Genomic DNA, 54762 nt, shown 5'->3' with positions numbered 1-54762 from the left:
TCGACGACATCTGCCCGCCGTCGTGCGTGTACGCCGCCTACAACCACTACGCGGGGGCAAAGTCGATGAATGTCTTCCCGTACAACGGCCACGAGAACGGCGGACCCGCCCAGGCGGCCGAACACATCAGGTTCCAACGGGACGTCTTCTCCCGCTGAGCCGCCAGGCTCAGCTCCTCACGAGGAGCTGAGCCTGGCCGCCGGCAGGAAAGGGCGGGCTACCCGACCATTCCGAGGATGGTCCGGGCACCGTTATCGAGCACCGCGCGCGCCGGGGCGGAGACGACGTCGGGCTTCTTGGACTGCCCCAGGAACTTCACGAACTTCTCCATTGCCTTGCGCACCTTCGCCAGATCACCCTGTGCGGCCGCACGTTCGGCCTGGGCCAGCGACGATTCCAGTTGCTTCGCCACCGGGCCAGCAACCTCCCCGCTGACGGTCAGGGTCTCGAGGGTGGAGCCGAGGGCGCTGACGATACCGGGGGTCCAGGCCTCAGGGACCGGAACCGCGGCGAAGTCCATATCCGAGGCGAGGTAGTAGCTCGGGTAGGACGGCTGGTTGTAGGTGGTGTTCTGGCGGGCCACCTCGGCCCGGTACTGCGGGTCGTGCATCAGCGTGGAGAGCTTATGCCCGGTTACCTCAGTGCTCAGGTAGACCCGAATTGCTGAACTGTCAGCGGTGCGGACAAACAGTTCCTCGCGCCAGTCCCCGAAGGCATCCGCGACCAGCGAGGGGTTGCCCTTGGTGCCGTTATTGGTACGGGTGCCCTCAGCGGTCAACAGGGTGCCGCGGGTCCAGTCGTCGATAGTGGGAGTGCCGTCGCCGGAGCCATTGACCAGTTGCGTGGTCAGGTCTGCAGCCCATTTGATGCTCATGTTGGTGCCCGGGGTCCGGGGTTCGAGAATGTCGCCGGTCGAGCTGAGCAGCCCCGATGCGTCGGTGCCGCCCGGCATGCTCGACCAGACCTCGATCCCGTCGACGTCGGCACGGACGTCCCCGATCATGCCGCGCCCGGTATCGCGCCCCGAGTAGGCACCGAAGAGCACTTCGCCGGTTGCCGCATCGCGGAGCGCCGATCCGTAGGGGGCATAGGCTCCACCCTCGTGCACGGTGAAGATCTCCAGCCCGGGCCGTTCCGGATCAATATCGGTCACGTGCATCGCATCGCCATGCCCCAGACCAGCTTCAACGCCGGGCGTCGCGCTGCCCTCAGGCATGGTGGCGAATGAGCTGTAGAGCAGGGAACCGTCGTCGTCGATCGTCGCTGAACCGTAGACGATCTCCTGCCGGCCGTCGCCGTCCACGTCAGCCGCGCTCAGCGAGTGGAACCCCTGAGTGTTGAGCGACCCGAACTCCGGGTCGGTGCCGGGGCGGCCGTGCGGGCTGTCGTTGAACGGGTTGCTCATGGGCGCGTGGCCACTGTCCACGTTCCATACGGTTGAGAGATTTTTACCGTCCCAGGTGTAGGCGGCCATTGTGGTGCGGGTGTAGTAGCCGCGGGCAAACACTGCCGACGGACGCTGGCCGTCCAGGTAGGCGACCCCCGCGAGGAAGCGGTCCACCCGGTTGCCGGGCTCGATGCGGCTCATCGCGTAGTCGCCCCACATGAGGCCGTCGTCGCCCCGTCCAGGTTCATAGTCGACGGTTTGCAGTTCCTCGCCGGTGGCGCCATCGAAGACCGAGAGGTACTCGGGGCCGCTCAGGATGAAGCCTTCAAACGCCCGCAGGTTGTTCCGGGCGCTGCGCCCGGGCGCGTACTCGTCAATGAAGTAGTCGGCCAGGTCGCGGGCATTCGTATCCGAAAGCGGGTAGGCGTGGCGTGGGTCGATGCCGAAAGCCTCCTCAAGCGTTGCGGGCCAGTTGCCGGAAACCACCTCCGGGTGTTCGTGCCACTGGGTGAAGAGGTCAACGACATGTTCGTAGTAGTCGACTGCGCTCTTGCGGTAGTCGTCGTCGTTGGCGTAACCGGCGGCAAGGTCGTCTTCCGGCATGGTGATGAAGCGCTCGTCGGTGACGTTGCCGGCGTCGTCGTAGGACAGGGTTTTGGTGCCCGGCGCCGTTTTCATCATCATTTCGGTGCGGCCGTCGCCGTCAAAGTCATAGACCATGAACTGGGTGTAGTGGGCGCCGGAGCGGATGTTGACGCCGAGGTCGATGCGGTGCAGCAGCGTGCCACCCACCGTGTAGGTGTCGATGTAGGTGTTGCCCGTGTAGCCAATCTGGGAGACGTCTTTGGAGTTTGTCGGCTCCCACTTGACCACGTACTCGAACTGTCCGTCGCCGTCTGCGTCGCCGAGACTCATGTCGTTTGCGGCATATGTATAGTTTTCACCCGCCGGGGTGACCCCGTCAGCGGGTTTCTGGAGTGGAATTTCGGCATATCCCTGGGCCCACGGGCTCACGTCCCCACTGCGGGCAAGCTCCACCCCGTCGACGACGGCGGCTACCTGGTAGATGGCGGTATCATCGGTGGCCACGGGGTCGAGGTAATTGGTGCTGTCGGTAACCGTGGCGATCTTCTTGCCGTCGCGGTAGACGGCGAAGTCCGGGCCCGCCTGGCCGGTGGTGGTGGAACCGGTCACCTCGGTGGCCAGGAGACGCCAACTGAGGAACGTGCCCTCGGTGGTGGCAGCGGCGACAAGTCCGCGGTCGAGGTGCTCCAGCTGGATCCCCGGCCGATTCTGGTGGTGGGCTGGTGCGGCGACCGCAGGAAGGACGCCACCTCCAGCGATAAGGGCCAGGCTCAGAGCGAGCGTAGCTGGCACAGGAGTGAGGCGATAGCGAGTGCTCATCTTTGAATCCTTTCAATGGAAAGCGCTTTCACCAACCTAGGGCAGCCTGGATAGACGGTCAAGGGTGGGCGGGATCTTTGAGCGTGAAGCTCCGCCGTGCAGTGACGGGGCGAGGCAGTTCCAGCACCACCGGTCAGTACTGAGGTTGGTCTGCTCCCGCGAAGCACTACATTAGGGCCGGCCGCGTCCCGGTGGCAGCGGGCTGGCCGCCGGAACGTCCCGGTCACACCGCAGTACACCCTCGCTTACCCAGAGGCGTGCCCGGTGAACCGTCGACTCGCGCAGTGCTCCCACCTGCGCCTCGACCGCGTTGCTGCCACCCCAGTGGGGATGCGTGAAGTAGAAGACGACCGCCTCCTTTCCCCGTACGACGACGTCGGCATGCCGTCCCACTTGTCGGTCGCCGGCGTGGAATCCGGGAATGTCGAGAATGCGCCCCTGCGCGGACCATGTGACGCCGTCGTCGGAGCGATAGACGCGCTGGCCACACCACTCGTCCGCGATCAACCACTGCCAGCCGTCGAGCGCGAAGACGTTCGGACCCTCGTGGGGCACGCCCCCGATGACCTGCCCTTCCACCGCGAAGGTGTGCCAGTCCTGGCTGACGGCAGCATGAGTTGTGGATCCGTCAGCTTCGTCCTTGTACCAAAGGCGCACGCGACCATCCGCTGTGGTGGCGACGGCGGCATCGATCACGTACCGGAAACCGAGGGCGAGGAACCCGTGGTGCTCCCAGCACACAAGGTCCGGGCTGGTGAGGTGGGCGATGTGCCGCTCATGTCCCGCCCAGGCCGACGGGACCCCGTGGATCCAGCTGAGATACATGTGGTACCGGTTCCCATCCCACGCGACCTCGGGTGCCCAGTGGGTGTGGCGGCCCGGAGTGTTGGCGGGATCCAGGCCCTCGACCACCCCGCGGTAGCGCCAGGCCGCGCCGTCGTCGGACACAGCCGTGCCAATCCGGCTGCCATGCACCCACTCCACGCCGAGCCCTCGTGCATGCGGGCGCCGCTGGGTATAGAACATCCACCATTGACCGGTGCGCTGGTGCTGAATGACCGTGGGGTCGGTCGGCCCGCCCAGCGGGTCGGCCAATAAAGGTGCGCTCATTGCCGGGACACCTTCTCAGGGGGCCAACTGGTCCTCGAGGTTGAAAACCTCCTCCAGGATCAGGAATCCTTCATCCGGGCGCCCCTCGAGTTCAATAAAGAAATCGCTCATCTGGGCCTGCCAGCGGCCGTTGACGTCAGTGGCGGCCATGGCGCGCTGGGCCGCGGCGAAGTCGTCAGCTTCCACGTAACCGATCAGCAGTCCATCCTGCCGCAGGAAGAGCGAATAGTTGTTCCACCCCGAATCCTTGAGAGCGTGCAGCATGTCGGGCCACACGGCGGCGTGACGCTCCCGGTACTCCTCCAGCCGGTCGGGCTTCACCTGCAGTTGGAAACAGACGCGTTCCATGGCGCTCCTCCTCGAGTGGGGTGAATCGTTTCAGACAGATGCTATCACTGACGACGGCGAGCGGGGAGGCCTAGAGCGTGCTCCCCCGGCTGACAAGTTCTGGCTGGAAGATGACCTGCCGGCTCTCTGGCGAGAGCCCCTCGATTGCCTCAAGCAGCAGTTCGACGGCGGTGCGTCCCATCAGTTCGGTCGGTCGCCGCACCGTGGACAGGGGCACCACCGTGGACTGGGCGAAATCAATGTCGTCATAGCCGATCAGTGCAAGATCCTCGGGGATCCGCAGACCGCGGATCAGAAGTACTGCCTGCATGACGCCGATGGCCAGCAGGTCGTTGGCGCAGAAGATGCCATCTGGAAGTCCGTCCCGGCCCCGCTCGGCGAGCAGTTCGCCGGAGGCGCGTCCGGCGAGGACGGTCATAGCGGTGGCTTCGACCACCTCCAGCTGGGCATCGGGAACCTCGGCCACCGCCTGCTGCGCACCTTTGAGCCGGTCGGCGACCTGCTGGATGTCGGTCGAGGCGCCGACAAAAGCGATCCGCCGTCGTCCTCGGGACAGCATGTGCTGCACGGCCATATACCCACCGGCAACGTCGTCAACTGATACCGAGCTCACCCGGCCCTGTGGGTCCACCCGGTCCACAAGGACCACCGGGACACCGTGGGCACTCAATTGCTCCAGTCGTGAATCGATGTTGCCAACGGGAGAGATCAGGACGCCCTTGACGCGCTGCTGCTCGAACACGTCGAGGTAGCGGCCCTCCCGGCCAACGTCGTGTGCGCTGTCCCCCAGTAGCACTGTGCTGTCCGATTCCGCTGCGCGGTCTTCCGCGGCGCGAGCCAGCGCCGAGAAGAATGGGTTGCTCACATCCAGGACGATCAGGCCAATAGTACGGCTGAGGCCTGCCCGCAACTGGCGGGCCGCGTCGTTGCGCACGAAGCCGAGCTCGGAGATCACTGCCAAGACCCGTTCACGGGTCTTTTCGGCGACGCGGTCAGGATTGTTGAGCACGTTGGAGACAGTCCCCACAGCCACCTGCGCCTGGTCGGCGACGTCCTTGATACTGACCATTCGGCTTTACCTCGCTTCGCGGAACTACTGGACGGGGAGTGCGGCATCCTGCCGTGCAGCCTGCGAAAGATTGCTTGACACCGTCTCAGTGCCAAGGATACCTTTGAAACGTACCAATGAATCGATTCAATGTATGGTTCGCTTTATGACATTCGATCGCCTCCCGCGGCGGACGGCCCGATGAGTCGGTGCATAACAACTAAAGGCGCGCGCCGGCCCGGGCCAGCAGCGATAGATGTGGAGAAGCAATGGTTGACCTGAGCCGAATATCGGCCACGCTGGAACAGCTCGCCATCGAGGTGCCCTCCTGGGCTTACGGGAACTCCGGAACCCGCTTCAAGGTCTTCCAGACGGCCGGGACACCGCGCACCGTGCAGGAGAAGATTGCCGACGCGGCGAAGGTCAACGAACTGACCGGGCTCGCGCCGTCGGTTGCCCTCCACATCCCGTGGGACAAGGTGGAGGATTACGCGGAGCTGTCCGGGTTCGCGTCCGACCACGGCATCAGGCTCGGCACGATCAACAGCAACACCTTCCAGGACGACCTCTACAAGTTCGGTTCGCTCACCCACAGTGACCCGGCAGTGCGCCGCAAAGCGATCGACCACATGTACGAGTGCATCGACGTCATGAACGTCACCGGCTCGCGGGATCTGAAAATCTGGCTGGCCGACGGCACCAACTACCCCGGGCAGGGCGATATGCGCTCGCGTCAGGACTGGCTTCATGAATCCCTGCAGCAGGTCTACTCCCGGCTCGGGGCAGCTCAGCGGATGGTGCTTGAATACAAGTTCTTCGAGCCGGCCTTCTATCACACCGACGTTCCTGACTGGGGTACCTCGTACGCCCACACGCTTGCCCTCGGAGAGAAGGCCCTGGTCTGCCTCGACACCGGACACCACGCTCCGGGCACCAACATCGAGTTCATCGTCGCGCAGCTCATCCGCCTTGGAAAGCTGGGCTCCTTCGACTTCAATTCCCGTTTCTACGCCGACGACGACCTCATTGTCGGGGCAGCAGATCCGTTCCAGCTGTTCCGCATCATGTATGAGGTGGCCCGGGGTGGCGCACTCGACCCGGCCAGCAATGTGGCCCTGATGCTGGACCAGTGCCACAACCTTGAAGAGAAGATCCCCGGGCAGATCCGGTCGGTGCTGAATGTCCAGGAAATGGCCGCCCGCGCCCTCCTCGTCGATCGCACGGCACTCACCGCAGCCCAGGAAGCAGGCGACGTCCTCGGAGCCAACGCACTCTTCATGGATGCCTTCTACACCGATGTGCGGCCGGCACTCGCCGCGTGGCGTGAATCGCGCGGTCTTCCCGCGGACCCGCTGGCCGCCTACGCTGCCAGCGGATATCAGGAGAAAATCAACGCAGACCGCGAGGGCGGGCAGCAGGCAGGATGGGGCGCGTGACAGTGAACAGCTCAACGATGTCAACGGTGGAGGACCTGATTGCCCGGTCCAACCGGCTCGGCGCGGACAAGCGGAACACCAACTACGCAGGCGGCAACACCTCGGCGAAAGGCGTCGGCACTGATCCGGTGACATGCGAGAACGTGGAGTTGCTCTGGGTGAAGGGCTCCGGCGGTGACCTCGGAACGCTCACCGAACAGGGACTGGCGGTACTTCGCCTGGACCGGCTGCGTGCCCTGACCGCCGTGTATCCCGGCGTTGACCGGGAGGACGAAATGGTCGCGGCCTTCGACTACACCCTGCATGGAAAGGGCGGCGCAGCACCGTCGATCGACACGGCGATGCACGGCCTGGTCGATGCCGCCCACGTTGACCACCTGCACCCGGACTCCGGCATCGCTATCGCCACGGCCGTTGACGGCGAAGCGCTGACCGCTAAGATCTTTGGCGACAAGGTGCTCTGGGTACCCTGGCGCCGCCCCGGGTTCCAGCTGGGACTGGATATCGCGGCGATCAAGGCCGCCAACCCGCAGGCAGTCGGCACCATTCTCGGCGGTCACGGAATCACAGCCTGGGGCGAGACCTCCGGGGAGGCCGAACGCAACTCGCTGTGGATTATCGAGACCGCTGAACGCTACCTGGCGGAGAACTCGCGGCCGCAGCCGTTCGGCGCTCCACTGCCAGGCTATTCGGCCCTACCGGTGGACCAACGCCGCGCGAAGGCAGCCGCGCTGGCACCTGTCATTCGGGGCCTGGCTTCGACTGACAAGCCCCAACTCGGGCATTTCTGCGACGACGCCGCCGTCCTGCACTTCCTTGAGAGTGCCGAACACCCGCGGCTGGCGGGGTTGGGGACGTCCTGCCCCGACCACTTCCTGCGCACCAAGGTCAAACCCCTGGTCCTGGACCTCCCGGCCGATGCGCCCGTCGAGGATGCCGTCGCCCGGCTGAAGGAACTGCACCAGGCCTACCGGTCCGACTACCAGGACTACTACGACCGGCATGCGACAGCGGCGTCCCCCGCCATCCGGGGGGCGGACCCGGCGGTGGTGCTGGTTCCCGGCGTTGGCATGTTCAGCTTCGGTGCAACCAAGCAGAACGCCCGGGTCGCGGGTGAGTTCTACCTGAACGCCATCAACGTGATGCGGGGAGCGGAAGGTATTTCCACCTATTCCCCCATCGACGAGTCGGAGAAGTTCCGGATCGAGTACTGGGCGCTGGAGGAAGCGAAGCTTGCGCGTCTGCCCAAACCCAAGTCGCACGCCGGCCGGATCGCCCTGGTGACCGGGGCGGCGTCGGGCATCGGCAAGGCCATCGCCACCCGGCTGGCCGCGGAAGGCGCCTGCGTGGTGATCGCCGACCTGCACCTTGACAGCGCCCAGCAGGTCGCCGCAGAGCTCGGCGGCACCGACGTCGCAGTCGGCGTCCGGGCGGACGTCACCGATCCCGTCCAGGTGCGGCAGGCGATCGACGCCGCGGCGCTCGCCTTCGGCGGGCTGGACCTGGTGGTCAATAACGCCGGACTGTCGATTTCCAAGCCCCTGCTCGAAACCACCGAACAGGACTGGGACCTGCAGCACAACGTCATGGCCAAGGGGTCCTTCCTGGTGTCCCAGGCGGCAGCGAAGGTGCTCATCGACCAGGAGATGGGTGGGGACATCATCTACATCTCCTCGAAAAACTCGGTTTTCGCCGGCCCCAATAACATCGCCTATTCCGCCACAAAAGCGGACCAGGCGCACCAGGTGAGGCTGCTCGCCGCCGACCTCGGCGGGTACGGGGTCCGCGTCAACGGGATCAACCCCGATGGAGTGGTCCGCGGTTCGGGGATTTTCGCCGGCGGGTGGGGCGCAAAGCGTGCTGCGGTCTACGGGGTCGACGAGGACAAACTCGGCGAGTACTACGCCCAGCGCACCCTGCTCAAGCGGGAGGTACTCCCAGAGAACGTGGCCAGCGCCGTCGCCGTCCTTACCTCCGACGCGCTGTCCCACACCACTGGGCTGCACATCCCCGTGGATGCGGGTGTTGCCGCGGCCTTCCTCCGATGATCGACGACGCCCGGCCGGTGTTTGTCGCCGTCGACATCGGCGCCTCCTCGGGCCGGGTCATCCTGGGCCAGGTCGGGACAGACGGGCCGCGGCTGCAACTGGTGCACCGGTTTCCCAACGGTGCGGTCGAGGTCGATGGCACGCTGCGCTGGGACGTCCACTCCCTCTTTGAGCAGGTGCTTGCCGGGCTGACGCTGGCGTCGGGCGCACTGGAGCCCGGGGAACGGATCGCGAGCATCGGCGTTGACACCTGGGCGGTGGACTACGGACTGATTGACGACGACGGCGCCCTCGCCACCCTGCCGTACAGCCACCGGGACGGGCGCGGCGAGACTGCAGTCGCGGCGGTGCACCAGCTCATGGATTTCGATCGCCTGTACAGCACCACCGGCGTGCAGTTCCTTCCGTTCAACACGCTCTACCAACTGGCGTCCGAGGCCTCCCTTGAAGGGGTACAGGCGCTCCTGATCCCGGACCTGCTCTGCTTCTGGCTGACCGGCCGGCGGGCCAGCGAGGCGACCAATGCCTCCACCACGGGGCTCACGGACGCGCGCACCGGCGGCTGGGATCCCGGGATCCTTGCCCGGCTCGGGATTCCCGCAAGTCTTTTTCCGGCTCAGATCGAGCCGGGTCAAACGCTGGGGATGCTGCTGCCCGGGATTTCCCGTCAGACCGGGTTGCCGCCGAACACAGCTGTCGTTGCGGTGGGTTCGCATGACACGGCATCAGCGGTTGCCGCCGTCCCCGCCCTGGCTGAGGGGTTTGCCTACATTTCGTCGGGCACCTGGTCGCTGGTCGGCGTCGAGCTGGCCCAGCCGGTGCTCTCCCCCGCGAGCCGCACCGCCAACTTCACCAATGAACGCGGCATCGACGGGACAGTGAGGTACTTGCGGAATGTCGGCGGGCTGTGGCTGCTCCAGGAGTGCCTGCGCTCCTGGACCGACGCCGGAGATTCCCACGACCTGGCAGCGCTGTTGGCAGAGGCGGCGTCCCTGCCTGCCGGGGGCCCACTGATCGATGCCGACTCGCCGGAGTTCATCCCGCCCGGGAACATGCCGCGGCGGATCCGGGACGCAGCCCACCGTGCCGGGGGTGTGGCACCTGCTGGACCGGCCGGCGTCGTGCGGTGCATTCTCGAGAGCCTCGCCGCCGCCTATGCGCGGACCGTGCGGCAGGCTGTCGACCTATCCGGGACCGAAGTGGACGTGGTGCACATAGTGGGAGGCGGTTCCCAGAACACCCTGCTGTGCCAGCTCACCGCCGACGCGACCGGGCTGCCGGTCGTGGCCGGCCCGGTCGAAGCCACGGCACTGGGCAATGTCATGGTGCAGGCGCGGGCGGCCGGCCTGCTGGGGGAGACCGCCTCGCTCGCCGACATCCGGGCTGCCGTGGCCCGGACCGCCGACACCACCCGGTACACGCCGTATGGGGAGGGTGGAGTGCAGGACGCCGTCACCGAACCGGCTCGACGACGGCACCTTCTGCCGGAACTCCGCTCTCCCTAAGGAGGGCCCGGCTGGCTCCGCGCGGCCACTCGCGGAACCGTTCAAAGGCGAGGGGAATGCCATGCGCTGTGGCGAGGTCCAGGCTATCCATGACCTGGAGGTGCACGTGCGGTTGTGTCGAGTTGCCCGAGTTGCCGCACTCCCCGAGGAACTGGCCAGCGGCCACCGTGTCACCGACTGTCACGTTCAGCGAGCCCTTCCGGAGATGGACGAGGGCGACGTACTCGGCGGGGCCAGCGGCAATCACCACGTAGTTACCGGCAATTGACGCCACCCCCTCCCGCAGCCGGGCGGCCTGGCCCAGCGCATAGGACACCAGGGTGAACTGCGACCGGCGCGCCTCATGGTCGGGTTCGCCGTCGTGCACTCGAACGACCATTCCCGCCAGCGGCGCCAGGATCGGACGCCCGAAGGCAAAGAACCGGTCGACCGGTTCGGTGGAGAAGGCCGTCCGCCAGTCGTTTCGAATTGACGTACGCCGACGGTCATCCACCCCCACGAAGTCAATGGCATACCGACCGCCCAGCAGATCCGTTCCGTGGCTCGGCACGCGTCGGGCCGGGCTGTTCTCGGTCAGCCACCGACCCTCGAAGGGCAACGCCAAGGTGAATGGTTCATGCACTGTGCCGACCATTTGCTCATTCTAGGACTGCTACGCAGGAAACGGCCCGGGGGGCAGGAATCGCCGATTGCAACCGGCGGGTCTGTTCCTCAGGGCCGTTTCTGGACGGGTAGCTAGCGCCCTCTAGGGTCGCCACTCCTGGATGATCCGCGGGCTCGCGTGGATGCACATCATGGACAGGGTGACATCGCCGTTGTTGGTGAACCCGTGCCAGGTGTCAGGCGGCACCACGATGGTCTGGTCCGTGAGACCGTCCTGGGACTGATCATCCACCAGGAACGTCGCTGCTCCGGAGAGGACCACCCACGTCTCGGAGTAGGGATGACGATGCTGGGCGACGCCCTGTCCCGGCTCGAACTGGACCCGGAAGAACGAAACACCGGATCCGTAGGACTCGCCTTCGAAGCGGATGGTCTTGCTGCCGTCCAACCTCAACTGCCCGGCGTCGACGACCCTGGCCGTGCCCGGCAGGGGCTGGGCAACCCGTCTCATCGTGCGGCCTCACGCGTCCGACGGTTGCGAGTACTTCTGCTGAACGGCGTCCCAGTCACCGGCGGCGGCAATGGGGTCCATCCACATGACCTCCCACTCGTGCCCGTCCGGGTCGGCGAAGGACCGCGAGCGCATGAAACCGTGATCCTGGGTCATGCCCTCGGTGGCCCCCGCGTCCACCGCCCTGGCGAGGAGGGAGTCAATGTCTTCCGGTGCCTCGACACTGAGCGCGTGAATTGCTGCCGTGGTGGAGGTGGTGTCGGCGATCTCCTTGGAGGTGAACTGCCGGAAGTGGTCGTGGCTGAGGACCATGAGGTGGATGGTCTCGCTCACCACGATCGCTGCGGCATTATCGTCGGAGAAGTCAGGGTTAAGCGTCCAGCCAAGGCTGGTGTAGAACGCCTTGGACGCCTCGACGTTCGTCACGGGCAGATTGATGAAGAGTTGGTGCGACATCTGGGCTCCTGGGGTTTCCTGTGATGGGTGAACTTCGGTGCCGCTAGCCTCCAGAACTGATCATCGTTGCGGCTAGTCTTTCGATGTGGATCGAAACGTAGTGACGTTCAGGTTGGGCGCCGACGACATCGGGCTCCTCCGCTTTGGTGTTTCGCCGGGGATAGAACTGGCCCACGCGGTCCGGGCCCTGCAATCGACGGGGAGCAGGCCGCTGCAGTGGGGGTGGTTCCGGAACATCCAGGCTTCAATCCCTGCTGACGCCTTCGCCATCCTGCGACTGGTCATTCCCCCGTCCGGCTACTTCCCAGATTTCCTCACCGGCCCCATTACCGCCGACACCTCCCCCGAGGAGGAACTCGATAACCTCCGCCGGACGGCCCCGGAAGTAGTCCAGGTTCATCTGGGCAAGCTCCTCACACTGGCCACGGGACAACGCCACGCAACAATCACTGCACTCGTCAGCAACCCGGCCAAAGCCCAGGCCCGGATCGCCGAGGCGTGGGAGGAAATGTGGTCCGCGGTCGTGGCTCCCCACTGGGAACAACTCCGCAGGATCCTACACGCGGACATCGCCCACCGGTCCCGCAGCATTGTCGATGCAGGAACAACAACAATGATCGGTTCACTCCACGAACGGGTGAGCTGGGACGGCAGTAACGTCAACGTTCGGATGCATAGTTGGAGCGAAGTAGTGCCCTGTGAAGGCAGTGGAATGCTGCTGGTCCCCACAGTCATCGGCAGTCCCTGGTGTTCAGTCCTCACCGAAAAGCCAGTGCAACCTACCCTCTTCTACCCGGCCCACGGCGTGACCAACACCTGGTATCAGGTGGGGCACACGGCCGAAAAGGCGCTTTCAGCACTTCTCGGCGAGGGACGCGCACGCGTGCTCCTCAGCCTTACCGGCCCCCGGTCCACCACCGAGACGGCCGCCCTCTGCAATCTCGCACTCTCGACCGCATCCCACCATCTCACCCTGCTCCGCGACGCCGGTCTGATTGCCAGTGCCCGGCAGGGGAGCCAGGTACTTCACTCACGGACGCTACTCGGCGATTCCCTCACCGGGTAGCGCCCCACACGGTCGGCATCCAGAGCTGGCATCGGGCGCCGAAACGCACCGAGCCCCTCACCCGTCACAGTGCGAGCTTGAATCCTTCATGAGACGCGGTGAAGCCGAGCCGTGCATAGAATCTGTGCGCATCAGCCCTGGACTTGTCGGTGGTGAGCTGGACCAGGGAGCATTCCCGCCGTTCCGCTTCCTCGATCGCCCAGTTGATCATGGCTGCCCCGAGCCCGGCGGACCGGTAGCCCCCTGCCACCCGCACCGCCTCGATTTGGGCGCGTAATGCTCCACGTCGCGCCAAACCGGGCAGAACGCTGAACTGCAGGGTTCCGACGACGACGCCGTCAACGGTTGCCACCACCAGCTGATGCGCCGGATCCGCGTCGATCGATGCGAAGGCAGTCAGGTAGGGCTCAAGCGACTCGCCACCGTCAATTCGGTCACGGGTGCGCCCCAGCCGGTCGTCCGCGAGCAGTGCCACGATCGGGTACACATCCTCGGTGACGGCCGGTCTGAGTTCGGCAGTCAGCCCATTTGAAAGGTCAATTGTTTTCAACTGTGCCACCGCCCCAACTTACTCTCCGATCTCCGGCGCGAGGCGGATGCCCTCGTGGCGAACTTGTCAGCGCCCCACCCCCGACATAGCATCCAGTAATGGATGCCGTTGAATACACTCCGCGCCGCGATCAGTTGGTCTACACCTTCGGTGGCGCCGCGCCGGTGATGACCGTCCAGCCCGGGACGGTGCTGAAACTTTGGTCTGAAGACGCCTTTAATCATGCGCTGACCAGCGTCGATGATCTGTCCAGCGAGAAGGTCGACCTGCGGTTCGTGAACCCCCAGACCGGGCCGTTCTACGTGGCAGGCGCTGAGCCCGGAGACACGCTGGCCATCCACATCGTGGATCTGACGCCAGCCCGTTCCTGGGGTGCGTCCGCCACCATCCCCTTCTTCGGCGGTTTGACCAGCACCGACCGGACCGCGTTCCTCCAGGAACCGTTGCCGGACACCACCTGGATCTATCACGTGGATACGGCCCGGCAGATGGTCGGTTTCCAGGCGCGACACACAGACTTCGAGGTAGCCCTGCCACTCGAACCGATGCTTGGCACCATCGGCGTGGCGCCCCCCGGGGGTGAGGTGCGCTCATCACTGGTGCCCGAACGGTTCGGCGGGAACATGGACTCTCCCGAGGTCAAAGCGGGAACCACCGTCTACCTCGGCGTGAACGTCGAAGGCGCGCTGTTCTCGATTGGAGATGGGCACTACCGGCAGGGCGAAGGCGAGGCCTGCGGCACAGCCGTCGAAGGCGCCATGAACTCGACCATCATCGTCGAATTGATCAAGGGCGGAGCGCCCGCCTGGCCGAGGCTCGAGAGCGACAGCCACTGGATGGCTGTCGGTTCCTCCCGGCCCATGGAGGATTCCTGGCGGATCGGCCAGGTCGAAATGGTGCGATGGTTCGAGGAACTCTTCGGACTCCACCAAATGGACGCCTACCAACTCCTGACCCAGACTGCGTTGGCACCTATCGCCAACGCTGTGGACGCCAACTACAGCGTGGTCATCAAGGCGGCCAAGAACCTCTTCCCCCGGGCACATGCCTTTGACGGAATACATGACGAGCTGCGACGACGCAGCCAGAACCTCTAGGAGAAACCGATGGACCTACAACTCGGCGGACTGACAGCACTGGTGACCGGCGGGACCAAGGGAATTGGGCGTGCCATCGTTGACTCCTTCGCAGCCGAGGGCGCCAATGTCGCGTTCTGCGCCCGGAATGCCGCGGAGATCACAGCGACCGAGGAAGCCCTGTCAGGAAGCGCCGGGCGGATCGTCGGTACCGCAATGGATATGGGCGATGCGGACGCTGTCGCAGCCTGGGTAGCAGACGCCGCATCGACCTTCGGCGGGATCGACATGGTGGTGAGCAATGTCAGCGCCCTGGCCATACCCGACACCGACGAGAACTGGGAAGCCTCGCTTCGGGTCGACCTGATGGGAACTGTCCGGCTGGTGAAGGCCGCACTGCCCCACCTGGTACAGAGCAACGCGGCGTCAATAATCGCAATCTCGAGCGTCTCTGGCCGTGAAGTGGATTTTGCCTCCGGTCCCTATGGGACGGTCAAGTCCGCCCTCATCGCCTACATGGCGGGACTCGCCTTCCAGCTGGCGGACCAGGGAATTCGCGCTAACACGGTCTCCCCCGGCAACACTTTCCACGAGGGCGGGGTGTGGCAAAGCATCGAAGAGGGCAACCCCGACCTGTTCAACATGGCGATGGGGTTGAACCCGACGCACCGGATGGGCACACCGCAGGAGGTCGCCGATACGGTGGTCTTCGTCTCCAGCCCACGGTCCAGTCGAACCACCGGCGCCAACATTCTGGTGGACGGTGGACTGTCGCGGGGGATTCAGTTCTGAAGCTGGGGAAATTCCCCACTCCATGAAGTGGATCCGGTGTTTTGATAACCACCGATATTCAATTGTTCTCGGGGCTTCAATTCTGTTTGGCTGCACCCTCCGCAGCTTTTGGTCAGAGCAACGGCCACCATGGCGGCAGTTACATCCGGCCGAACCGCGCGCGGATAACCGCAAAGATCCCGTAGCAGATCAGGCCAGCAGCGATGGCCACCAGCACTGCATCGCCAAACGGGTGGTCCTGCAGCGCCTTCAGGCTGCCGTCCAGCCCCGTGGACTCCGACGGCCGGTTGGTGACGGCAGCGACAACGAACAGCAGGCCGACCAGGAGCAGCGCTGCCCCCTTCGCCACATGGCCCACGACCCCCAGCGCGTCGATTACCGCTCCACGACGTGAGTCTTCGAAGTGCTGCAGCTCTGGCCTGAAAGTCCTGCGCAGTCCTTTGACCACAAAGTACCCTCCGATCCCCAACAGCGTTCCACCCACCACCAGCACGGCGACGAGTCCGAGGGGGTGCGCCATCATGGTCTGGGTGAAATCCCTGGTGAACTCGCTCGAGTCGGGTCCGTCCCCCATGGCGAACCTTCCCATCGTCACCGCCATGACACCGTAGGTGACCGCCAGGGACCCCGACGAAATGGCTTTCTCCAGCCGCTTCCCCACGGCATTCCGGCGGTACCGGAGGGTGGCTTCACTGAGCTGCCACAGGGCAAGTCCCGCGCAGCCGACCGCGCAAGCCCACATGGTCCAGGGCCCGACGGTCCCTGAGGCCAGCTGTTCCAGGGCTCCGGTGGGTTCGGCCTGGCCGGTTCCCCCGAATGCCACCTGCAGTGCGATGACACCGATGAGGATGTGAACCACCGCCAGCACCGCGAACCCAAACCGGGCGAGGACGTCCAGTGCCACCCCGTCGGTGATCTTCTCGGCGGTATCCGCGATCCCGGACCCAGTGCTTTCCTCAGCTGCCACGCGTTCTCCCCCAGTTTCCAGTCGCTCCACCCTATCCGCGTCAGTGAGTGGCACGGAAAACGTCGGGGCTGCTGGCGGGCAGCCCCGACGTGTGTGCAACCGCCGTCCGGTTAGAGCACCAGGTCCGCGTAAACCCGCAGTGAGTCCCGCACAAACTCGGCGCCCTTCTGACCGCCGTAGTTCTTCGCGAAGCGGGGGTCGGCGACATACATGTCACCGAGGCCCAGCACATACTCCTTCGACAACTGCTCACCTGAACGGGGGACGCCAGGGGCCTGCGAGAGCCATTCAATATGCCGCGCGGCCAGGCTCTGCGCTGTGCCACTGTCAGGGGTGATGCCATCTGCGGCAGCCTGAGTCCACTCAGCCCCAAGTTCAGCCGCCTGCCGCCGGAACACTGCCTTCTCGGCGTCGGTCTTGGACCGCCACCAGGCGTCACCCTGGGCGTACGCGTCCTTACCCCAGCGCTCTTCGACCTCGTCCTTGTACTGCGTGTGATCAAATCCGTTAAACATGTTCTCTGCCACGAGTTCCTCGCCCTCTTCCAATCGATTTACTGTGTATTCGACCGACGCAATCTGCAACGCCAGCCTGTCCCGTTCCTGGCGCAGCCAGTCGAGGTGACGGTGCAGCGATTCAACTGGTTCCGCCGCGCCCGCGAGGACTTCTGCAATGGCGGGAAGGCCCAGGCCCAGTTCGCGAAGCATGAGGATGCGTTGCAGACGGACGAGCGTGGCGTCGTCGTAATAGCGGTACCCGTTGGCGCCGATCCGCGACGGCAGCAGCAGACCCAGGTCACCGTAATGCCTGAGTGTCCTGCTGGTGGTGCCTGCCAACCGGGCAATTTCCTGGATGGGCCAGTCCATCCCGCCTCCTCCCGTTCGGTGTGGTGTCAACGCTAATAGTTGACGCTACGTCAAGGTCAAGACGGTCGGGGGGCATCTCCGCCGACCCCCTTCCGGGCAGTGAATGAGCGATGCTACAGTTCGATGACGAAGCCAACGGCGGGCGTCCTGCACGGGAGCGCTATCAACCAGGTGGACCTGCACATCGACCAACCCGCAGCTCTCTGGAACCGCCCCCGTAGAAATCCCGGCCGGGCGAGTGACGACAGTTGCCCACCACGGGAGAGTTACTTTGAGTACCAACGACGACGAGCGTTTCCTGACCGCCGCGATTTCGCTGGCCGTTGACAATGTCACCAACGACGGCGGCCCCTTCGGAGCGGTGATCGTTACCGGTGACGGACAGGCCTTCGACGGGGTCAACCGGGTCACGGCGAACAACGACCCGACCGCCCACGCCGAGGTAATGGCCATCCGGAACGCGTGCACGGCGCTGGGAACCTTCGACCTGTCAGGCAGCACCCTCTACACCAGCTGTGAGCCCTGCCCCATGTGCCTGTCGGCGGCACTCTGGGCACGGGTGGAGACCGTTGTCTACGCTGCGGACCGATTCGATGCGGAGCAAGCCGGCTTCGATGACGCAGTTTTCTACAACTTCTTCACCACCCCTGTGGAGGAACGATCAATGCCAGTCCGGCATTTCGTTCCGGCAGCGGGATCATCGATTCCCGCGACAGCACCGTTCGATGCGTGGCGCAGCCTCGCCGCGCGGGTGGACTACTGACCCGTCCGACGACTGTCAGGACCGGATGGAGAGGCGGACGGTCATCACGTCGCCTTCGGCAAGCCCCTCAGCCTTCCTCACCGCCGCCTTGACCGGGACAACGTAGCTTTCATCCTGCGGGAAGAGCGACGTCGGCCAGGTGCTGCCGCCGATCCCGGCGTCGACCGGGATCATCCCCCACCCGTAGCTCACGATGCCGGATTGCTCCCGCAGCAGCTGGCATTCGTCCGGCGGCACCGTGACAAAGTACCAGGGTGCGGGGCCTTTCCAATGCCACAGCGTTCCCTCGAATTCGAGTTCCATCCCGAGCCTCCCTGCCCGACCGTCCGTCGTCGGCTGCGACCACTTTATCGGGGTGGGTGAGTCCCTGGGAGGCCGCTCTCCGGTCGAAGGGGGGCGTCCTGGGACGGATGACTCTGGATCCCCGCCGGGCGGGCCAGCAGTTCAATCGCCAGAACCGTGATGCCCACCAAGGCCACCGCCCAGACAGCGACGGTGACGGTAGGCTCCGGCCAGAGGACCAGGACGGCCAGGGCCACCACGACGACGACTCCCTCCGCTGCCCGACGGTAGCGGGCCAGCCAGTGCTGCCAGCGCGCTGGTTGGCCTGCGCCCGTCCGGCCAATGCCAAGGTCGGCGAACCGGGCGAGCCCGCCGCGGAACCGTTGCGCCGCGGGAGATCGGCCGGCAAGGAACATGACGAGCACCACCACCAGCGCCCCAGCAAAGATGACCCGGATACTGGTCTGCAACGGGGAGAGCAGAATATCAATCAACCGCTCCGCCGCGCCCGGAGTCTGCCCACCGGATTCAATGGCGTTCAGATAGTAGGCCCGACCCAGTGCGAGCCCGAGTGCGAGGACCGCCATCACCACGGTGATGGCGAAACCCAGTGCGCCCACCGCTCGCCGCCGCGATCCCGGGGGAGCCACTCTGACGGCGCCGACGGCTAGGGCAAGAACGAGAAACGCAAGGATGAGGGCACCCCGATCCAGGACAGCAATGGCCCGGCCCGCCCGCGCCAGTTCGGGTGACTGGAAAATGGTGACTTCCGCATCGATCTCCGGAATTCTCGATGCTATCGCCACCCCCTCCTGCATCAGGCGATCCTTGACCCGCGAAATGATGTCGCCGGTGGAAATGGTCACAGCACCACTGTCATCAACCCCGATGACACCGACGGGTTGACCGGTGAGCACTCCGACAAGTCGCTGGTGAGCCTCCCGGTTGGCAGTAATCCACAGTTCCTCGAACTCGGGGGTGGTCACCAGCCAGGAAGCAGCGGCGTCAATCCGGTCGTGAGCCTGGTCGGCGATGACCGGCGCCAGTCCTTCGACCAGCGGTTCCGCCCGGGGCGCTTGATCAGTCAGACCGGTCAACGCGTCCAACGCCAATTGTTCGACGTCAACCGCCGCGGCGATCCGGTTGGTGACCTGCTCAGCGATCGCTGCCTGAAGCACCGGGTCGGCTGCGAGCGGCGCGACGGTCTCCACATAGCGATCCGTGTTCAGGACCTCGGCGCGGAGAAACAGTGCCGGCACTGCCACCAGCATCAGGGCGCCAGTCGCCACGACCATCACGATCGAGGTGACCCACCGCTTCGATGCCATCATCGGAACCCGTCAGGCCAGCAATCTGGACTTGGCAGCGGCAAACTCCTCAGGGGTCAACACGCCGCTGCTATGCAGCTGGGCGAGCCTCGCCAGCTGGTCAGCCAATTGGTCAGCGCCCGCATGCGGGCGGGGCGGGCCCGTCGCTGCAGCGGATTCCCGCGACCGGTCGTGCGCCCGACGGCTGGCTTCCGCCGTCGGGCCCTGCGCCTGCCCCGTCACTGACGGATCAGCCGTTGGCACGACGGCCCCGAGGAGTCCTGGTCTGCCCTGCCTACCGAATGGCATTGTCTGCCACCTCTCATCAGCCGTGAAGCCACCCACGCGTCAGCTCGCCGCCACACCGTCAGCCTGGAATGCTTCAACGACGGTTTCGTGTGGAATGCGGACATGCAGGACCGTCGCCCCTCCCGAATTCCGGACATCCTCCGTCAGGCGCCGCGCCCACCGGTGCTCAAGCGTGACCAGGACCGCCGACTCGTTCGCCCCCACCGACTCAGCAGCGACAGCGATGTCCGTTTCGCTCAACAGGGTGATTGGTCGAGGGTCTACCACCAGCCGGGACCAAGCATCCGGCAGGTCGTCGCCCAGATCACGAACACTGAGGATTCCCTGCGGATCCCGGGCCAGGGTCACCACATCCAGGAGGGCCACCGCGCCGGACTCGACGGCCTCGTTCAGGGAATAGGCGACACTCTGGTCAATCTCGGGGCTCGGGAAGGTGCAGATAAGTACTTCGACTGGGCCGACTCGCATCAGGGTTCCCTCTCCACGGCCACACTGGATTCGATCCCATTTTCCTTATCTTTAGGGGCTGGCTAAATCACCCGGTATGGGTGATCTGCTCAGATTAGTTGTGCGGGCACAGTTATTTCAGGATCGGAAATTCCGGTTGGGCAACGAGTTTATTGAAAAAACGCTCTTGTGCTTGGCGCAAGGAACTCCCACGATTGATATCAACGGACGGGTTCTGCTGCAGGGGACGCGTTAGACCGCCCGCGAGGTCGTCGTGTAAGGACTGGGAAATCCATGGTCACATATGGAGCAGTTGCAGCAGCGAAAGTCAGGGTGCCCGGCCGGGACCGGTTTGCGCTTCACCGGCCCCGATTGGAGCGGGATCTGGATCCACTGCTGCAAGGAGATGCCCGTGCGGCACTGCTGACCGCCGGGACTGGATTCGGCAAGACCACCCTTGCTGCCCAGTGGGCGTCGCGCGGCAGCGTAAGCGGTCAGACCATAGCCTGGCTCACCATCGATCCCGACGACGACCAGCCACCCCGGTTCTGGTCCCTGATGTTGGCGGCCCTCGAAGAAGCCACTCCGGCGCTCGGGGCGGGACAGCTCCGCCACTATCCGGTCCCGGAGTCGGCTGGCGAGAACGCCTTCATCGACGGTGTGATCACTACGATCGCAGCGGCAGGCGAACCGATTGTCTTCGTCATCGACGACTGTCACCGACTTCAGGATCGCGGTGTGCTCCAGGATCTGGACTATTTCCTCCTTCGTTCGCCCCCAAACCTGCGGTTCATGCTGCTGGGACGGTCATTGCCGAACCTCGCAGCCCTCTACCAGCTGAACCTTGAGGACTCGTCGATCAAAGTGACCTGCGCTTCACTCGCCTTTACCCGGCGGGAACTCGTTCGTTTCATCAATGGATCGCCGCTCGACGTGGACCGGGTGCTTGAGCTCACCGAGGGGTGGCCCGCCGCAGTCCGGTTGGCGAAACGACAGCCAGCGGCGCTCAGCCGCCAGGATCCACCCAACACACTGTCCGATCCCCTGTTCGCGCAATTGATGCAACCGCTCTTCGATTCCTACCCTCCCGACCTGCAGGAACTGCTGCTCACCGTGTCGATCCTCGAGGATTTCAGCGCTGAGGACGTCCCCCACGCTGTGGGACGCCCCGACGGCACGAGAGTGATCGCGCGTCTGCGTGCGGAGACCGGACTGCTGCTAGAAGTCAGCGGTCAGCCCGGAGGTCCAGACCGGTACCGTTTCCACCGCCTGCTACAGCGATTCCTCACCGTGCAGGCAGCAGCCCATCCCCAGGGCGTTCTTGCTGCGGCCCATTCCCGCCTGGCGGCCTGGCTACCCGGGCAGGAACGCCACGCGGAAGCCCTCGCGCATGCGGCCAACACCAACGATCCCCGGGTTGTGCAACAAACCCTCGCGGCCAGCGGCCTGGCCCTGCTCTGGAGCGGTGACACCGCCCAGATCCTCGAACTGGCCGACCAGCCCCACAGTCGTCAGCTGGATGAGCTGGGGCTCCTGTTGAGCGCAATCGCTGTCCTGGACGGAGACCCGTCGGTTGCGGCCAACTGCCTCGACCTACTCCGACGTCACGGCACCCCGAACCAGCTGCCCGGCACGTTCGCCACGCTCGCGACCGGGCTCCAGGGCCAGGTGCTGCTGTCCCAAGGCAGGTTCTTCGAGGCAGTCGAGCTGCTGGAAGCGTTTGGCGCGCATCCACCCCATGATGATCTTGACCTGTTTCTGACGAACATCCTGGGTGCGGCGCTCGTTGGCGTCGGCCGTTTCGACGAGGCGCTATCCCTCTCCGGCCAGGGAACGCGGGTGGCGCACGGCCTGGGAAACATGCGGGCCCTGGTTGACGCACGTTCGGTTGCTGCGGCCGTCCACGCGGCGCGGGAAAACTTCGGTATGGCACGGATGGAGGCAGCATGGGCCATCCGCCATGGTGACGAGGCAGCGCTTCGCTATCGGCCCAGTCTCCGGCCGGCCCATCTCATTGCGGCGTGGTGCGCCTACCATGCCCTGGATGACGGATCAGCCCGGCTCCACAACGCGTACGTCCGGCGTGCGGACTCGGCCGCCCCCGTCATCGCCCAGTCCACCTCGAAGTTGGCACTCATTCTTGAGTTCCTCAGCGGCGAGCATCGCCACGACGCCGCGGCAGCCCTGCTGGACCGCGTGCGTTTCGACCTGGTGCACACTGCACTCCCCCAGGACGTCGCCATCTGCTCCCTGCAGACCGCCTCAATGCTGCTGCAGTTAAGGCACGGCGATGCACTCGAAACGCTCAAATCCGAGCTTCGCCAGCAACAGGGTGTCAGCGGCGAGCTACACACCATTTCTGCGTGGGAGCTCCTCGCGGCCGGCCACCTCACCGCCGCACGGAAACTCCTCACGGCGGTCACCTCCGGATACGTCGAAAGCCAAAGCCGCTGCACGGTACTTACGGCCTGGGCTTTAACCTGCCGGATCGCCCTGGACGAGGAGCGTGCCTATCAGACCCGTGCAGCACTCAGTGAGGCTCTTCGACTGGGAGCTGATTACGGGATGCTGCGGGCTTTCGCTTTCGCCGGGCCCGAAGTGCGCGCGGCAGTTGTTCGTGAACAGGGCTACTTCCCGGCGTATGGTCAGGCGATTGCGCGGATCGCGCGTTTCCAGGCCAGTACACCCAGCGCGTTCTGCCCGCCGCTTACGCACCGCGAACTGGACCTGTTGACGCTGCTGCCCACCTTCGCGACCGTCGACGAGATCGCTGAACGTCTGCTCATCTCCACCAATACCGTCAAGACCCACGTCCGCGGGATCTACCGCAAGCTCGGTGCGACGTCCCGCAGGGAAGCCATCGCTATCGCTCAAGATTTGGGTCTGCTACCCCCACCGGCGCCGGCGCCCATCAGCTCAACGGCGTCCCTCGATGGATCGCTCCACCTTCTCAACCACCGCTACGGTAACTGACCATTTTCCACATCTCAGGAGGCCAAACAATGAGCATCAATTTCTGGGACTTTTTCTGGGCGACCCTGGTCTTCTTCCTGCTCGTGTCCTATCTGTCGCTGCTGTTCTTCGTGCTCGCTGACATCATCAGAAACCGTGAGATGGGCCGGTGGGTGAAGTTCGTCTGGATTCTGCTCCTTGTCTTCCTTCCCTTCCTCACCGCCCTGGCGTACCTGATTGCCCACGGTCAGGCGATGACACTGCGGGCGGAGGCGCTGAACGAGATGTCCCGGGCGCAGGTCGCCGGATCGGTGAGCAACGAGGAGGCAACAGCGGTGAACCAGCTCAAGACTGCCAAAACCCTGCTGGATGAGCGGGCTATCACCCAGACCGAGTTCCAGCGTCTGAAGGAAAGCATCCTGCAGAACTTGCCCTTCAGCTCTGGGCGGTCCTCCGAATCGGGTCCCCTGCCTCAGTGACAGCTTCCGGGCAACGACGAACCATCCAGCCGACACCCTTTCAGGACCTCGACCAGCGACGGCGGCGGGAAGTGGTGCTCCTGGCCGCGGTCCGCGGAGCTGCAACCATTACCGCCATCCTGGGGGTGTACTTCCTGGTGCCGATCACGGGCTTCAGCAACGGCATGCCGATCGCGGCCTGGGTGCGATTGATCGCGATCGTTCTCATCTTCGGCGTCGCCATGGTGCTTCAGGTCCAGTTGATCATCACTGCACATGTGCCCCAGGTGAGTGCGGCGGAAGCCGTCGTCGTGAGCGTGGTCCTTTTCCTCTGCCTCTTCTCATTGCTCTACGCGTCGATCGCCGTGACCGATCCGGCGTCGTTCAGTGAAGAACTTGACCGGGTGGACGCCCTGTATTTCACCACCGCCACCTTCGCGACGGTCGGTTTCGGTGATGTTGTCCCGGCGAGCAGTCTCGCCCGCGTAGCTGTCACCATCCAGATGATCGGTGGGCTGGGGCTGCTGGTGATGATCGCCAAAGTGGTGTTCTATGCGGCGCGGCAGGGACTGAGCAGAAGACCCTAGCCCCAGTTGTTGTGGACCTTTCCGCGCGTCTGCACGTGGCCGGAGGTGCAGTACCGTATCGTAAAATCGATGTTTAGCGGTTTCTCATGTCTGTCTCATCCAGCTTTATTACGCTGGCAATGGCGCAACACAGCGTATTACAGGAGCGGAAGGAAGCTATGAGTAGTTCCTTGGACAGGGCTGAACCCCTCGAGATGGATGAACCGGCTGCCAGAGACGTCTCTGCCAGCACCGCCCCGACGGCAGACACGTCGCTGGACAATGAGTGGGTCCGCATCCGGCTCATCAAATCGGTGCTGATCCTCGCCACCCCCGTGGCCTTCCTGAGTTTCCTCAGCGGCGTGCTCTGGCTCGCCATCCACCGGTCGACCCCCGAGAACTTCGACCGGATCCATTTTTGGTTCTACTTCTTCGATGTGGGCAGGGAAATCAACGTGCCCACCTGGTTCAGTGCCGGGCTCTGGATCCTTACCGGGGTGGTGGCTGGGTACTTCGCGCGGAAGGCGTCGAGATTCCGGAAGTCCTGGTGGCTGTTCGCCAGCGTCTGCGTCTTCTTCTCCCTCGACGAGACACTCGAGCTCCACGAGCGGCTGGATCTGATCGGTGGACGCATCGCCCTGTTGCTGCCTTTCGAGGTGGGCTTCACCTGGGTGATTCCCGGGATCGCGATCGCCGCAGTGCTGGTTCTTCTCCTGCTCCGACTCGTTCTGTCCCTTCCCTCGTCCGTCCGCAACGGCATCATTCTTGCCGGTGCCACCTTCGTCACCGGCGCTGTTGTTGTCGAAACCCTTGGCGGCTACTGGTTGGACGCGAATGGCATGACCTGGCACTTCTTCCTCATGGTGCTTGTCGAGGAAACGCTGGAAATGGCCGGGGTGGCGCTGTGCCTCGCCTCCCTGCTGCACCTGCTGGAGTACCGACTGGTGGACGGAGGCACCGCCTACCGCATGGCCGAACGCCTCCCCGATCAGCCGCGACGTCGGAAACGCGCTACCCGGGCGTGACCTAGCTAGCGGTCCGGAGGTAGTCCAGCTGGGCGGCAACCGAGGCCTCCGCGGCGCGCCGCACCGAGCGGTCGATGTCCGCATAGACCAGGTCGGTGACCTGCTGCACCGAGGCTTCAGTCCCGATTGCTGTCAGGGCGGCACGGACCTGGTCCAGCCGCTCCCGTCGGTGCAGTAGGTACGCCCGCGAGATCGCGGCAAGATCCGGGAGCATCGGCCCGTGGCCCGGAAGCACAGCGGCAGGGCCCAACCCGCCGAGCCGCTCCAGGGAGGCCAGATAGGGCCCAAGGCGGCCGTCGGGATAATCAATGATGGTGGTCCCCCGGCCCAGGATCGTGTCACCTGTCAGGATGGACCCGGCGTCGCCGTCGTCGGGAAGGACAAAACACACCGAGTCGGAGGTGTGCCCCGGAGTGGCAAGCACCCGGATGCGCACACCGGCGGCGAGGATCTCCTCGCCATCGACCAGCGGGGGCCCACCATGGCAGTGAGCGAGGTCCAGCGCCCGCACCGGTGCACCAGTCAGGTGATGGAAGCGGTCACCCGCCGCAGTGTGATCGGAGTGCCGGTGCGTGATCAGGACCAGCTCCACTGGACCGGTCCCGGCGAGCGCAGCGAGATGGTCATCGTCCAGCGGGCCCGGATCGACCACGACAGCGGGCCGCTCGGTCAGGTGATCTGCCGCTGCCGCCGCGATGAGATAGGAGTTGGTGCCCTCCAGACTCATGGGACCGGGGTTGGGTGCCAGCCGGTAGCGGGTCTGCGGACTGCTGGAAACCAGGCCGGGTGTTGTGGGGTTGGGCATGCGTCTACCCTAGCGAGGTGTTCCTGCCCTTGGCTGCCCGGTCGGATAGAGTGCGCAGCATGAGCAGTTCGTCCCGCGGCACACCGACAGTTCCACGGCTGGCCGTCAGCGTCCTGATGGTGCGTGGGGAGGAGATCTTCATCCAGAACCGCTCCCGCACCATGGATTTCGCCGCCGGTGCGGTGGTGTTTCCCGGCGGCCGGGTGGACGACGTCGACCGCGTCACCGCACAGTCCCGGCCCGCGCCGTCGTCGCTCCTGTCGGCCCATGCACGGTGCTGGGCAGAGACCAGTATCGCTGCCGGTCGGAACGCCGACCCCGCTGCCGGGGCGGGAGTGCTGTTGGCGGCAGCGGTCCGGGAGGTGCGGGAAGAGACCGGGGCTATTCTGTCCCCGCGGGACCTGACGCCCTGGGCCAACTGGATCACGCCCGCCAGTTACGGCAAACGTTTCGACACGTACTTCTACCTGACCGTGCTTGCGCCCACCCTGGCTCCCCAGCATCAGACCACTGAGGCGGATTCGTCCCACTGGTCCCCGGTGAGGAGCATTCTGGCGGGTGCTGCTGCGGGGACACTGGAGCTGATGCGGCCCACCGAAGCGCTGCTGCAGGAGTTGGCCGATCTCCCTGGGACCCTGCCACAGGCACTTGAACCGGTCCTGCGGGCACCCCGCCGCATTACGCCGGTGGGAACGCTCTAGGGGTCCACACGCAGGTACTTGTCTGCACTCTCCCCGATATTGGGGTGGAGGCAGTACTCTCTGAAGAAGGTCGCCGCCTGAGGTGGCGCGTTGATGGGGGAAATCAATGAACTGGATCCGCACACACCGGTGGTTCACGGCCGGACTAGGTGCCGCCGTCGTCGGACTGGCCCTGGTGATCACCGCCGCGGCGACTCAACCATCGCGGGAGTTTGGCTGGTTTGCCTATGCGCCCCTGGCTGATGCAGTGTTCCTGCCCGGCCCTACAGCGAGGGAAATGTTCGGTATCGGCCTGGCATCGTTGGGGCTGATCGTCATTACCGGATCGCTGGGATACCTTCGCGGCCGGCGGACGCAATGAACTCATTCACCATCCGTCCGGTGGCCGTGTGGCTCCTCGTCCTTTCGGCTGTGCTGATCCTCGGAGGGGTGTCACTGTTGCTCGGCACCTACCCGATCGCGCCGGTCTTCCCAACGACCCAAGATGGCGCGGTGAGCATCGCCTACTCGTCAGACCTGGTCCTCGCGGTCGACGGCGGATCGTGGGTTCCTGATCGGCGTGCCGTGTGGGGCGGGGTGCTGCTGGTCGGTGGACTGATGGTGAGTGCAACGGCCGCCGGGTGGCGGCTGGGACGGAAGGCCGCCGGCCATGAGTGAGGCAAAACGCCCCCGTATCAGTCAGCCTTTGATGGTCCTGCTGCTCGGTGTCGGGCTGGTAGTGGTGGGGACACTCATTGCGATAGTGCCTGGACTGATTCCGGCCGACACCACCTCCCTTGGTGACGGTTTCTCTACGTCCAGTGGAGGCGGGCTGGCCATCCGGCCGCTCGGTGTCGCGTTGCTCGCTGGCGGGATCGGCATCGGCGCGGCCGTGCTGGGCTATCTGTTCGGGTCACGACGCCGGACGACCTAGGTTCTGCCATCCCCCCTCGGAGCGGTGCGCACCAACGGGCGCTAGACGTCGGGGACGCTGGAGGACACCACGACGCTTCCTGACGCATCGCGGATCTGCAGTTGGGAAACGTCCTCCCGCATCAGGGCTGCGTTCATTCGGCAGGTAATGGTCTGTTCCGCTCCGAAGAACGTCCCCGAGGTCAGTTCCGCACCGTCTTCGCTGACCAGGATGACTTCGAAGATCTCGCCTTCGGCCAGACCATCAACCTCCAGAACCGTTTCGGTCCCCCAGGTATGGGCGACCAGTGCGGCGTCGAAGGAGGTCCCATCCGGAATCGTCGGGAAGGTGACTTCCTCGACAGCGCCGAGGGCCCCGGGCGGGCCCTCCGGGGGCGCCTGCAGCAGGGCGGAGACTGCTGAACCACCCAGCCCACCCAGAATGAGCAGTCCTGCTGCTGCGAGCCCGAGGAACGCCACCCGGGACCGGGGGGCACGGCGGCCGTTGGTGGGGCGAGTACCGCCAAGTCGCCGACCAGCAGGACGACTGCCAATCAGTTGAGGATCGGCGGTGGTCGATGGCCGAGTGGGCACCGCATGATCAGTGGAATCGCCGGAGGTGGCTGCGAAGACGCGACTGGCCAACCCGGGAGGGAGATCGGGCTCCTCCCAGTCGAGGCCGGATTGCGCGAGCCGGTCGGAAACCTCCCGCAGTGCACGGTATTCAGTGAGCATCCCGGGATCGGCAGCGCAGGCAAGATCAAACTCGCGTTGCTCCTCGCCACTGAGGTCACCGGCCAGGGCAGCGGCGATCAGACGGTCGCGTCGACTCATTGGTTCTTCGGTCACTTCTCCTCCTCCTCTCCCAGAATCTCGCGGAGCGCTTTCAGTCCGTAGTACATCCGTGTGCGCAGCGTCCCTACCGGGACACCGCTGGTCTCGTGCAGTTGCTGATAGGTCATGCCATTGAGATGGACCGCCACAATGATGTCGCGGTGCTCGGGGCTCAACCTGGCCAGGCCGCCCGACAACACAATCCGGTCGTCAACTGTTTCCACCACTGCGACGGCGGGGGCATCGACTTCCATCAACTCATTCGTGGTGGGAGTGGGGCGGCGGGCCCGGGCTTTGATCTCGTCGATCACCACGTTGCGGGCGATCGCAAACAGCCAGGTCCGTTCCGACCCACGCTCGGAGTGGTAGCGATCCCGCGCCCGCCATGCTCGCACGAACGTCTCCTGGACGCAGTCTTCGGCGATGGTCGAGTCGCGGGTGCTGTTGAGCGCGAATCCATAAATGGCCCGCGCATGCTCGGCGAACGCCTGGTGCACGTCGAAAACACCCGCAGATTGCCTGAACAGGCCGACCACCCTCTCTTCGCTCATCGTCCGAAGCGTCGCTTCCACCCGTTCACCAACCTCTACCTCGGAAGGGGGTACTGCTGTGAGGTGTCGGGCGTTCACCGGTAGCGCCAGAAAAGTTGTGATGAACGTTTGGCCGCAGTGGCGAGTATACCTTCGTACGTTGGCACCGACCCGCGGCGCCGCGCACCGAAAGGGACACCATGAAGACGACAAAGAAGGCACGATTTGCCGCTGTAGCGGGAGCGACCGGCGCGGTGGCGTTGCTGGCGGTTGCCGGCGCAGCACCAGCAGCGGCGGAAACTGTGGTCGACCGCCCCGACAGCTTCACCAGCTCGTACACGGTCGCGGCCACCCCTGATCAGGTAGTTGGACCCGACGGCGCGTTGGCACCCGGCGAACCCGGGGCGATGGGCACGTTCAACTTCATGATCAACTCCGATTCGGAGATCATCTGCTACGACATCACGCTCAACGGCGTGACCCCTCCCTACGAGAGCGGCGCGAAGACTGCCACCCACATCCACGAAGCGGTCGCCGGTGAGAGTGGACCCCCACGGCTCGCCTTCCCCAACCCGGAGGGTGATGGCGTCCTGACAAGCTCCGGCTGCCTCCAGGGCCCGTTCACCACCGGACTTGAGGGCGACGACGGCGTCGACACCGGGGAAGGGTTCTCCCTGAAGGAGATCGAGGCCAACCCCGCCGGATTCTCAGCGGATACCCACACCTCCACCTACGTTCCCGGTGCAGTCCGCGGTCAGCTGACCCTGCTGCCAGCCGGCGGTGCTGACACCGGCGTGGCGATGAGCCCTGCCGAGGAAACGGGCGCAACACTGCCCCTGACACTCGGTGCTGTTGGCGCCGTCGCGCTCGGTGCGGTCATGGTGGCACGGTCCCGCGCACGGACTGCCTAACCAGGCGCCGCCCAGGAATGGGTCGGTGTCCCGCGGGATGCTGGGGTCCTGCGGGGCGCCGCAGTCCCGCGGGGCACCGCGTCCGTGCTCCCCCCCATGGGCTAATGGCATGGGGAAACTCAGATCGAATTCTCAGGAAATGGGAGTACCGTCCAGGTATACCCGCATGAGCTGAATCAGGGAGATGGACCATGAATCGTACCTGGCGAAACTGGGCACCGGCCGTCGCGATCACCGCCGTCGTCGGGGCGGGGGCTCTGGTTGTCCCGCTCACCGCGAACGCCGCAGTTGACCTCCCGGATCTGACTGCTGTCGAAGTCCTTGAACTGGCGACCAGCCATTCGGTTGACACTCTCTCCGGCACCATCGAGCAGACCTCCGATCTCGGGCTTCCCGATCTGTCCCTTCTGGGTGGGGCTGGCGGCAGCGCGAACGGAACCACGGGCGGCGCCAACGCTGCGCCCGGCGCCACATCCGACGCCGACACACCCTCAACCCCCGGGGCCTCAGTCCTGGAGCTGCTCACCGCCCCTCACACCGCCCGCGTCTACCTGGCGGGCCCGTCGCAGGCCCGCATTCAGGTGCTCGACGACATGGCCGAGCGAAATGTCATCCTCAATGGCACCGACCTCTGGTTCTACGACTCCGAAGACAACGCGGCGGTCCACGCCACGCTCCCTGACCGGACGCTCACCAGTGAGGACATCGATTATCTCGAAGGCCTTCCGGACGTTCCGACTCCGGACCAGCTGGCGGCGCAGTTCCTGGAGAAGGCGGACCCGACCACTGAGGTTTCGGTCGGACCCGACCGGTCTGTGGCAGGCCGTGCGGCATACCAGCTGATCCTGACACCCCGCGCTGATGACACCCTCATCGCCTCCATCACCGTCGATGTTGACGGCGACACCGGCCTTCCGCTGGCGGTCAGCGTCGCTGCGGCTGACAGTTCCGAGCCAGCGTTCAGCGTCGCCTACACCGATATCAGTTTTGACGCCCCACCTGCCGGGATCTTTGACTTCACCCCGCCCGCCGGGGCAACCGTCACCGAGGCGCCTGATCACGCCCGGGAGGGCGACCCCGGTACGGCGGAATCGCACGATGGGGATCCCTCGAACGACCCGGCGGAGAACTCTTCTAAGCCCACCGTCACCGGGACCGGCTGGGGGACAGTGCTGGAGTTCCCGGCAGGAGACTTCCCGGCGAACGCCGGCGAGCTGACCGGTATGATCGACCAGCTGAGCACTCCGGTGGAGGCCGGGCGCCTCCTGCAGACCCGCCTGCTGAACATCCTGCTTACCGACGACGGGAGGGTCCTGGTCGGGTCGGTTCCCGCCGACCGGCTCCAGGCAGTTGCCGACGGCGAGTGAGCGATCCAACCCTGCTGGAGGGTCCGGTCGTTCAGACCCGCGGGCTCACCAAACGATTCGGTGGGCAGAACGTTCTGGACGGCATCGACCTCACCGTCCCACGAGGGTCAGTTTTCGGTTTCCTCGGACCCAATGGGTCGGGGAAAACCACCACCATCCGGATCCTGTTGGGGCTGGCCACCGCAACCTCGGGTGAGGTGGAGGTGCTGGGGCGCAGCATTCCCAAACACCTGCCCGAGGTTCTCCCCCGGGTAGGTGCGCTCGTGGAGGGCCCGGGCTTTTACCCGTTCCTGTCGGGGCGAGCCAACCTGCATCGTCTCGACGCAGCCGACCGCTTTGTCGATTCGTCGACCCGCCGCGCCCGGACCGACCGCGCCCTTGAACGGGTGGGGCTGTCGCAGGCGGCGGACAAAAAGGTGGGCGCGTATTCGCTGGGGATGAAGCAACGCCTGGGCATCGCCAATGCGCTCCTCACCCACCGGGATCTGATCGTGCTCGACGAACCCACCAATGGTCTTGACCCACAGGGCACCCGCGAGGTGCGCCACCTGGTGCACTCGCTGACCGCTGAGGGGACCACCGTCTTCGTATCGAGTCACCTGCTGGCGGAGGTGGAACAGATTTGCTCGCATGTGGCGGTCCTCCGAGCGGGACGGCTGGTCGCGCAGGGGTCGCTGAGTGAGCTGCGGGACGCCGGGCAGACCCGGGTGGAAGTGCTCACGCCCGACCCCGACGGCTGCCTCGCAGTCCTGACACGCCTGGGGTTGCTCCCACAACTGTCCACGCCGGTCCACTACACACCGCACGCGGGGATTGAAGCGGTCAGCGCACCGCTCCCGGACCAGATCGCGCCACACACCATCGTCGCCGCACTGGTTGCCGCCGGGGTCCGGGTGACCGGGTTCACCGTCGATCAGATGGGGCTCGAAGAACTCTTCGTGGCGCTGACCGGAGAGGGGTTCGACGTTGTCCAGTGACACGGGAGCGCGCAACGCCGAGCAGAGACCGGCCTCCGGGCTGGTTTTTCTGGCATCCGAGCTGACCCTCCTCTTCCGACGCCGACGGACCTGGGCGCTGCTGCTTGCCCTCGCGGCGATTCCCGTCCTGATTGCCGTGGCGGTGCGGCTGACCTCCGGCCCACCCAGCGGCCGGGGGCCAGCCTTCCTTGACCAGATCACCCAGAACGGGCTCTTTGTCGCGGTAGCGGCCATCACCGTGGCCATCCCCCTCTTCCTGCCCCTTACCGTGGGTGTGGTGGCGGGGGACACCGTCGCCGGCGAAGCCAGTACCGGCACCCTGCGCTACCTCCTGGTCGCGCCGGTGGGCCGCGGGCGGCTCCTGCTGGTCAAGTTCACTGGGGCGGTGGTGTTCTGTCTCGCGGCAACCCTCGCCGTCGTCCTAGCGGGCACCCTCATCGGTGCCGCACTGTTCCCGGTGGGCCCCGTCACCCTGCTCTCCGGGGACACCGTCGGCGTCGCGGAATCACTCCTGCGGTCAGCTCTGATCTGCGCTTACGTCACGGTTTCCCTGACCGGATTGTGCGCCGTCGGCCTGTTCATCTCCACGCTCACCGATGTGCCGGTGGGGGCGATGGCCGCGACCGTGGTGATCTCCGTTGTCTCCCAGGTGCTGGGCCAGCTTCCCCAGCTGGAATGGCTGCACCCCTGGCTTCTGAGCCAGTACTGGTTCGGGTTCGCGGACCTGCTTCGGCAGCCGATCGAATGGTCGTCGTTCGCTGCGAACGCCCTCCTCCAGTCGGGCTACGTGCTGGTCTTCGGTGCCCTCGCCTACGGCCGGTTCACCACTCGTGACGTCCTGGCCTGAACAACCCCACGGCACACGAAAGAGGCGGCACCAGCAGCAATGATGCTGCCCGCGCCGCCTCCTTGGCGTGGAAGGTCAGTCCACCAGCTCGTAGGCGGGCAGGGTGAGGAAGTCCGTGTACTCCTCGGAGATGCAGATGTCGGCGATGAGACGGCTCGCCGGCTCGTAGAACCGGGTGAACGCCTCCTCGCCCACCTCGCCGCGGAGCCGTTCGGTCTCTTCGGCGAGGATGTCGGTGACCAGTTCGGGGGTCACTGTGTTTCCGGTGTCGGTCAGCTGCACCTTGTTGCGGATCTGCTGCCAGACCTGGGACCGCGAGATCTCCGCCGTTGCTGCGTCCTCCATCAGGTTGTGGATCGCCACTGCACCGTTACCGGAGAGCCACACCGCCACATAGGCGACCGCGACATAGAGGTTGGCATGCATCCCGGCCTCGGTCACGTCCCCTTCCGCTGAGGCGACGTCCAGAAGCTGCGCGGCGGTCACCTCCACCTCAGGACGCTGCCGGTCGATCTGGTTCGGGCGCTCCCCCAGGACACCGTCGAAGACCTCCTTGCACAAGGGCACCATGTCCGGGTGGGCCACCCAGGAGCCGTCGAAGCCGTCGGTCGCTTCGCGCTCCTTGTCTGCCTTTACCTTGGCGAAGGCCTGTTCGGTGACGGCGGGCTCGCGGCGGTTGGGGATGAACGCTGCCATGCCGCCCATGGCAAAGGCTCCCCGGCGGTGGCAGGTCTTGACCAGCAGTTCCGTGTAGGCGCGCATAAATGGGGCGGTCATCGACACACTGGCGCGATCCGGCAGCACGAACTCGCTACCGCCATCACGGAAGTACTTGATAATGCTGAACAGGTAATCCCAGCGCCCGGCGTTCAGGCCCGAGGCGTGGTCCTTCAGCTCAAACAGGATCTCGTCCATCTCGAACGCGGCCGGGATGGTCTCAATCAGCACGGTCGCCCGGACCGACCCCTGGGGCACGCCCACGTAGTCCTGTGCGAACACGAAGACATCATTCCAGAGCCGTGCCTCGAGGTGGCTTTCGAGCTTCGGCAGGTAGTAGTAGGGGCCGCTGCCGTTCTCGAGCAGGTGCTTGGCGTTGTGGAAGAAGTGCAGCCCGAAGTCCACCAGCGCACCGACAGCCGGTTCGCCGTCGATGGTGATGTTCTTCTCTGGCAGGTGCCAACCACGGGGGCGGGCGACGACGACGGCGAGGGGCGCGTCAGTGCGCAACGCGTATTCCTTGCCTTCGGGCGAGGTGTAGCTGAGCTGCCCGCGTGCGGCGTCGAAGAGGTTCAGCTGGGAGTCGATCACGTTGTGCCAGGTCGGCGCCGACGCGTCCTCAAGGTCAGCGAGCCACACCTTGGCGCCCGAGTTCAGTGCGTTGATGGCCATCTTGGCGGGGGATGCTGGTCCGGTCATCTCAACGCGCCGGTCCTGCAGTTGCGGCGGGGCACCGGCGACGGTCCAGTCACCGGCGCGAACCTCCTGCGTCTCGGGGAGGAAATCCAGCCGGCCGGTCGCAGCGGCCTCTTCGCGGCGACCGTTCCGTGCCGCCAGCCGCTCGTCGCGGGTTCCACGGAAACGCTGGTGCAGCTCTTCGAGGAAGGTGAGCGCCTCGGGCGTAAGGATGGTGTCTGCCCGATCAACTGGGAGTGGGTGCCTGGGTTCGATAGTCATGTACTGAGCTCCTGTCGTTTGCCCGCCGGGAAGGCGGGAGCCGCTGCTGGCACGATGGTGAGGGAAGGTGCAACGCAAACACTCTCACGTCCCGATTTCATATTATGGATATTATTATCTGACAGATGGAATCGCAACCCGGATTGGATTACTGATTCCACTCAGTGGAAAATAGGATAGTCTGACAAAAGTTTCCACCTCGCGAGTCAAGCCTGCTGATGGAAGCCCGAGAGCTGGGAGTGTTACATGGCCGAGAAAGCGGCTGGTGGCGGCGTGCAGTCCGTCGAGCGGGTCTTCGAACTGCTCGAACTCATTACGGACGCCGGCGGTGAGGTCTCCCTCAGTGAACTCTCCTCCTCCACCGACCTTCCCCTGCCGACCATCCATCGCCTGCTGCGAACCCTGGTCACCAAGGGATATGCCCGTCAGCTCCCTAACCGCCGGTACGCGCTGGGGCCCCGCCTCATCCGGCTTGGTGAAGGGGCCAACAAACAGCTCGGCGCCCTCGCACGCCCGCAGCTGAAACACCTCGTCGACAGCCTGGGCGAAACCTCCAACATGGCGGTCCTGGACTCGGACATGGTCATCTACATTGCGCAGGTGCCCTCACCGCACTCCATGCGCATGTTCACCGAGGTGGGCCGTCGCGCCCACACCCATGACACCGGCGTCGGGAAGGCAATCCTGGCGCAGCTGAGCAACGACGCCGTCCGGAGCATCGTTGCCCGGGCCGGGATGCCCACCCCCACCGAAAAAAGTCTCAAGACCATCGACGAGCTGCTCGCCGAACTGGACCTCATCCGCGAGCGCGGCTACTCGATCGATGAGCAGGAGCAGGAACTCGGTGTCAGGTGTTTCGCGATGGCTGTGCCCAACGCTCCGACACCGAGCGCCATCTCCGTGTCCGGGCCGGTCTCCCGCGTTGATGAGCATTTTGCCGAGAAGGCAGTGCCCCTGCTGCGCGAAGCGGTCCGCTCCATTGCCGAAGAACTCAACCTCACCTCCTGACCCGGATCGAGGCCCACCGCGTCCCGGTACCAGGGAAATCCGGCCGGGAGTATCATCCTCGGCATGGACACTGGTGGCATCAACATTGAGGTGCACCCCGCCACGGTTGAACGGTTCGACGACGTCGCCTCCCTGCTGCGCCCACGCCGGGATGATGCGTCAGCCTGCTGGTGCCTGGCCTTCCGACTGACCTCCGGCGAATTCAACTCCCTGACTCCGGCACAGCAACCCGAGCGATTGCGGGAGCTCTGCCGCGACACCCCACCACCGGGCGTCGTCGCCTATCTGGGAGGGGAGCCCGTCGGCTGGTGTGGAATGGGGCCCCGGTCCGGGATGGAACGCCTGGTGCGCTCCCGCACCATCCCGAAGGTGGACGAAGTTCCCGTGTGGAGCGTCGTGTGCTTCGTGGTGAAGACGGGCCACCGCCGCCAGGGGATCGGGCACGCGCTCCTGACGGGGGTGATTGACTACGCCAGGGCGAGCGGGGCTCCCGCGCTGGAGGCCTACCCGATCGATCCCGAGGGCTCGCGCATCAGCCCTACCCTTGCGTTCGTCGGGACCACCGGCATGTTTGAAGGTGCCGGGTTCAGGCGCATCCTCAAGACCGACGCACGCAGCGGTGGTTTGCCCCGGTGGCTGATGCGCCTTGATCTGCAGCCGGTCATCGAAGGAGCCGGGACCGGCCCGGTTTAGTCAACGAAGAGGCAGAACGGATGGCCCGCCGGGTCGAGATAGACCCGCACATCGTCCTGCGGCTGGAACTCCGCGAGGGAGGCGCCCAGGGCCACCGCGTGTGCGCCCGCATCGTCGAGGTCATCAACCTGGATGTCCAGGTGCATCATCATCGGCGGATCCGTCGGCCCCGCCGGCCAGACCGGCCGCACATAGTTGGTTTCGGTCTGAAAGGACAGTCCCGCGCCGCCGTCGGGTGCCGACAGGATCACCCAGTCGGACTCCTCGATCCGCATTTCCCAACCCATCAGCCGCTGATAGAACCGCGCCAGCTCCACGGCATCCGGTGAATCCAGGACCGTGGCAGTGAGTGTGAACCGCATGGTGCGTCCTTTCGTCGCAACTTTTGGTGCAGATCCTAGCCGGTTTCGGCGCACAGGGGCGGTTCCCACAGGGATGAAAGTAAGGTGAAGTATGGATGCCGTCGAAGCACTCAACGAAATTGCCTTCTGGCTCGAACGCCAGACCGCGCCCACGTTCAAAATCAAGGCCTTCCGCAACGCAGCCACCATCCTGGGTGAGCTTTCCCCCAGCGAGATTGCAGCCAGAGCCAGGGACGGCCGGCTCAAGCGGATGAAAGGCATTGGGGCACGCACTTTCGAGGTCGTCTCCCAGGCCGTCGGCGGGCAGGTTCCGGACTATCTCGCGGAACTCCGTGAGCACGCTACCCAACCCCTCGCGACGGGTGGCCAGGAGCTCAGAAAAGCACTCCGCGGGGATCTGCACAGCCACAGTAACTGGTCCGACGGCGGCAGCCCTATCCCACTCATGGTGCAGGCCGCCCGCGCGCTCGGCCACCAGTACCTCGCACTGACGGACCACTCGCCCAACCTCACCGTCGCCAATGGGCTGAGCGCCGAACGGCTCGAGGAGCAGTTGGAGGTGGTTGCGGCGCTCAACGACGACGGCGACGACGGGTTCACTCTCCTCGCCGGCATCGAGGTCGATATCCTCGAGGACGGCACCCTCGACCAGACCCCCGAACTGCTGGGCCGGCTCGACGTCGTCGTCGCCAGCGTGCACTCCAAGCTTCGCGCGGACCCGGCCACAATGACCCGCCGGATGCTTGGCGGTGTACGACAGCCCCAGACGAACATCCTGGGACACTGCACCGGCCGCCTCGTTCAGGGAGCCCGGGGGACGCGCCCGCCGTCGGACTTTGATGCCGCAGCGGTCTTTGCCGCCTGCGTCGAGAACAATGTAGCGGTGGAGATCAACTCGCGGCCCGAGCGTCAGGATCCCCCCGATGACCTGATCCGGATGGCCCTGGACGCCGGATGCCTGTTCAGCATCGACAGCGACGCCCACGCACCCGGCCAGCTGGACTTCCTGCAGTATGGAGCCGAGCGGGCCGAGGCGAACGGTGTCCCCACCGACCGGATCATCACCACCTGGCCCCAGGGCCGGCTGCTCAGCTGGCTGCAGGGCGGCTAGGGTGACCAAGCCGGCCAGACCAGACCAGACACCACAGCAGGGAACCTTGATGAAAGCAGCACCAAACGCACACGCCCGGACCCTGGTGGTGACTGGCGCCGGCTCGGGGATTGGGCGTGCCGTCGCCCAGCAGTTCCTGGCTGCAGGATTCGACGTCGTCCTTGCGGGGAGGAGGCGGGAAGCGCTGGAGGCCACCGCTGGCAACCACCCCCGCGCCCACGTTGTCCCCACCGATGTGACCGAGCCCGCCGACGTCGAGCGCTTGTTCGATTTTGTCCGCACCGAGCTGGGTTCGCTGGGCGTGCTTTTCAACAATGCAGGCGTGTTCGGGCCGGCCGGAGCGGTCGACGAGATCTCCCCCGCGGACTGGGCGGACACCCTCGCGGTCAACCTGACCGGAGCGTTCCTGTGCGCTGCCGCCGCAGTCCGCCTCATGAAAAGCCAGCAGCCGCAGGGCGGACGGATCATCAACAACGGGTCAATCTCCGCGCACGCGCCGCGGCCCCTCTCGGTCGCCTACACCACCACCAAGCACGCGATCACCGGCCTGACGAAGTCGATCGAACTGGACGGCCGGCCGTTCGGCATCACCTGCGGACAGATCGACATTGGAAACGCCCACACGCAGATCATGGAGACCATCGGCGTCAACGGCGGAGCCCTGCAGGCGGATGGCTCCCGACGCCCGGAACCGACGTTCCCGGTGGAGGAAGCGGCCCGGGCGGTGCTTCTGATGGCGCAACTGCCCGCATCGGCGTCGGTGGGGTCCCTGCTGATCACCGCCAGCGGTATGCCCTTCGTCGGGCGAGGCTGACCGGCCGCCGGGGTCTCAGGTATACCAGAACCAGTTCGGCGGGCTCCAGGACGACGGCACCTCGTGTCCGTTGAACCTGCCGCACACCGAGCAGGAGTAATTGACTGAGGCCGCAATATACTCGTCGGCCCCCGCCGGGATCCTGGCCGGGACAAAGTCCTCATAGATGAGGTACTCATCGGTGTCGCAGTCGCTACACCATGGCAAGCCTGGGTCGTGTTCCCTGACCGCTCCGGTAGATGTCCGAGCCTGATTGAGGTTGTACGAATCGAAGGTTGCCATCGAAATCACCACTCCAGCCAGCTGTTTGTGCAGCTATTTTTCTTGCAGATCCCCTTGTGAGTGACCCCACCCTAGTCCTGTCCGGCCAAACAGGGAAGGGAATCAATTAGCCGTCGCTAACATATTGAATTCGGTTGAAACTTCCACTTTCGGTAGTTCTTGGCACAATAGGAGAATGCCAACCCGGATTCCCCTTTCCACACCCGCCCTCCCCGCCGCCCAGGCTGCGACCCTTCGCCGAGCACTTACCGACCGTGAAGACGTCACAGTCTTTGTCGATGGCACCGCGATGAGGCTGCCCGCGGAGGCCCGAGATGCGGTGGTCGATCTGCTGCGGAGGCTTGCCGACGGCGACGCCGTCACGGTCACGTCTGCGGCCGAAACCCTGACCACTTCCCAGGCCGCCGCGGCAGCCGGAATTTCACATACCTACCTGCGGAATCTCACTGATGCAGGTGTTATTCCAGTGGAATATCGAGGCACTCACCGGCGGATTAGGTCACAGGATGTGGCAGCCTGGCTTGCCACCCAAAAAGGGGACTCCAAAATCGATTCAGCCGATAAAGATCGGGATTAGAAAATAGTTTAAGTATTGGTCAGATTCGAGGCCGTCTGGCCCATTTCCTGGCTTTCAGCGCCAGATGAAGCTCCAGGCGCACATGACCGTTGAGCGGGTCGGCCCCGATAATGGCCCGGATGCGCGCCAGCCGGTTGTACACACTGCTGCGGTGCAGGTGGAGCTGTGACGCAACGTCCTGGACGGAGCCGTTCTTGTCGTACAGCAGTTCCAGCACCGGCAGCAGCTCGGCGTTGCGGTCATGTTCCTCGATCTCTGCGAAGTACACCGAGTTGGCTGCAGTAACTTTCCAGCCGCCAGCCGCCAGGAACTGATAACTGCCGGTGGCCCGGTAGTGGGTCACGGGGCCAAGCCCCTCGTCGACCGCCGACGCCTGGACGGCGTGACGGGCCTGACCATACGCCTTCGGGAGGTCCCGCAGGTCCAGGAACTGCTCACTGAGCCCCAGTAGAGCTACCCCGCCGCGGTCGCCTTCGCGTTTGGCGTGCTCGCTGTCATACCGACGCAGGATATCGGTGCAATCGCCGCCCGCCACCCCGCCGGTGAGCAGAAGCACCGCGAGCATCGGGGTGCCGGCGCTGAAAAGCACCGAACCCACCCCCACAGTTGCCTGGAGGGCGGCACTGCGGTGGGTGAGCAGGCTTGCCTGCGGATCGGCAGGTTCCGGGATGCCGGTCCGCGCGAACAGCACCGCCACCTGCCAGGGCGCCGTGTTGTGGAGCTCAGCCCATCCCGCGAGGTTGTCAGTGGCCGCTGCGGTTCCGTCGCACGCGGCCAGAAAGGTGGCCTCACGCTTTTTTCGATGCTCCGACGCAGCGGTATTGCCCTCCAGAAGCAGTGACGCCAGGTGGTCCAGGTCGCCGCGTACCTTCGGGAGCTGCCGCAGAATGTCGTCGGGCAACTCTTCTTCCGCTTCCTGCTGCACCCACAGGTAGCCCACCCGGAATCCACGGACCAGCAGGGGAACACACACCCGGCCGAGCATCCCCAGAGAAGGGTTGGCGGGAAGGACCACCGGGCGCACAGCCGATGAAATGCCGTGCTGCAATTGCCACTGGCTGACGTCGTCCGGCACCTTCTTGCTGAGCAGAAAGTTGACGCGCACCCGGTCGGCCGCTGACTGATGGCTGCTGTAGGCCAGCAGCACACCGTCCAGATCCTCCAGCGACAGGCCCCGCCCCAACCGCGCCGCAATGGCCTCGACGGCCCCGTCCACTCCGTCTGACTGCATCGCTTCATGCTACGGGTGGCGCTCCGGAGACGACAATTGATGCGCAAAGGGTCGACAGTTGTCGACTTCGGTGCCGCAGGGTCATGTGCTAGTGAACTGGATCACAACCCTCGTAATGGCCGGGTTGACGCCGAACCCGGTCGCCGCGGACCCTCTGCCCCGGGCTCGGCGACGGAAGCCGGGCCCGGTTGTCCTATCCAGGTGGCGGGCGGCGTCCGTAGGCTAGGGGCAGGTCCGACAGGGCCTCACCCGCACCATCGAAAGTGAACGGAGAATCCCGTGATCGTCGGCGTTCCAAAAGAAGTCAAGAACAATGAGTTCCGCGTAGCCATTACCGCTTCCGGGGTGCATGAGTTCCGCACGACCGGTCATACGGTCCTGGTTGAGAAGGACGCCGGGGCGGGTTCAAACATCACCGACGCAGAGTACGTGGCCGCAGGCGCGGAGATTGTCTCCTCGGCTGATGAACTGTGGTCGCGCTCTGACATGGTGCTCAAGGTCAAGGAGCCGATCACCGAGGAATACCATCGGTTCCGTGCCGGGCTGATCCTCTTCACCTACCTGCATCTCGCCGCCGAACCGGAGCTGACCCAGGCACTGATGGATGCTGGCGTCACCGCCATCGCCTACGAGACCGTGCAGGACGGCCGTTCCCTTCCGCTCCTCGCCCCCATGTCCGAGGTCGCCGGCCGCCTATCCGTGCAGGTGGGTGCCCAGGTGATGACAGCCCCCGCGGGTGGGCCGGGTCTGCTGCTGGGCGGGGTCCCCGGGGTTCGCCCCGCGAAGGTCGTAGTGCTCGGCGCCGGGGTTGCCGGAACGAACGCCGCGGCGATGGCCGTCGGAACGGGAGCGGAGGTCACCGTCCTGGACATCAACATCGGGCGGCTTCGCGAGCTCGACGCGCTGTACGCCGGACGGATCAAGACGATTGCCTCGAACGCGTTCGAGATTGAGCGGGCCGTTCTCGACGCCGACCTGGTGATCGGATCAGTGCTGATTCCCGGAGCCAGGGCTCCGAAGCTGGTGACCAATCAGATGGTTTCGCGGATGAAGCCGGGGAGCGTGCTGGTCGACATCGCCGTCGACCAGGGCGGATGCTTCGAGGATTCCCATGTCACCACCCACCAGGATCCGACCTTCACCGTGCATAATTCGTTGTTCTACTGCGTGGGGAATATGCCCGGCGCGGTGCCCAACACCTCAACCTACGCGCTGACCAACGTCACGCTGCGCTATGCGGTGGCCCTGGCCAACCGGGGCGTGCGCGGCGCCTTCGAAGCGGATCCGGCACTGGCCCAGGGACTGAATATTGCTGCGGGACAGGTGGCTCACCACTCAGTCTCCGAAGCCCATGGGCTGGCCCTGACGGCTGACTGGCGGGACCTGGTCTAGCTCATTCCTGGTGGGTGGCCTCGATGATCCGCAGGGCGGCGACGCTGTCCTGCGGATCCACCGGCGGCGGCGTCCCATGAAGCATTGCGGAGGCCATCAGCTCGTAGAACCTGGGGTACTGGCCCTTCTCGGTGCGTACCTTCGTGGCGTCGGCGTCGAATCCGAGCAACCCCCAGGCCAGCTCGTCCTCCACTCCATACAGGGGATCAGTGGGTAGCATGCCCGCAACGATTGACGGCTCCTGAACGTCCACTCCCCATTTGGAGTACGCCGACGTGGATCCGACCACCCTGAAGCGTGGCGCCGCCTGGGGTGCCAGCGCGTTCATCCACAGATGACTGATGGTCCCGTTGGCGTGGCGCAGGGCGAGGAAGGCGTCGTCGTCAGGGCCGCCGTCGCCCCGGTGGGCGGCAAGCTCCGCATACTGCAGTTCCGCCGGCCCGAACAGCGTCAGTGCCTGGTCGATCAAATGCGGCCCCAGATCGTAGAGGATCCCCCCACCGTCGCCCGCGGGGGCGCCCTTCCACGGCTTGGAGAGGACCGGTTTGAAGGATTCCATCCGGGATTCGAACCGCCGGATACTGCCGAGCAGGCCTTCATCGACCAGTTTTCGAACCGTGAGGAAGTCCCCGTCCCAGCGCCGGTTCTGGAAAACGGTCAGGACGCTCCCGCGTGATCGGGCCAGTTCGATCAACCGGACGCCGTCAGCGGTATCAATGACGAAAGGCTTGTCGACGACGACGGCGAGGCCGGCGTTCAGCGCATCCGTTGCCAGCGGGGCATGGGTTCCGGGTGGCGTGCTGATCACCGCCAGGTCAAGGTCCTTGGCCCGGGCAAACGCGTCCTGCGCTGTAGGGACCACCAGGACGCCCGGATAGAGCACCTCGGCTTCGGCCTTCCTGGCGGGGTCGGACGTAACGATGACGTCGAGTGAGTAGCCAGGATCAGCGTGGATGAAGGGGGCGTGGAACACGCGCCCTCCGAGGCCGTAACCGAACACTGCGGTGCGGATTGTCGTCATCCGCCCAGCCTACTGGTCACCGCTCGGCCTCTGCCGTTCAGGCGGGCTGCCCTGGGGGTGTTGGCTCAAGCCCAGAGGCTGTCAGCCCAGGCTGCGTCACGCAGGTAGTCGCGGGCTGGGCCAACTTCCCACAGTTCCCCGCGCGAGGCGAGAACCCCCAGATCACGCATGTCCTCAAGGGTGTCCGGCGAACATCCCAGGGCTTCGCTGAGTTCCCGTTCGTCTGTGGCCAAGATGACATCGTTGCTTGCCGCCATGGTGTTCAAATCCTTCCTCGGTAACCTTGGGTAGTTCGGTACTCATCGCGCCTAGTTCTGGTCGTAGGAAGCAGCCTCCCGCTCGATGCTCCAGGAGCGGGCATACAGACCGAGCACTCCCTCCTCGCGAGTGGTGAAACCCAGCCGGTTCAGGGTCATGTGTGCCTGGTACACGGTGAGGTGTTGCGCACTGCGGCTGACCCGCATCTTGTCGGCGCGGTACAGGTAGTTGTCGATCGCCCGAGCGTACCGGCGACGCCAGTTCTGGGCTGCGGATTCAGAGGCCGTCGCCGCCATCAGACCGTGGAACGCAGGCACCCGTGCGGCCACCTGGGCGGACAATGCGTCCCGCACACCCCCGGAGCGCGGGCCCAGGTCTGCGGTGCACGTGCGGAGGTGGCTGTCCCAGTAGAAGTCCCACGAGATACGGCGGCGGTCAGGCCAGCCGGCCGATCGCGGGCCCTTCATCATGGCGCGTGCGGAATCGAACAGGATCAGTGCCCCAAACGCGGAGCGGCTCTGCATTTTGGGGAAGCGTTTCGTGGCCCAGGCGGCGAGTTCGGAGGACAGCTCGAAGACTTCTTCGGCCAGCTGCAGACCGTCGACGCCCCCGTACTTCACCAACTCGGCCTCAAGCCGCGGTTCGACGTCGATGGCTGCGGCCTGCGACGGAAAGTTTCCGGCGGGGCGGGAAAAGTTCTGGCGCACCCTCAGCTCCGACAGGATGCCGGCAGGGCTGGTCTCGTGGTGGCCGGGCAGCGACCCATGCTCCACGGTAGGAGGCTTGTTCGGCGCCTGGTACTTGTCCAGTGCGTGGTCCGGGCGTCGATCGGCGCCCGCCAACCCGCCGTGTTGCAGTGCGCTTAGGAAGGACTGCAGTTGAGCGGTCACCGCGGGGCACGCGAGGACATGCAGCTGCACATGGGCCCCCGCTGGTTCCTCACACCGTGTGAAGAACCAGCGGCTGGCTCCCAATTTCTGAGCCTGCGCCGCCAGTGGGGTGACCAGGTCTCCAATGATGCCGTCCGCTACATCGAAGCCACCGGTAAAGACGGAGAGGTGCCACCATTGAGCGCTGTCTGCTGTTCGTGAGGCGATGCGAACTGCTGTCAGCTGGCTCATGGCCCTTTCCTTCCGGATATATGGTCACCGCCACTGGGGCGAGTCTGTTGTGCTGTCCCGCCGATCAGATCCGGCGCGAACAGCCAGCTATTTGGGCCACTCCCAATTGCTGGCCACCACTGTCTTGGGCCATTCCCAATTGGCAGCGACGACCGTTTTCGGCCATTCCCAGTTGGCTGCACTGAGTGCTGGGCTTGCGGGTGCCACGACGCCGATGACAACCAGAAGTCCAGCTGCGGTACCGACAATCTTTTTCACGAGATTCCCCTCCGAGTGGCTGCCAGTGGTGCTTGACCGGCAAGGAGTAGCCGGTATCCCTACAATGCGGCGGCCGCTCTGCCCCTGTCCAGCCGGATCACCACCCTGTTCTGGACATGGCCTAAAGAGGACTAGACGCGATCTGAGGGCAGTGATCAAAGGTACCCGAATGATCCGGAAAGGCCGCTCTGACATGGGGATTCGTCACATCCGACCGGATCCTGCCAAAGTCCCTGATATTGATGTCATTAAGTGGACATGTCATGATTTAACCGGGCCATTTTGGGCAGGTCAGCTCGCACAGACACCAAATCGTTCGACGGTGAAACGGGTCTGTAGGCTACAGTCAGGCGTGCCGCCATGCCGGGGAGGAAAGTTCATGCTTGACGGAATATGCCTGGAACTCTATCGCTACGCCGTCGCCCATCCGGGCTGGACACGGCAGCAAGTTTCCGAGGCCCTCGGCTACACCCTGCGGGACATCGACGCTGCCATGGAGCAACTGACCCAGCGCAAACTGCTCAGTGTCCACGCCGCGGACCCCGACGCCTATGTCGCGGTCTCGCCTGATGTTGCGCTGGCGGATCTGGTGGACGCGGACGAGCGCCTGGTACAGGACCTCAGGAGCCGGATCAGCACCAAACGCCGGGAGTTGTCCGGACTGGTCCCCCTTTACCTGGAGGCCCGCAAGGAAGTGATTTCCAGCGCTTCAGTGGAGGTCCTGGAAGATCCGCATCTGATCCAGCGTGTCCTCATCGAGTATGGCCGGGATGTTTCGGAGCAGGTCCTGATGGCCGTCCCCGGCCAGGGCGCCAATGCCGACTTCCAGGAGGAGAACGTCCGAAAGGATCTCGACCTGCTGAAGCAAGGGGTCAGCCGAAGGAACCTTTACGATCTCAGCACCCGGGACCATATGCCGACCCGTAAAGCGGTCAAGCTGATAGCGGCGGCGGGCGGCCAGTTCAGGACACTGCCCTCGGTTCCTTTTCGGATGCTGATCTTCGACCGGAAGCTGGCCGTTGTGGCACGCCAGCTCAACAGCACCGATAAGGCCGCGATGATGATCCGGGATCCCAGCCTGGTCAGTGTCTTCATCAAGGTGTTCAATTCGACCTGGGAGTTCGCTGACCCGTTCGTGGCCGAGGAGGAAACCACCTCAGCGCTCAGCGGTACCCAACAAGCCATCCTCGCAGGACTGGCTGCGGGGTACTCGGACGAGGTCATTGCCCGCCGGTTGGATCTGAGCGTGCGGACGTGTCGACGCCATATCGCCTGGATGCTCGAAACGCTGAAGGCCGACAGTCGTTTTCAGGCTGGGGCCAAAGCGAGGGACGCGGGCTGGATCTGAGGCAACACTCGTTGCTCATTGGTTAACCGCTGGCTTAGACTGCGTGAGTGAACTCACACGCAAACCTTGATCCGACATCCCTGCCCGCAGAAACCGAGGCGGCGCTCGTTCGAGCAGTCGACTCGGCCCACCGTCATGAGGCGTTGTTTTCCGATCGGGCTGCCAACATCAAGCAATCGGCGGTACGGGATGTCTTCGACATTTCCATCCAGCCGGGCCTGGTCTCGCTGGCCGGAGGAAGCCCCTATCTTCGGTCCCTGCCCCTGCAGGAGCTCGGCAACACTGCACAGCGGATCATCGCCGACCACGGCCTGGAAGCCTTGCAGTACGGCGGAGGTCAGGGGATGGAGAAACTCCGCCGCCAGATTTGCGAGGTCATGGCAGCAGAGGGGATCACAGGTGCTGATCCCGACGATTTGGTCATCACGACCGGATCACAGTCGGCGCAGGACGTCGCCGCCAAGGTCTTCTGCAATCCCGGCGACGTCATCCTCTGCGAGGACCCCACCTACGTGGGGGCGCTAAACACCTTCGAGGCGTACCAGGTGGATGTCCAGGCGGTCGCGATGGATGACAATGGTCTGGTCCCTGAGGAACTCCAGAAGAGGATCACCGAGCTTCAGGCCGAGGGCCGCACCATCAAGGCGCTCTACACGATCCCCAGCTTCAACAATCCCAGTGGGATCACTCTCGCGGCAGACCGGCGGCAGGTCATTGTCGACATCTGCACCGCCCACAACATCCTGATCCTGGAGGACAATCCGTACGGGCTGTTGCGCTTCGACGGCAAGCCGTTGACGCCCATGCGGGAGGGCAACCCTGACGACGTCATCTACCTGGGGTCCTTCTCCAAGATTTTCGCGCCGGGTGTGCGACTGGGGTGGGCGCTGGTGCCCAAGCATTTGCACCGGCGCTTCTATCTCGCCTGCGAGGCTGTGGTGCTGTGCCCGTCTCCCCTGACCCAGATGCTGGTCTCGGCCTACCTCAGCGACTACGACTGGCTGGGACACCTGGAAAATACCCGGGAGCTCTACAGCGAGCGGTGCTCCACCATGCTGGCGGCCCTGGAGCAGCACCTGCCTGCGTCGGTGACATGGACCCGCCCAGACGGTGGATTCTTCATCTGGGTTACCCTGCCCGAAGGGATCGACACCTACCCGCTGCTCTACCAGGCGATCGATGCGGGAGTGGTGTTTATCCCCGGCGCTGCATTCACGCCCTCCGATGAGCCGTCCAACAAGCTACGGCTCGCCTTCAGCGCCGTCTCCAGTGAAGATATCGTCACGGGCATCGAGCGGCTTGCCCCGATCCTGCAGAAGGCCATCGAGGTGAACCGTGCGTAAGCGGAAGCTAGCGGTTCCGGGAACGCAGGCGATCCAGGACCACCGAGACGGCCAACAGCAGGACGGCAAGAATCAGCAGCCGGACAACAAAGTTCAGTTCGGGGAAGAGGAACTGCAGCAGGGTTGATCCGAGGAAAGCTGCCAGAAGCATCGGCAGCAGCCGCTTCAGATAGGAGCCGGTGGACGTCGGGGTGTTGGCGCGGTCACGGTCGGGTCGCTGACCCGGTCTGGGATGATTTGGCATAAGGGTTTCCAGCCTAAGCGAGAAAACGTCAGTCGAGCAGCAGTGCTGGTTCTTCCAGGATGGATGCGACGTCGGCCATGAACCGCGCGCTCAGATCCCCGTCGACCACCCGGTGGTCGAAGGATCCGCCCAGCGTGGTGATCCACCGTGGGACAACGACGCCGTCGACCACCCACGGTTTCTGTTTGATCGTCCCGAAGGCCACGATCGCCACCTCACCGGGATTGATGATCGGCGTCCCGGTGTCGATGCCGAGGGCTCCGATGTTCGTGACCGTCAGCGACCCACCCTGCATCTGTGCCGGCTGGGTTTTCCCTGCCCGGGCGGTGGTAGCCAGCTCATTAAGCGCCACGGCGAGTTCCTTGAGTGTCAGATCCTGGGCGTCCTTGATGTTTGGGACCATCAGACCCCTCGGAGTCGCGGCGGCAATGCCCAGGTTCATGAAGTGCTTGACCAGGATCTCGTCGCCGGCCCAGGTGGCGTTGACCGCCGGGTTGCGGGCTGCGGCCCAGATCACCGCCTTGCAGAGAATGAGGAGGGGGGAAACCTTGATACCTTCGAAATCAGGCGATGCTTTGAGTCGCTTGACGAATTCCATCGTGCGGGACGCGTCAACATCCACGAAGATGCTGACGTGGGGTGCCGAGAAGGCACTCTCCACCATCGCTCTCGCCGTCGCCTTGCGGACGCCCTTCACGGGCAACCGTTCGATGCGCTGGTCCTGTGGTTTCTGCGGCGCGTCCCAGAACGTGTTGGCGCCGTCCTGGCCGGCGTCCCGTTGGTTCTGGTAACCCAGGAGATCACGCTTGGTCACCTCTCCGGAGCGTCCGGTCCCCTCCACGTCGGCCAGGTCGATGCCCAGGTCACGGGCAACCTTCCGGACCGGCGGTTTCGCGAGGATCCGCAGGGGTGGTCCCGCCGCGGCGGGAGCCGCGGCGGGCGCACGCCCGGGTCGCACAATCGGCTCGGATGCGGGACGTCGTGGCCTCCGCTTCACCGAGTCGGCCTTCGGCCCGGTTCCCACGAGAGGACCCGCGGCAGGCGCCTCCTGGGAGTCCCGGGGGTCGGCGGCGGTCGGCGGGTTGCTGGCCGGCGGGGTGGCCAGCTCACCGGGCATCTGGGGGGCGGGGACATCGCCGTCACCGTCAGCGACAGAGATGATCGGGGTGCCGACCTCAATGGTTTCCCCCTCAGCGGCGAGCAGCTCCGCGACGACGCCAGCGTACGGGGACGACAGCTCGACGAGCGACTTGGCGGTCTCGATCTCCACAATGATGTCGTTGACCGCCACCACACTGCCGGGCTGAACCACCCAGCGCACGATCTCCGCTTCGGTGAGTCCCTCGCCGACATCGGGAAGGTTGAATGTATTAAGTGTCATGGGGTTCCTCTAGTAGGCCAGGGCACGGTCGAGGGATTCGAGGATGCGGTCGATATCGGGAAGGTAGTGATCTTCCATCCGGGCGACCGGGTAGGGCAGGTGGAAACCGCCCACGCGCATCACGGGTGCCTGCAGCGACAGGAAGGCCCGTTCCGACACCCGCGCGGCCAGCTCACCACCGATTCCCCCGAACGTGGGGGCCTCATGGGCGATGATCAATCTCCCGGTTTTCTGCACGGAGGCTGTTACGGTGTCGAAATCCATGGGAGAGACCGACCGCAGGTCAATGACCTCGACACTGGTGCCATCCTCTGCGGCGGCGTTGGCCGCCGCTAAGGCAACCGGCACGAGGGGGCCGTACGCCACCACGGTGGCGTCGGTGCCTTCGCGGAGCACGTGGGCGGCAAACGGATTTCCCGGGGGTGTGGTGAGGTCAACCTCGCCCTTCAGCCAGTACCGCCGTTTGGGCTCGAAGACGATGACCGGGTCGTCACAGTCGATGGCCTGCTGGATCATCCAGTAGGCGTCTTGCGGGTTGGAAGGGGTGATGATTCGCAGCCCAGCGGTGTGGGCGAACAACGCTTCGGGTGATTCGGAGTGGTGCTCGACGCTTCCGATCCCACCCCCGTACGGGATCCTGATCACCACAGGAACCCGCAGCATTCCGTCGCTGCGGGCGTGCATCTTCGCCAACTGGGTGGTGATCTGGTTGAAACCGGGAAAGACGAATCCGTCGAACTGGATCTCACAGACTGGTCGGTAGCCGCGCAGGGCCAAGCCGATGGCCGTCCCGATGATGCCCGACTCACCGAGCGGTGTGTCGACCACCCGGTCGGCACCGAATTCGGCTTTCAGCCCCTCGGTGACCCGGTAGACACCCCCGAGTGCTCCAATGTCCTCCCCCATCAGCAGGGTGGCGGGTGAGTCTTTCAGAGCGGCGCGGAGGCCCTCGTTAATCGCCTTGGCAATGGTCATGACCGGCATCTACTTGCCCCCTTCGTCCGCCGGTGCGAAACCGGCCTCGTAGTCCCGCCACTGACGTAACTCTTCCTGGACGAGGGGATGGGGCTCGGCATAGGCGGTGCCGAAGCGGTGGCTCAGGTCCGGGGCCTCCATCGCCAGCACGGCTTTCCGAAGCCTGGCCGCCTGCTCCACCGCCTCCCCTTCCAGATCGGTGAAAAAGGAATCCGGTGTCCCGGTGGCCCTGAGGTGGCTTTCCAGCCTACGCAGCGGGTCACGGGCCACCCAGGACTCTTCCTCGGCGGAGGCCCGGTACTTGGTCGGGTCATCCGCAGTCGTGTGGGCGCTCATGCGATAGGTGAAGGCCTCGATCAGCACCGGACCTTTGCCGCGCCGGGCATGGTCCAGCGCCCACGCGGTGACAGCGTTGACTGCGAGTATGTCGTTGCCGTCCACGCGGACGCCGGGAAAGCCGTAGCCCGCAGCCCGCTCGGCGAGTGGCACCCGGGTCTGGACCTCCGACGGCACCGAAATGGCCCAGTGGTTGTTCTGGCAGAAGAAGACCACCGGGGCGTTGAACGAGGCGGCGAACACCATTGCCTCGTGGACGTCTCCCTCTGAACTGGCACCGTCACCGAAGTAGGCGACAGCCGCGGCGGGCACAGCGTCCGGATCGGCGGCCCGGTCCCGCTGGATGCCCATCGCGTAGCCCACCGCATGGAGCGTCTGGGCGGCAAGGACCAGGGTGTAGAGCTGGAAGTTGTGTTCCCGCGGGTCCCAGCCGCCATTGGTGGTCCCGCGGAAGAGACGCAGGATGTTGGGCAGATCAACCCCTCGGGTCAGGGCGACGCCGTGTTCCCGGTAGGTGGGGAAAGCGTAGTCAGCTGCCTGCATCGCCCGCCCGGAGCCAATCTGGGCGGCCTCCTGGCCGGTGAGGGGAACCCACAGGGCGAGCTGGCCCTGGCGCTGCAGGGCCGTCGACTCCTGGTCAAAACGCCTGATCAGGAACATGTCCCGATACAGGCCGGGATAGGTTGCCGGATCCGGGGCGAAGTCGCCAAAGCGATCATCCGGGACCAGGTGCCCGTCCTCGGTGAGCAGCTGGACCATCGCTGGCTGCTCCTGCGGGGGTCCGGTCACCACACCGTCGGTGCGGCCGGGCTTGAGTCCGGAGGTTGTTGATCGCGCACCGTCCATACATGCTCCCTCAGCGTCTTTATATACCTCAAATGGAATGTTTTGGGGGGACATGCCATCCTGCGCATGTACCTCGTCCACCCTAGCGACGTGATCGTGCGCAACCCATTTGTGACGTTCTACGAAACCCCGGGGCCGAACGAAAAGGAGGCGCACAGTTCAAGGAAACGGGTGTTTGCCTCGGGCTCACCGATGCTTACCCGGGCTCCCTCGGCGCCGAAGGCCCGCACCGACAGGGCCTGCTGCTCGGCCAGGGCACCGAATTCGGCGGTCTTCTCACCCAACGCGAGCCAGACGAAGTTGCCCTCAGCGTTCGGGACCGTCCACCCCAGTGAGCGCAGGCCGTCGACAACCCTGGTGCGTTCCTCAACGATTCCCTGGACACGTTCCTTGACCTCGTCGAAGTGCTCAAGGGACGTAACTGCTGCCTGCTCGGCAATCTGGGAAACTGCGAATGGCACCGCGCTCACCCTCAGGTGCTGGGTCAACTCCGGCTGTGAGACGGAGTAACCCACGCGAAGGCCGGCCAGCCCGTGCGCCTTGGAGAAGGTGCGCAAGACCACCACGTTCTGATGCTCCCGGTACATCGCCAGCCCGTCCACAGCCTCCGGGTCGCGGACAAACTCCTGGTAGGCCTCATCGATGACCACAACGATGTGGCCGGGCACCCGACGCAGGAAGTCGCTCACATCGGCCTGCTTCAAAATCGGCCCGGTGGGATTATTGGGGGTGCAGAGCAGGATTACCCGCGTCCGGTCGGTGATGGCGGCCAGCATCGCTTCGAGATCGTGGGTGCCATCTTGCTGCAGCGGGATCTGGACCCCTGCCGCCCCGGCCAGGCCCACACAGATCGGATACGCCTCGAAGGACCGCCACGGGTAGATCACTTCGTCAGCGGCGTCGTAGTCATTCTGTCCGGCGAAAGTGGCAAGGACCTGGTTCAGCGCCCCCAAGCTGCCGGCGCCGGTAACGATATCCTCGGCGGGAACCGCGAGGAATGCAGCCAGCGCGTTGCGCAGCGCAGTGGTCATCGGGTCCGGGTACCGGTTGATGTGGGTTTGGGAGGCAATGGCCGCCAGCACCGAGGGAAGGGGCGGGAGCGGGTTCTCGTTGGAGGACAGCTTGTAGCTCTGCAGGCCCTCCACCACAACGGGAGGCTTGCCTGCGGCATACCGGGGGAGCCGCCCCAGCACGCTGCGGGGATGGACTGAAAGTTCCTGTGCCCCGGCGTCGTCGCCCTGGCGCTCTGGTGTTGTCATGGCCCCAGCTTATCGCTGGGCTTGCATCACGCCGTATGACAGCATGGAGGGATGCTCAAGTTCATTGTCCGGATCCTGATCAATGCGCTGGCACTGTTTGTCGCGGCCTGGCTCCTCCCGGGGATTGCCGTCGGGTCCACAACTGCCGGTGAAGACACCACGGCCGTGGTCCTTTCCTACCTGTTTGTCGGCCTGGTGTTCGGAATCGTGAATGCGCTGGTCCGCCCGGTCGTTGCCCTCCTGTCCCTGCCGCTCACCATCCTCACCCTGGGGCTGTTCACTATTGTGATCAACGCCGGCATGCTGATGCTCACGGCGTGGCTGACCTCGTTCACGCCGATTCAGTTCTCGGTCGATGACTTCTTCTGGTCTGCCATCCTCGGATCCCTCATCATCAGCGTGGTGTCGATGGTCGCCGGATCACTCACGGGAACACGGCGGTAGGCTCCAGAACAGCCGCTCACCCGTGACTGTCCCAGGTCAATCCCGCCCCTGCCGGTCCGGCAGGGCTGTGCGGTCACTGCGTGGCAGTCGCCGCACCCGGAACACATGCCGCTGTGCTGGTGACCGCCTGCCGAGCGTGGTGCCCACCACGCCAAGGGTCGCGACGAGGGAGGGGTGAACGCTGGCATCCGCCGCCTCGGCTCCAGCGAGATAAGTCGGGAGCTTATGGGCGGGGCCGAGCCCCTTTTCACTGGTAGGGACATCCTCCGCCGGCTCTTCGAGCGTCACAGTGACCCTGTTGTGCTCGTCGGGGTTCGCTGTGCCGTCTACCTGATGGACCCAGTCGTCGGCGTGTTCCAGGTGCAGGTAGGTGGCGTCACCGGAGGCCTCCCGCCCGGTGGGTGACCCGGCCGTGAGAACTAGTTCCAGTGAGTAGTCTTCGACCACCCGCGGATCCTGAGCAATGTTGGCAGCATGCATACCGCCCTGGCTGTACCCGACCACCATGACCCGGTCCCCGCGGGAGGCACCCGACTCCGCGAGCGCTCGATGGACGGCGTCGGCGACGAATGTGCTGTCGTAGTGGACCGCCTCGACTATGCCGGTCGGGTCAAAAGGATTGTCGGTGGCGACGGCAGCTGTCCCCTGGGTGCCCGGCAGTACCACCACGAAAACCGGACCCTCGGGGCGTTGCACCTTAAGCACTTCGAAGATGCCGGGCCCCTCAGCATCAAGCGAATCGATACGCTGCAGCAGGCCTGCGGCAGTCCCGTCAACGGTGATGGTGGTGTCTGCTGGCAACCGGTCCAGGCCGAGGGGTGTGGGTTCCGCGAAATGGCCGGCATTGGCGGTTCCAATCAGCCGATGCAGGTCATGTTCAATCATTCCCACCCCGGCATGCACTGCGCCGGCCGCCATCTGGGCCATCGCCTCGGCCGCCGCGTAGGCTAGTCTGCTCAATTCGATCCGTTGGGCGGTGTCCCGCATTTCAGCGTCGCAGCTGGACAGCGCGGCGCGCGCGCCGTCGAGAGCGTTGACGGCAGCGTATCCGATAGGGTCGGAAGCTACCTCAGTGGAGTTGAGGAGCATCTGCAGTCGCCACTGCAGGTCGCCGCACTGATGCAGAATCTCACGCAGTTCATCCGCCAGGACCCCGAGAAGATGCGCCCCGTGCCCCAGTTCGCTCCACTGGAAGCTGATGCTTCCTACCCCGCCACGCACCGCGATACCGTCGGGGCCGCGACTCTGGGAAAAGGGGATGGGGACCAGGTCCGTTATTCCGGTCATGAGCGCTGTTGCTCCAGGAACCGGCGGAGTTCGTCAGTGCGGAGGGTCGCGGCGAACGCGGCAACCTGGGCGGCGGACTCCCTGAGTTGCTCACCGGCCTGCCGCACCCCGCGCACCTGACGCGTCAGGTAGGCGCTGAAGTTCCGGCCGGCCGGCGATTCCCAGTCGAGAGCGGTCACCGCTGCCATGCGGGAGGCAACGTCATCGACTGTCTCCGCGTACACCAGTACCTGCGAGCTGATCGAGGCGGCGGCCGAACTGTCCACAGCCCAGGGTTCGCACGACCAGTCCGCGCGGTAGCTCACCTGTCTGCCCTCCCTCCCACCCGATACCCGTTTGGCTCCCCTTGCAC

Annotated in this window: 61 protein-coding genes (1 of these 61 only partly in view); 29 read left to right on the top strand and 32 right to left on the bottom strand. The window is 65.0% G+C overall.

All coding sequences use genetic code 11. The features are described 5' to 3' along the window. Positions 1–158 carry the 3' portion of an acetylxylan esterase gene (locus HMI58_RS12305; protein ID WP_171620131.1) on the top strand. The gene continues 826 nt to the left of window position 1, outside the view, so the window shows 158 of its 984 coding nt (coding positions 827–984); the start codon falls outside the window, past its left edge; its stop codon occupies positions 156–158. 59 nt (positions 159–217) lie between these two features. Here HMI58_RS12305 and HMI58_RS12300 read toward each other — a convergent pair whose 3' ends face one another. The 4 genes from HMI58_RS12300 to HMI58_RS12285 all read right to left on the bottom strand — a co-directional run bounded on the left by HMI58_RS12300 (position 218) and on the right by HMI58_RS12285 (position 5318). Next, positions 218–2791: a rhamnogalacturonan lyase gene (locus HMI58_RS12300; RefSeq protein WP_171620129.1), complete on the bottom strand. Its 2574-nt coding sequence runs from the start codon at positions 2789–2791 to the stop codon at positions 218–220. A gap of 171 nt (positions 2792–2962) precedes the next feature. Further along, complete coding sequence (locus HMI58_RS12295; RefSeq protein WP_171620127.1) at positions 2963–3901, bottom strand: glycosyl hydrolase; 939 nt, start codon at positions 3899–3901, stop codon at positions 2963–2965. A 15-nt stretch (positions 3902–3916) separates the two neighbouring features. Next, a complete protein-coding gene (locus HMI58_RS12290; protein ID WP_171584723.1) occupies positions 3917–4249 on the bottom strand; it encodes an L-rhamnose mutarotase in 333 nt (110 codons plus the stop codon). A gap of 70 nt (positions 4250–4319) precedes the next feature. Next, on the bottom strand, positions 4320–5318 hold the full coding sequence (locus tag HMI58_RS12285) for a LacI family DNA-binding transcriptional regulator (RefSeq protein ID WP_171620125.1): 999 nt from the start codon (positions 5316–5318) through the stop codon (positions 4320–4322). Between the two features lie 248 nt (positions 5319–5566). Here HMI58_RS12285 and rhaI point away from each other — a divergent pair, with 248 nt between their 5' ends. Genes rhaI through HMI58_RS12270 form a run of 3 tightly spaced genes read left to right on the top strand, consistent with a single transcriptional unit; the run spans position 5567 to position 10286 of the window. Next, complete coding sequence (rhaI, locus tag HMI58_RS12280) at positions 5567–6733, top strand: L-rhamnose isomerase (RefSeq protein ID WP_171620123.1); 1167 nt, start codon at positions 5567–5569, stop codon at positions 6731–6733. Further along, a complete protein-coding gene (locus HMI58_RS12275; protein WP_171620121.1) occupies positions 6721–8781 on the top strand; it encodes a bifunctional aldolase/short-chain dehydrogenase in 2061 nt (686 codons plus the stop codon). The genes rhaI and HMI58_RS12275 overlap by 13 nt, the downstream gene beginning before the upstream one ends. Then, complete coding sequence (locus HMI58_RS12270) at positions 8778–10286, top strand: rhamnulokinase family protein (RefSeq protein ID WP_171620119.1); 1509 nt, start codon at positions 8778–8780, stop codon at positions 10284–10286. The genes HMI58_RS12275 and HMI58_RS12270 overlap by 4 nt, the downstream gene beginning before the upstream one ends. Here the strand turns inward: HMI58_RS12270 and HMI58_RS12265 are convergent. From HMI58_RS12265 to HMI58_RS12255, 3 genes are all read right to left on the bottom strand, one after another. Further along, positions 10234–10920 (bottom strand): M23 family metallopeptidase, encoded by a 687-nt coding sequence (locus tag HMI58_RS12265; RefSeq protein ID WP_171620117.1) that lies wholly within the window; start codon positions 10918–10920, stop codon positions 10234–10236. The two genes, HMI58_RS12270 and HMI58_RS12265, sit on opposite strands and share 53 nt — an antisense overlap. Before the next feature lie 111 nt (positions 10921–11031). Beyond that, positions 11032–11400 (bottom strand): cupin domain-containing protein, encoded by a 369-nt coding sequence (locus tag HMI58_RS12260; RefSeq protein ID WP_171620115.1) that lies wholly within the window; start codon positions 11398–11400, stop codon positions 11032–11034. A 9-nt stretch (positions 11401–11409) separates the two neighbouring features. Next, positions 11410–11856: a VOC family protein gene (locus HMI58_RS12255; RefSeq protein ID WP_171620113.1), complete on the bottom strand. Its 447-nt coding sequence runs from the start codon at positions 11854–11856 to the stop codon at positions 11410–11412. 85 nt (positions 11857–11941) lie between these two features. On the opposite strand from HMI58_RS12255, the gene HMI58_RS12250 reads away from it, so the two are divergent. Next, positions 11942–12922 carry a winged helix-turn-helix domain-containing protein gene (locus HMI58_RS12250; RefSeq protein ID WP_171620111.1) on the top strand — a complete coding sequence of 327 codons (981 nt, stop codon included), beginning with the start codon at positions 11942–11944 and terminating at the stop codon, positions 12920–12922. A 64-nt stretch (positions 12923–12986) separates the two neighbouring features. Here HMI58_RS12250 and HMI58_RS12245 read toward each other — a convergent pair whose 3' ends face one another. Beyond that, positions 12987–13472 (bottom strand): GNAT family N-acetyltransferase, encoded by a 486-nt coding sequence (locus HMI58_RS12245; protein ID WP_225668081.1) that lies wholly within the window; start codon positions 13470–13472, stop codon positions 12987–12989. 98 nt (positions 13473–13570) lie between these two features. Between HMI58_RS12245 and HMI58_RS12240 the strand changes: the two genes are divergently transcribed. Next, positions 13571–14569 carry an acetamidase/formamidase family protein gene (locus HMI58_RS12240; RefSeq protein ID WP_171584733.1) on the top strand — a complete coding sequence of 333 codons (999 nt, stop codon included), beginning with the start codon at positions 13571–13573 and terminating at the stop codon, positions 14567–14569. Positions 14570–14578: 9 nt separating this feature from the next. Continuing rightward, positions 14579–15340: an SDR family oxidoreductase gene (locus HMI58_RS12235; protein WP_171620109.1), complete on the top strand. Its 762-nt coding sequence runs from the start codon at positions 14579–14581 to the stop codon at positions 15338–15340. A gap of 139 nt (positions 15341–15479) precedes the next feature. On the opposite strand, the gene HMI58_RS12230 is transcribed toward HMI58_RS12235, so the two are convergent. Both HMI58_RS12230 and HMI58_RS12225 read right to left on the bottom strand, forming a co-directional pair. Beyond that, positions 15480–16307, bottom strand: coding sequence for a DUF1206 domain-containing protein (locus HMI58_RS12230; protein WP_171584735.1), 828 nt, complete (start codon positions 16305–16307; stop codon positions 15480–15482). Between the two features lie 110 nt (positions 16308–16417). Further along, positions 16418–17173: a MerR family transcriptional regulator gene (locus HMI58_RS12225; RefSeq protein ID WP_171584736.1), complete on the bottom strand. Its 756-nt coding sequence runs from the start codon at positions 17171–17173 to the stop codon at positions 16418–16420. 271 nt (positions 17174–17444) lie between these two features. Here HMI58_RS12225 and HMI58_RS12220 point away from each other — a divergent pair, with 271 nt between their 5' ends. Further along, positions 17445–17936 (top strand): nucleoside deaminase, encoded by a 492-nt coding sequence (locus HMI58_RS12220; protein ID WP_171620107.1) that lies wholly within the window; start codon positions 17445–17447, stop codon positions 17934–17936. A 15-nt stretch (positions 17937–17951) separates the two neighbouring features. On the opposite strand, the gene HMI58_RS12215 is transcribed toward HMI58_RS12220, so the two are convergent. Genes HMI58_RS12215 through HMI58_RS12200 form a run of 4 tightly spaced genes read right to left on the bottom strand, consistent with a single transcriptional unit; the run spans position 17952 to position 20302 of the window. Continuing rightward, the gene (locus tag HMI58_RS12215) at positions 17952–18239 is read right to left on the bottom strand and encodes a DUF1905 domain-containing protein (RefSeq protein WP_171620105.1); all 288 of its coding nucleotides are present in this window, start codon (positions 18237–18239) and stop codon (positions 17952–17954) included. Between the two features lie 44 nt (positions 18240–18283). After that, positions 18284–19546 (bottom strand): hypothetical protein, encoded by a 1263-nt coding sequence (locus HMI58_RS12210; protein ID WP_171620103.1) that lies wholly within the window; start codon positions 19544–19546, stop codon positions 18284–18286. Positions 19547–19558: 12 nt separating this feature from the next. Then, positions 19559–19834: an SHOCT domain-containing protein gene (locus HMI58_RS12205; protein WP_171584740.1), complete on the bottom strand. Its 276-nt coding sequence runs from the start codon at positions 19832–19834 to the stop codon at positions 19559–19561. 39 nt (positions 19835–19873) lie between these two features. Continuing rightward, positions 19874–20302: a DUF6325 family protein gene (locus HMI58_RS12200; protein WP_171620101.1), complete on the bottom strand. Its 429-nt coding sequence runs from the start codon at positions 20300–20302 to the stop codon at positions 19874–19876. 273 nt (positions 20303–20575) lie between these two features. On the opposite strand from HMI58_RS12200, the gene HMI58_RS14735 reads away from it, so the two are divergent. The 4 genes from HMI58_RS14735 (at position 20576) to HMI58_RS12180 (ending at position 25282) form a co-directional block, all read left to right on the top strand. Beyond that, positions 20576–23254, top strand: a complete 2679-nt coding sequence (locus HMI58_RS14735; protein ID WP_171620099.1) for a LuxR C-terminal-related transcriptional regulator — start codon at positions 20576–20578, stop codon at positions 23252–23254. A 29-nt stretch (positions 23255–23283) separates the two neighbouring features. Continuing rightward, on the top strand, positions 23284–23712 hold the full coding sequence (locus HMI58_RS12190; protein ID WP_171584743.1) for a PLD nuclease N-terminal domain-containing protein: 429 nt from the start codon (positions 23284–23286) through the stop codon (positions 23710–23712). After that, a complete protein-coding gene (locus tag HMI58_RS14960) occupies positions 23709–24278 on the top strand; it encodes a potassium channel family protein (protein ID WP_171620097.1) in 570 nt (189 codons plus the stop codon). The genes HMI58_RS12190 and HMI58_RS14960 overlap by 4 nt, the downstream gene beginning before the upstream one ends. Positions 24279–24436: 158 nt before the next feature. After that, positions 24437–25282, top strand: a complete 846-nt coding sequence (locus tag HMI58_RS12180) for a hypothetical protein (protein ID WP_171620095.1) — start codon at positions 24437–24439, stop codon at positions 25280–25282. Between the two features lies 1 nt (position 25283). Here the strand turns inward: HMI58_RS12180 and HMI58_RS12175 are convergent, their stop codons facing one another. Then, positions 25284–26087 carry an MBL fold metallo-hydrolase gene (locus HMI58_RS12175; protein ID WP_171620094.1) on the bottom strand — a complete coding sequence of 268 codons (804 nt, stop codon included), beginning with the start codon at positions 26085–26087 and terminating at the stop codon, positions 25284–25286. A gap of 59 nt (positions 26088–26146) precedes the next feature. On the opposite strand from HMI58_RS12175, the gene HMI58_RS12170 reads away from it, so the two are divergent. The 4 genes from HMI58_RS12170 to HMI58_RS12155 all read left to right on the top strand — a co-directional run bounded on the left by HMI58_RS12170 (position 26147) and on the right by HMI58_RS12155 (position 27701). Further along, positions 26147–26788: an NUDIX hydrolase gene (locus tag HMI58_RS12170; protein WP_171620092.1), complete on the top strand. Its 642-nt coding sequence runs from the start codon at positions 26147–26149 to the stop codon at positions 26786–26788. A 106-nt stretch (positions 26789–26894) separates the two neighbouring features. After that, positions 26895–27149, top strand: coding sequence for a hypothetical protein (locus HMI58_RS12165; RefSeq protein WP_171584748.1), 255 nt, complete (start codon positions 26895–26897; stop codon positions 27147–27149). Next, complete coding sequence (locus tag HMI58_RS12160) at positions 27146–27445, top strand: hypothetical protein (RefSeq protein WP_171584749.1); 300 nt, start codon at positions 27146–27148, stop codon at positions 27443–27445. Before HMI58_RS12165 ends, HMI58_RS12160 begins: the two co-directional genes overlap by 4 nt. Beyond that, positions 27438–27701 (top strand): hypothetical protein, encoded by a 264-nt coding sequence (locus tag HMI58_RS12155; protein ID WP_171584750.1) that lies wholly within the window; start codon positions 27438–27440, stop codon positions 27699–27701. The genes HMI58_RS12160 and HMI58_RS12155 overlap by 8 nt, the downstream gene beginning before the upstream one ends. Before the next feature lie 41 nt (positions 27702–27742). Here the strand turns inward: HMI58_RS12155 and HMI58_RS12150 are convergent, their stop codons facing one another. Both HMI58_RS12150 and HMI58_RS12145 read right to left on the bottom strand, forming a co-directional pair. Then, positions 27743–28528, bottom strand: coding sequence for a hypothetical protein (locus HMI58_RS12150; RefSeq protein ID WP_171620090.1), 786 nt, complete (start codon positions 28526–28528; stop codon positions 27743–27745). Further along, positions 28525–29064, bottom strand: coding sequence for a sigma-70 family RNA polymerase sigma factor (locus HMI58_RS12145; RefSeq protein ID WP_171584752.1), 540 nt, complete (start codon positions 29062–29064; stop codon positions 28525–28527). The genes HMI58_RS12150 and HMI58_RS12145 overlap by 4 nt, the downstream gene beginning before the upstream one ends. A 179-nt stretch (positions 29065–29243) precedes the next feature. Here HMI58_RS12145 and HMI58_RS12140 point away from each other — a divergent pair, with 179 nt between their 5' ends. The 4 genes from HMI58_RS12140 (at position 29244) to HMI58_RS12125 (ending at position 33145) form a co-directional block, all read left to right on the top strand. Continuing rightward, positions 29244–29954: a CHRD domain-containing protein gene (locus tag HMI58_RS12140; protein WP_171584753.1), complete on the top strand. Its 711-nt coding sequence runs from the start codon at positions 29244–29246 to the stop codon at positions 29952–29954. A 191-nt stretch (positions 29955–30145) separates the two neighbouring features. Then, positions 30146–31321, top strand: a complete 1176-nt coding sequence (locus HMI58_RS12135) for a DUF2092 domain-containing protein (RefSeq protein ID WP_171584754.1) — start codon at positions 30146–30148, stop codon at positions 31319–31321. Beyond that, positions 31318–32298 carry an ABC transporter ATP-binding protein gene (locus HMI58_RS12130; RefSeq protein WP_171620088.1) on the top strand — a complete coding sequence of 327 codons (981 nt, stop codon included), beginning with the start codon at positions 31318–31320 and terminating at the stop codon, positions 32296–32298. Before HMI58_RS12135 ends, HMI58_RS12130 begins: the two co-directional genes overlap by 4 nt. A 49-nt stretch (positions 32299–32347) precedes the next feature. Then, the gene (locus HMI58_RS12125; RefSeq protein ID WP_171620153.1) at positions 32348–33145 is read left to right on the top strand and encodes an ABC transporter permease; all 798 of its coding nucleotides are present in this window, start codon (positions 32348–32350) and stop codon (positions 33143–33145) included. A 75-nt stretch (positions 33146–33220) separates the two neighbouring features. On the opposite strand, the gene aceB is transcribed toward HMI58_RS12125, so the two are convergent. Further along, the gene (gene aceB / locus HMI58_RS12120) at positions 33221–34819 is read right to left on the bottom strand and encodes a malate synthase A (RefSeq protein ID WP_171584756.1); all 1599 of its coding nucleotides are present in this window, start codon (positions 34817–34819) and stop codon (positions 33221–33223) included. A 246-nt stretch (positions 34820–35065) separates the two neighbouring features. Here aceB and HMI58_RS12115 point away from each other — a divergent pair, with 246 nt between their 5' ends. After that, entirely contained in the window at positions 35066–35827 is a 762-nt protein-coding gene (locus tag HMI58_RS12115; protein WP_171584757.1) for an IclR family transcriptional regulator, read from the top strand. 63 nt (positions 35828–35890) lie between these two features. Further along, a complete protein-coding gene (locus HMI58_RS12110; protein ID WP_205208138.1) occupies positions 35891–36520 on the top strand; it encodes a GNAT family N-acetyltransferase in 630 nt (209 codons plus the stop codon). On the opposite strand, the gene HMI58_RS12105 is transcribed toward HMI58_RS12110, so the two are convergent. Next, a complete protein-coding gene (locus HMI58_RS12105; RefSeq protein WP_171620086.1) occupies positions 36517–36882 on the bottom strand; it encodes a VOC family protein in 366 nt (121 codons plus the stop codon). The two genes, HMI58_RS12110 and HMI58_RS12105, sit on opposite strands and share 4 nt — an antisense overlap. A 91-nt stretch (positions 36883–36973) precedes the next feature. On the opposite strand from HMI58_RS12105, the gene HMI58_RS12100 reads away from it, so the two are divergent. Then, the gene (locus HMI58_RS12100) at positions 36974–37993 is read left to right on the top strand and encodes a PHP domain-containing protein (RefSeq protein ID WP_171620084.1); all 1020 of its coding nucleotides are present in this window, start codon (positions 36974–36976) and stop codon (positions 37991–37993) included. Positions 37994–38042: 49 nt separating this feature from the next. Then, positions 38043–38807, top strand: coding sequence for an SDR family oxidoreductase (locus HMI58_RS12095; protein ID WP_171620082.1), 765 nt, complete (start codon positions 38043–38045; stop codon positions 38805–38807). Positions 38808–38822: 15 nt separating this feature from the next. Here the strand turns inward: HMI58_RS12095 and HMI58_RS12090 are convergent, their stop codons facing one another. Then, entirely contained in the window at positions 38823–39089 is a 267-nt protein-coding gene (locus HMI58_RS12090; protein ID WP_171584760.1) for a hypothetical protein, read from the bottom strand. A 175-nt stretch (positions 39090–39264) separates the two neighbouring features. Between HMI58_RS12090 and HMI58_RS12085 the strand changes: the two genes are divergently transcribed. Next, positions 39265–39666, top strand: a complete 402-nt coding sequence (locus tag HMI58_RS12085; RefSeq protein ID WP_171584761.1) for a helix-turn-helix domain-containing protein — start codon at positions 39265–39267, stop codon at positions 39664–39666. A gap of 19 nt (positions 39667–39685) precedes the next feature. Here the strand turns inward: HMI58_RS12085 and HMI58_RS12080 are convergent, their stop codons facing one another. Continuing rightward, entirely contained in the window at positions 39686–40897 is a 1212-nt protein-coding gene (locus HMI58_RS12080; RefSeq protein WP_171620080.1) for a helix-turn-helix domain-containing protein, read from the bottom strand. Between the two features lie 279 nt (positions 40898–41176). Here HMI58_RS12080 and ald point away from each other — a divergent pair, with 279 nt between their 5' ends. Then, on the top strand, positions 41177–42289 hold the full coding sequence (ald, locus tag HMI58_RS12075; RefSeq protein ID WP_171584763.1) for an alanine dehydrogenase: 1113 nt from the start codon (positions 41177–41179) through the stop codon (positions 42287–42289). 1 nt (position 42290) lies between these two features. Here ald and HMI58_RS12070 read toward each other — a convergent pair whose 3' ends face one another. The 4 genes from HMI58_RS12070 to HMI58_RS12055 all read right to left on the bottom strand — a co-directional run bounded on the left by HMI58_RS12070 (position 42291) and on the right by HMI58_RS12055 (position 44947). Next, on the bottom strand, positions 42291–43310 hold the full coding sequence (locus HMI58_RS12070; RefSeq protein WP_171620078.1) for a Gfo/Idh/MocA family oxidoreductase: 1020 nt from the start codon (positions 43308–43310) through the stop codon (positions 42291–42293). Positions 43311–43375: 65 nt separating this feature from the next. After that, positions 43376–43567 carry a hypothetical protein gene (locus HMI58_RS12065; protein WP_171584765.1) on the bottom strand — a complete coding sequence of 64 codons (192 nt, stop codon included), beginning with the start codon at positions 43565–43567 and terminating at the stop codon, positions 43376–43378. A 51-nt stretch (positions 43568–43618) separates the two neighbouring features. Next, complete coding sequence (locus tag HMI58_RS12060; protein ID WP_171584766.1) at positions 43619–44689, bottom strand: lantibiotic dehydratase C-terminal domain-containing protein; 1071 nt, start codon at positions 44687–44689, stop codon at positions 43619–43621. An 87-nt stretch (positions 44690–44776) separates the two neighbouring features. Continuing rightward, positions 44777–44947: a hypothetical protein gene (locus tag HMI58_RS12055; RefSeq protein ID WP_171584767.1), complete on the bottom strand. Its 171-nt coding sequence runs from the start codon at positions 44945–44947 to the stop codon at positions 44777–44779. Between the two features lie 379 nt (positions 44948–45326). On the opposite strand from HMI58_RS12055, the gene HMI58_RS12050 reads away from it, so the two are divergent. Beyond that, positions 45327–46295 carry a helix-turn-helix transcriptional regulator gene (locus tag HMI58_RS12050; protein ID WP_171584768.1) on the top strand — a complete coding sequence of 323 codons (969 nt, stop codon included), beginning with the start codon at positions 45327–45329 and terminating at the stop codon, positions 46293–46295. A 47-nt stretch (positions 46296–46342) separates the two neighbouring features. Next, entirely contained in the window at positions 46343–47638 is a 1296-nt protein-coding gene (locus tag HMI58_RS12045) for a PLP-dependent aminotransferase family protein (RefSeq protein ID WP_318779210.1), read from the top strand. Positions 47639–47645: 7 nt separating this feature from the next. Here HMI58_RS12045 and HMI58_RS12040 read toward each other — a convergent pair whose 3' ends face one another. From HMI58_RS12040 to HMI58_RS12020, 5 genes are all read right to left on the bottom strand, one after another. Beyond that, positions 47646–47882: a hypothetical protein gene (locus HMI58_RS12040; RefSeq protein WP_171620076.1), complete on the bottom strand. Its 237-nt coding sequence runs from the start codon at positions 47880–47882 to the stop codon at positions 47646–47648. A gap of 28 nt (positions 47883–47910) precedes the next feature. Then, positions 47911–49263 (bottom strand): dihydrolipoamide acetyltransferase family protein, encoded by a 1353-nt coding sequence (locus HMI58_RS12035; RefSeq protein WP_171620074.1) that lies wholly within the window; start codon positions 49261–49263, stop codon positions 47911–47913. 9 nt (positions 49264–49272) lie between these two features. Then, positions 49273–50247, bottom strand: coding sequence for a transketolase C-terminal domain-containing protein (locus HMI58_RS12030; RefSeq protein WP_171620072.1), 975 nt, complete (start codon positions 50245–50247; stop codon positions 49273–49275). Then, on the bottom strand, positions 50248–51420 hold the full coding sequence (gene pdhA, locus HMI58_RS12025; protein WP_171620070.1) for a pyruvate dehydrogenase (acetyl-transferring) E1 component subunit alpha: 1173 nt from the start codon (positions 51418–51420) through the stop codon (positions 50248–50250). A 119-nt stretch (positions 51421–51539) separates the two neighbouring features. Continuing rightward, positions 51540–52679: a histidinol-phosphate transaminase gene (locus HMI58_RS12020; protein ID WP_171620068.1), complete on the bottom strand. Its 1140-nt coding sequence runs from the start codon at positions 52677–52679 to the stop codon at positions 51540–51542. A gap of 51 nt (positions 52680–52730) precedes the next feature. Here HMI58_RS12020 and HMI58_RS12015 point away from each other — a divergent pair, with 51 nt between their 5' ends. Beyond that, a complete protein-coding gene (locus HMI58_RS12015; protein ID WP_171620066.1) occupies positions 52731–53123 on the top strand; it encodes a phage holin family protein in 393 nt (130 codons plus the stop codon). A 36-nt stretch (positions 53124–53159) separates the two neighbouring features. On the opposite strand, the gene HMI58_RS12010 is transcribed toward HMI58_RS12015, so the two are convergent. Next, the gene (locus HMI58_RS12010; RefSeq protein ID WP_171620064.1) at positions 53160–54410 is read right to left on the bottom strand and encodes a hypothetical protein; all 1251 of its coding nucleotides are present in this window, start codon (positions 54408–54410) and stop codon (positions 53160–53162) included. Continuing rightward, the coding region (locus tag HMI58_RS12005) for a hypothetical protein (protein WP_205208137.1) at positions 54407–54762 on the bottom strand (356 nt) is incomplete at its 5' end. The genes HMI58_RS12005 and HMI58_RS12010, both read right to left, overlap by 4 nt.

The organism is Arthrobacter sp. 147(2020), from assembly GCF_013116715.1.
GTDB lineage: Bacteria > Actinomycetota > Actinomycetes > Actinomycetales > Micrococcaceae > Arthrobacter_D.
The sequence above is the reverse complement of the archived record's forward strand: the minus strand, read 5'-3'. Positions and strand labels throughout refer to the sequence as shown.

Bases quoted from the DNA above. Each gene is read 5' to 3' on its own strand.
- HMI58_RS12300 (WP_171620129.1), bottom strand. From the start codon at position 2,791: ATGAGCACTCGCTATCGCCTCACTCCTGTGCCAGCTACGCTCGCTCTG.
- HMI58_RS12295 (WP_171620127.1), bottom strand. From the start codon at position 3,901: ATGAGCGCACCTTTATTGGCCGACCCGCTGGGCGGGCCGACCGACCCC.
- HMI58_RS12290 (WP_171584723.1), bottom strand. From the start codon at position 4,249: ATGGAACGCGTCTGTTTCCAACTGCAGGTGAAGCCCGACCGGCTGGAG.
- HMI58_RS12285 (WP_171620125.1), bottom strand. From the start codon at position 5,318: ATGGTCAGTATCAAGGACGTCGCCGACCAGGCGCAGGTGGCTGTGGGG.
- rhaI (WP_171620123.1), top strand. From the start codon at position 5,567: ATGGTTGACCTGAGCCGAATATCGGCCACGCTGGAACAGCTCGCCATC.
- HMI58_RS12275 (WP_171620121.1), top strand. From the start codon at position 6,721: ATGGGGCGCGTGACAGTGAACAGCTCAACGATGTCAACGGTGGAGGAC.
- HMI58_RS12270 (WP_171620119.1), top strand. From the start codon at position 8,778: ATGATCGACGACGCCCGGCCGGTGTTTGTCGCCGTCGACATCGGCGCC.
- HMI58_RS12265 (WP_171620117.1), bottom strand. From the start codon at position 10,920: ATGGTCGGCACAGTGCATGAACCATTCACCTTGGCGTTGCCCTTCGAG.
- HMI58_RS12260 (WP_171620115.1), bottom strand. From the start codon at position 11,400: ATGAGACGGGTTGCCCAGCCCCTGCCGGGCACGGCCAGGGTCGTCGAC.
- HMI58_RS12255 (WP_171620113.1), bottom strand. From the start codon at position 11,856: ATGTCGCACCAACTCTTCATCAATCTGCCCGTGACGAACGTCGAGGCG.
- HMI58_RS12240 (WP_171584733.1), top strand. From the start codon at position 13,571: ATGGATGCCGTTGAATACACTCCGCGCCGCGATCAGTTGGTCTACACC.
- HMI58_RS12235 (WP_171620109.1), top strand. From the start codon at position 14,579: ATGGACCTACAACTCGGCGGACTGACAGCACTGGTGACCGGCGGGACC.
- HMI58_RS12225 (WP_171584736.1), bottom strand. From the start codon at position 17,173: ATGGACTGGCCCATCCAGGAAATTGCCCGGTTGGCAGGCACCACCAGC.
- HMI58_RS12215 (WP_171620105.1), bottom strand. From the start codon at position 18,239: ATGGAACTCGAATTCGAGGGAACGCTGTGGCATTGGAAAGGCCCCGCA.
- HMI58_RS12210 (WP_171620103.1), bottom strand. From the start codon at position 19,546: ATGGCATCGAAGCGGTGGGTCACCTCGATCGTGATGGTCGTGGCGACT.
- HMI58_RS12205 (WP_171584740.1), bottom strand. From the start codon at position 19,834: ATGCCATTCGGTAGGCAGGGCAGACCAGGACTCCTCGGGGCCGTCGTG.
- HMI58_RS12200 (WP_171620101.1), bottom strand. From the start codon at position 20,302: ATGCGAGTCGGCCCAGTCGAAGTACTTATCTGCACCTTCCCGAGCCCC.
- HMI58_RS14735 (WP_171620099.1), top strand. From the start codon at position 20,576: ATGGTCACATATGGAGCAGTTGCAGCAGCGAAAGTCAGGGTGCCCGGC.
- HMI58_RS12190 (WP_171584743.1), top strand. From the start codon at position 23,284: ATGAGCATCAATTTCTGGGACTTTTTCTGGGCGACCCTGGTCTTCTTC.
- HMI58_RS12180 (WP_171620095.1), top strand. From the start codon at position 24,437: ATGAGTAGTTCCTTGGACAGGGCTGAACCCCTCGAGATGGATGAACCG.
- HMI58_RS12175 (WP_171620094.1), bottom strand. From the start codon at position 26,087: ATGCCCAACCCCACAACACCCGGCCTGGTTTCCAGCAGTCCGCAGACC.
- HMI58_RS12170 (WP_171620092.1), top strand. From the start codon at position 26,147: ATGAGCAGTTCGTCCCGCGGCACACCGACAGTTCCACGGCTGGCCGTC.
- HMI58_RS12165 (WP_171584748.1), top strand. From the start codon at position 26,895: ATGAACTGGATCCGCACACACCGGTGGTTCACGGCCGGACTAGGTGCC.
- HMI58_RS12160 (WP_171584749.1), top strand. From the start codon at position 27,146: ATGAACTCATTCACCATCCGTCCGGTGGCCGTGTGGCTCCTCGTCCTT.
- HMI58_RS12155 (WP_171584750.1), top strand. From the start codon at position 27,438: ATGAGTGAGGCAAAACGCCCCCGTATCAGTCAGCCTTTGATGGTCCTG.
- HMI58_RS12145 (WP_171584752.1), bottom strand. From the start codon at position 29,064: ATGAGCGAAGAGAGGGTGGTCGGCCTGTTCAGGCAATCTGCGGGTGTT.
- HMI58_RS12140 (WP_171584753.1), top strand. From the start codon at position 29,244: ATGAAGACGACAAAGAAGGCACGATTTGCCGCTGTAGCGGGAGCGACC.
- HMI58_RS12135 (WP_171584754.1), top strand. From the start codon at position 30,146: ATGAATCGTACCTGGCGAAACTGGGCACCGGCCGTCGCGATCACCGCC.
- aceB (WP_171584756.1), bottom strand. From the start codon at position 34,819: ATGACTATCGAACCCAGGCACCCACTCCCAGTTGATCGGGCAGACACC.
- HMI58_RS12115 (WP_171584757.1), top strand. From the start codon at position 35,066: ATGGCCGAGAAAGCGGCTGGTGGCGGCGTGCAGTCCGTCGAGCGGGTC.
- HMI58_RS12110 (WP_205208138.1), top strand. From the start codon at position 35,891: ATGGACACTGGTGGCATCAACATTGAGGTGCACCCCGCCACGGTTGAA.
- HMI58_RS12105 (WP_171620086.1), bottom strand. From the start codon at position 36,882: ATGCGGTTCACACTCACTGCCACGGTCCTGGATTCACCGGATGCCGTG.
- HMI58_RS12100 (WP_171620084.1), top strand. From the start codon at position 36,974: ATGGATGCCGTCGAAGCACTCAACGAAATTGCCTTCTGGCTCGAACGC.
- HMI58_RS12095 (WP_171620082.1), top strand. From the start codon at position 38,043: ATGAAAGCAGCACCAAACGCACACGCCCGGACCCTGGTGGTGACTGGC.
- HMI58_RS12090 (WP_171584760.1), bottom strand. From the start codon at position 39,089: ATGGCAACCTTCGATTCGTACAACCTCAATCAGGCTCGGACATCTACC.
- HMI58_RS12085 (WP_171584761.1), top strand. From the start codon at position 39,265: ATGCCAACCCGGATTCCCCTTTCCACACCCGCCCTCCCCGCCGCCCAG.
- HMI58_RS12080 (WP_171620080.1), bottom strand. From the start codon at position 40,897: ATGCAGTCAGACGGAGTGGACGGGGCCGTCGAGGCCATTGCGGCGCGG.
- HMI58_RS12070 (WP_171620078.1), bottom strand. From the start codon at position 43,310: ATGACGACAATCCGCACCGCAGTGTTCGGTTACGGCCTCGGAGGGCGC.
- HMI58_RS12065 (WP_171584765.1), bottom strand. From the start codon at position 43,567: ATGGCGGCAAGCAACGATGTCATCTTGGCCACAGACGAACGGGAACTC.
- HMI58_RS12060 (WP_171584766.1), bottom strand. From the start codon at position 44,689: ATGAGCCAGCTGACAGCAGTTCGCATCGCCTCACGAACAGCAGACAGC.
- HMI58_RS12050 (WP_171584768.1), top strand. From the start codon at position 45,327: ATGCTTGACGGAATATGCCTGGAACTCTATCGCTACGCCGTCGCCCAT.
- HMI58_RS12040 (WP_171620076.1), bottom strand. From the start codon at position 47,882: ATGCCAAATCATCCCAGACCGGGTCAGCGACCCGACCGTGACCGCGCC.
- HMI58_RS12035 (WP_171620074.1), bottom strand. From the start codon at position 49,263: ATGACACTTAATACATTCAACCTTCCCGATGTCGGCGAGGGACTCACC.
- HMI58_RS12030 (WP_171620072.1), bottom strand. From the start codon at position 50,247: ATGCCGGTCATGACCATTGCCAAGGCGATTAACGAGGGCCTCCGCGCC.
- pdhA (WP_171620070.1), bottom strand. From the start codon at position 51,420: ATGGACGGTGCGCGATCAACAACCTCCGGACTCAAGCCCGGCCGCACC.
- HMI58_RS12020 (WP_171620068.1), bottom strand. From the start codon at position 52,679: ATGACAACACCAGAGCGCCAGGGCGACGACGCCGGGGCACAGGAACTT.
- HMI58_RS12015 (WP_171620066.1), top strand. From the start codon at position 52,731: ATGCTCAAGTTCATTGTCCGGATCCTGATCAATGCGCTGGCACTGTTT.
- HMI58_RS12010 (WP_171620064.1), bottom strand. From the start codon at position 54,410: ATGACCGGAATAACGGACCTGGTCCCCATCCCCTTTTCCCAGAGTCGC.